The organism is Desulfovibrio sp. TomC (genome assembly GCF_000801335.2).
GTDB lineage: Bacteria > Desulfobacterota > Desulfovibrionia > Desulfovibrionales > Desulfovibrionaceae > Solidesulfovibrio.
In genome coordinates, this window is sequence record NZ_JSEH01000019.1 from 1 (window position 1) to 57,671 (window position 57,671).

Sequence of the window (57,671 nt, forward strand, 5' to 3'; positions counted from 1 at the left end):
CCGCCGCCGGAGGCATCTTCTCTTCTATCTTTTCTTCCCTTCCTACGCCTTACCCACTGCTGCAGCGCCGGCGCGCAGGGCTTCGGCATTTTTGGGGATGAGGTGGCTGTAGTGCTTGGCGATGACGTGGCCGAGGCTGTCTTCGACGGCGGACAGCGGCAGCACGCCGGTGGCCTCGACGTAGGCGCCAAGGGCCACCATGTTGGCCATGCGGGTATTGCCGAGGGAGTCGGCGATTTCATTGCAGGCCACGGGCACGAGACGCACGCGGGCGGCGTCGGCCAGGGCCGGGTCGATCAGGGACGAGTTGACGATGAGCACGCCGCCGTCGATGAGCTGGGGCTGGAACTTGTCCAGCGACGGGCGGTTCATGATAATGAGGCTTTTGGGGCTGCGGATAATGGGCGAACCAATGGCGTCGTCGGAGATGACGACGGTGCAGTTGGCGGTGCCGCCGCGCATTTCCGGCCCGTAGACCGGGATGTAGGTGACGTTTAACCCATGTTCCATGCCGGCGTAGGCCAGCAAGTTGCCGATGAGCATGACGCCCTGGCCGCCGAATCCGGCGATGATCACGTCCTGGTAGAGGCTCACGGCTATTCCTCCTTGGCTGCGTCCTTGAAGACGCCGAGCGGGAATTCGGGGATCATTTCCTTGCCGATGCGTTCGTTGGACGCCACGGGCGAGAGCTTCCAGTTGGTGGGGCAGGTGGCCAGGATCTCGACGAAGCCGAAGCCCTCGTCGTTCAACTGGGTCTCAAAAGCCCGGCGGATGGCCCGTTTGGTCTGGGCCATATTCTTCATGTTGTTGACGGCGGTGCGGGCGCAGTAGGCCACGCCGCCCAAGGTGGCGATGATTTCGGCCATGTGCATGGGGCCGCCTTCGCGTTCCAGGCAGCGCCCGCCGGGGCAGGTGGTGGTCTTCTGGCCGATCATGGTGGTCGGGGCCATCTGGCCGCCGGTCATGCCGTAGACGGTGTTGTTGACGAAGATGACCGAGATGCGTTCGCCCCGGTTGGCGGCGTGCATGATCTCGGCCAGGCCGATGGAGGCCAGGTCGCCGTCGCCCTGGTAGGCGAAGACAAAGGCGTCCTTGCGGGCGCGTTTGACGCCGGTGGCCACGGCCGGGGCGCGGCCGTGCGGGGCCTCGACGGTGTCGACGAGGACGTAGTTGTAGATAAAGACCGAGCAGCCGATGGCGCTGACCGCAATGGTTTTCTCCACCAGTCCGAACTCTTCCAGGCACTCGGCCACGATGCGGTGGATCACGCCGTGCTGGCAGCCGGGACAGTAGTGGGTGGGCACGTCGGCCAGGACGTCCGGGCGGTCGAATACAAGTTGTTCCTGCATGTTAAGCCCCCTTCACAGCGGCGCGGATGGGCGCGTCGAAGTCTTCGGGCGTCGGCATGTTTCCGGGGAGGAAGCCGAAGAAGTCCGAATCGGCGATGCCGCGCACGGCCAGACGCACGTCGTCGACCATCTGGCCGAGGTTGTGCTCGATGGTGAGAAACCGCTTGCCCTGTCCGGCCAGGGCGCGCAGCTCGGCCTCGGGGAAGGGGAACAGCGTGATGGGCCGGAACAGCCCGACCTTAAGCCCCTTGGCCCGAAGGGTGCGCACCGTGGACTTGGCGATGCGGCCGATGGAGCCGAAGGCCACCACGATCAGTTCGGCGTCGGCAGTCTCGAAGGCCTCGTAGCGCACTTCGGCCTGCATGGACTGGTACTTCTGCTGCAAATGCAGGTTCTGGCCGGCCAGGGCTCCGTCGTCGAGGAAAAGCGACTTGAGGATGCGCGGGGCGCGCTGTCCGCGTCCGGTCAGCTTCCAGTCGGCCCCGGCTTCGGGGTCGATGGGGAGCGGGGCGCGCGGGGCCACCGGCTCCTTCATCTGGCCGACGATGGCGTCGCCGAGGATGAGCACGGGATTGCGGTATTTAAAGGCCAGATCAAAGGCCTCGAAGGTCAGGTCGTAGCATTCCTGGCAGCTGGCCGGGGCCAGGACCAGGGTGCGGTAGTCGCCATGGCCGCCGCCCTTGACGGACTGGTAGTAGTCGCCCTGGGAAGAACCGATATCGCCAAGGCCGGGGCCGCCCCGGTTCATGTTGACGATGACGCCGGGCAGTTCGGAACCGGCCATGTAGGAGATGGCCTCCTGCATGAGCGACACGCCCGGGCTTGACGAGGTGGTCATGGCCCGCACGCCGCAGGCGGCCGCGCCAAGCAGCATGTTGGCCGAGGCCACTTCGGATTCGGCCTGGACAAATTCGCCGCCAATGGCCGGCATGGCCGAGGACAGCTTTTCCGGGATGTCGTTTTGGGGGGTGATGGGATAGCCGAAATAGCAACGGCAGCCGGCGTCCAGAGCGCCCTGGGCAATGGCTTCATTGCCCTTTATAAAGATGCGTTTGGCCGACATCACTCGTTCTCCTTGGCTTTGCTTTTGGCCGTGCGCCAAACGGTGATGGCCACGTCCGGGCACATCTGGGCGCAGGAGGCGCAGCCCGTGCATTTGTCCATATCGGCCGCAGGCAGTTCGGCTACCTTGTAGCCCTTGGCATTAAACCGCGACGAGGCCACGACAATGGACTTGGGGCAGGCCTCGACGCAAAGCAGACAGCCCTTGCAGCGCTGCTCGTCGATGACAATCCGCGACATCTGTTTCTCCTTGGGGGCAGGGGATCGGCGCGGCTCCTCCCATGGAGCGCGGCCCAGGCCCGAATAGGCAAGGCGGTGGGGAAACGCCAGGACGGCTACAAAACCAGCATGGCGTCGCCGTAGGAAAAGAAACGGTAACCGGAAGCGATGGCCTGTCCGTAGGCCGACAGGATTCTTTCACGCCCGGCCAGGGCGGCCAGCATAATCACCAGCGATGATCCAGGCAAATGGAAATTCGTGACCATGCCGTCCACCACGGCAAAGCGGTACCCGGGCCGGATGAAGATGTCGGTTTGCCCGGCAAAAGCCGCGAAAGAACCGGTTTCGCGCACCACCCCTTCGAGGGTCCGGGCGGCGGTGGTGCCGACGGCAATGACCGGCCGGCCGTCACGCTTGGCCTGGGACACGGCCGAGGCCGTTTCCGGGGAAATCTCGATCCATTCCTGGTGCATGGCATGGTCGCGCAGGTCCGGGACGCGTACCGGCGAAAAGGTGCCCACGCCCACGTGGCAGGTGACGGCGGCAAAGCCAAAGCCGCGCGCGCCCAACGTTTCCAGGAGTTCCTCGGTAAAATGCAGACCGGCCGTAGGCGCTGCCGCGCTGCCGAGCTTGTCGTCGCGGGCGTAGACGGTCTGGTAGGTGGCGCGGTCGGCCGCATCGTCCGGCCGACGGATGTACGGCGGCAGGGGCACATGCCCGATGCGCGCGAGCACGTCCGGCAGGCTGCCGCGCCAGGCGAGCGTCACCTCGGTATGGCCGAAGGCCCCCCGGGAGACGGCGGTGACGGCCAGATCCGGGCCGAACACGAACCGGTCCCCGGGCCTGGGCGGTCGGGATACGCGCAGCAACCCGGCGGCCGGGGCCGAGGACCAGCCCGTGGCCGGGTCGGTCTCGGGGGTCAGCAGGGCGACGGGGGTTAAGAGCAGAAATTCCACGGCCCCGCCGGTCGGACGCCGGCCAAGCAAGCGCACCGGGGCCACCTTGGTGTTGTTGGCGACCAGCAGCGCGCCCTCGGGGAGCAGGTCGGGCAACTCGGAAAAAACGCGGTGGGAAACCGCCCCGGCGGCCCGGTCAAGGACCATCAGCCGGCAGGCGTCGCGCACGGCGCAGGGGCGCTCGGCAATCATGCCGTCAGGCAGGTCGAACTGGTACGAGGCCAGCAGATCGTCAGGAACGGCGGGGGCGGCGTGGGCGGCGGGCGGCGAAAGCGGATCGGACAAGGGGATTTCCTGGACAAGCCGGGGTTACGGGTCAGGAGAACGAGACGGCGGGCCGGGAATGTCCGGTCCGCCGCCAATAATCAGCCTGGGGTGCGACGGATCAGGCCGCGCCCGTCAGGGGCGGTTGGGACCTTTGGCCACCCAGCACCGCCACCACGTCGCTTATCACCTGCTCGGCCTGTTCCTCGGGCACCTGGCAGGTGCCGACGTTTTTGTGGCCGCCGCCGCCGTAGGCCAGCATCAGCCGCCCGATGTCCGTGGGATTGCTGCGGTCGAAAATCGACTTGCCGACGGTGAGCACCACGTTCTGCCTGGCCTTGCCCCAGATGACCTGGACGCTGACGTCGGCGTCGGGAAACAGCGCATAGGCCGAGAACCGGTTGCCGGTATAAATTTCCTCCTGCTCGCGCAAGTCGATCAAGAGCACCTTGCCCACCATCTTCGAGCGCTGCCGCAGCATGGCCGTAAACTGGGCCTCCTGCTCGAAATAGCGCGTAACCCGCTCGGCCACGTCCGGATCGGCCAGGATGGCGGCAACAGACTCGGTGCGGCACAGATCTACCATCTTCATCATGAGTTGGTAGTTGCTGATGTGGTAATCGCGGTAGCGGCCAAGGCCGGTGCGCGGGTCCATGAGAAAACTGAGGAGAATCCAGCCGGCCGGATCGGCCACTTCCCCGGGCCGCAGATCGCCGCTGTCGCAGCGGTCGACATAGGCCAGCATCTCGTCGAAACGCTTGGGGAAACGGGCATGGCCGCCGTAATACTCCCAGATGACCCGGGCGCAGCTCGGCAGGGGCTTGGACACGCCGGTAAATTCAAAATCGCCCAGGCGGTCGGCCTCGCTGGTGTGGTGGTCGAACCACAGCCCGCAGCCCGGGGCATACGGCACGTTGGCCAGGATATCATCCGGGCCGCAGGCCACCTTGCCGTCCTGGACGTCTTTGGGATGCACAAACACCCACTCGTCCATGATGCCGGCTTCCTTGAGCAGCACCGCACAGATCAGTCCGTCAAAATCCGATCGCGTCAAAAGCCGCATGTCTGCCCCCTTGGCTCGCCGTCCGCGCTGTGCGGACGCCCGACCTGTCTAGCGCAAGCCACCCGTCGAAGCAACCGCGCCGCCCCAAGGCCTTTTCCGGGCCGCCAATCTATATTTCCTTTGCCAACCGGGTCTTTTTCCGGTGAAATAGTCCAAGGAACACCGTCATGCACCAACCCCCGCCCCATATTGCCCCAGTCGATACCCTCGACGGACTGATCGTCCTTATGGCCCAGACCGCTGGCCTGCGCCGCCAGGCCGCCGCCGCCCTCCTGGCCGGACGCCCGCTGCCGGCCGAACTGCCGGCCGGACTCGCCCTGGCCCTGGCCGAACTGCGCCGGGCCGCCGGCCGCGACCACGTCGCCAGCCTGCGCCACGGCGAAGACGTCAGCCTGTCCCTTGACCTGGCCGGGGAAATCAGCCCGCTGGAAAACGACCTCGCCTACCTTGAAGACGGCCGCGAAGCCCTTTTGAAACGCCTGGGCAAACACCGGCCCGGCCTGCGCGACGCCATCCGGCGCGGGCTTAAAAATATTGCCGGCGAAACCGTCAATACCCTCATCTGCGACTGCGACGCCCTCTATCACCCGTCCAGCCAACGCCTGCTGACCACTGTCCAGCCCGCCTGGAACGCCGTGGCCGCCTGCCGCTTCGCCATGGCCCGCAGCAAAAAACCCGTGCTGTGGTCCGACGCCCCGCTGACCGGACCCGGCATTGTCGACCGCACCACCATGCCGCCCCACACCTTCGCCTACGCCGCATCACTGGGCCGGCAGTGGCAAACCCCGGACGGCGACCAGGGAGAAGCGCCACTCTCCCAGGAAAAAGCCGATCTGCTCGAAGCCATAAACAGCCGCCTCGCCGCCCTCATGGCCGACCCGGCCTGGATCGCCTTCACCTGCGTCGGCACCGGACTCCAGTTTCGGCGCGGCGAAACCAGCATCGCCCGCCAAGACGTCACCGCCTCCATCGACGAAGACGCCTCCCTGGCCCTGCTCGAACACGTCCACGACGTCGTCGATGCCGTCGACCCCGAACGCCTGCACTTTCGCGTCGATGACGACGGCCACGACCTCACCATCACCCCCACCGCCGCCAACCGCGACCTGTGGAACGATTTTTCCCCGGCCGAAGGACTGCGCAACCTCAACGCCGCCCTTGGCCTTCATCTCGAAACCGGACCGCACCTCGTCTGCTGCACCGGCCCCCAAGGCATTAGCCTGCTCGCGGCCCTGGCCGGCTACACCACCGATCTGCGGGCCATCTTCGTCACCGACCGCGATGACCTCGCCCACCGCGCCGCCGCCATCTGCCCCCGCACCGCCATCGTCCGCCACCCCGACACCGTCGCCGCGATTTTGTCCGCCGCCGCGCCCTAAGCGCGGAGGCGACATGCAAAAGAAAATCGGGGCGTTGCCCCGAACCCCACCGGAGGGATGATCCCCCCGGACCCCTGCAATGGGGAAACTCGGCTTACGCTATGCCCCATCTGGTCGCTCTCTCTCTCCAACGAAATGCGGGCTTCGGCCTTTGGCGCAAGGCTTTGCTTGCGCCAAAGGCCGAAGCCCGCTGGCGAGTCGGGGCTTGGGATTGGGGTCGATGCGTCTGGCGCGCCAGCGACGGGCGCGTCAACCCCAATCCCAAGCCCCATTCTCTCACGCCGACGCCTGCCGACGGCTTCTCCGCCCGTTGACCTGACCCTGTCGAGGGGTCCGGGGGGATCATCCCCCCGGTGGGTCCAGGGTAAAGCCCTGGTCTTCTCCTCACTTCCCCGCTCCACCCTCTTCCCCTCTCACTTCCCGACGCGCGGCTTCGCGGCCGCTGCCGCTGGCGCAGCGGCTGGCTGGTTCACTTTGGTGCAGGCGGCGACGGCGGCGCGGTATTCTTTGGCGGCTGCAGCGAAGGTCGGGCCTTTGGCCATGGCTTTGCGGTAGTTGTCCAGGGCGCTGGGACAGTTGCCGGCCTGCATGTCCAGGTTGCCGAGGTAGTAATACGTCTGGGGATTGGCGGAATGACGGTCGGCGGCCTGGGAGAGGGCCTCTTTGGCGGCCGGGAACCGGGACTGGGTGTAGCGCAGGATGCCCAGGGCTTCGAGGGGCTGCGGGTTGGCGGGGTCGAGGCTGGCCGCTTTGGCCAGGGCGGCTTCGGCCCGATCGGGGAGCTGCTCTTTGGCGGCGCACAGCCCAAGCAGCAAGAAGGCTTCGGCGGACTGGGGCAGTTGCCGGACGAGTTCGTCGAGTTCAGGCCTGACGGCGGCGCAGTTGCCGGCGGCGACCGACTGTCTGGCTTTTCCCAGGCGTTCGGCCGGGGTGGGCGGGGGCGCGCTGGGCAGGGGCGGCGGCGTCTGTTTCTGGCAGGCTGCCAGGAGGCTTACGGCCAGCAGGAGGCAAAGGAGGGCTGCGGATCGCAGGCGGGGCAGTGGAAGCATGGTGCGTCTCCTGGGTGAACAAGGCCCGCCGTGGCGCGCCTGAAAACGTATCTTCTTGAACTATCAGAACATGTTGAAGGTAGTCTCGAATTCCCGGCCCTGTCAATCCCCTCCCCTGTCCCTGGCAGGAGTGGCTTGACGGACATTCCCGACCGACGTACAGGATAATAGCCCATGAGAAAAGCCCTCACGCAGGTTTCGGAGTACTTGTGCATCGCATGATTGAGTCGTATCCAAGCGTTGTGCGCCTGTATTTTGGTCTGCCCACCACTTTTCCCTCCTGTCCGGCCTTGGGGCCGACCTTGGCGTAACGACCATGTCGGCAGCAACGGACGCATCGAACATAGGCCTGCCAGCCTCCACTCCCCAGAGCAGACTCATAGTTATCGGCTTGATCGCTGTCATTATGGGTGTCCTTGGGTACTACGACACGAATTTGTTTGAATTCCTGTCTGATTTGATCTGCGTCGTGACCGGGATGGCCACATTTCTCGTGATATGGAACGCCCGGAGCCATGTGGAACATGGATTCCTGCTGGTGCTGGGCATGGCCTTCCTGGCGGCGGCGGTTTTTGATGCGACCCGGCTGATGGCCACGGCGTCCACGTTGCATTGGCTCTCTGCCGAGGCCATGGTATCGGGACTGCGCACCGTCGGCGTCCTGGTTTTGGCCGCATCCCTTGGCGTCGGGGCCTGGTTGGCGCAAAACCGCCGGGTTCCTCCTGTCCTTGCCGGCGGCCTGATCGTGGTTGCGGCCATGGTGCTGGCCCTGGTCGTCATCCCGCTCAAACCGCTGGACGAGTCGACACTGTGGGGGCTTGCCCCTTTCGAGTCCCAAGGGCATCTCCTGATCCAACGCATCGGCCTGGGTCTGGCCTCGTTGCTGTATATGGCGGCCTGGGCCGGAATATGGCGTTCACGCCGGCAGCTGGCCCGATCCATCGGCCGATTGCTGCTGGCCTGTCTGGCCTGTCTGGCCGTGTCCAGTGCCTTGTGCGCGGTTGGTTCTCTGCACGGCCCAGGCTGCGTGGTCGGGCACATCCTCAAAGTCCTGGGCTACTGCCTGGGCTGCCAAGCCATTGTGGTGACAGGCATAAGCCGGCCGTACCACCTGCTTTTCCGGGAGATCAACCACCGTGAGCAGGAGCTGACCGGGCGCATGGTGCGGTTAAACGCCCAGGCCAGGGCTATTTTCGACCTTGGCGGCGCGCGGTCCCTGGAGGATGGAAAATTCAAGGAGTTCGCCACGACCCTGGTGCAGCGGGCCATGGCGGTTCTGGGCGTCGGCCGGGCCGGGGTATGGGTGTTTTCGCCGACCCATGACCGGCTGGTGTGCCTGCTTGGCGGCGGCACAGGGAGTGAGGACGAGGGCATGAGCCTGCCCTGCCTGAACTATCCGGACTATTTTGCCGCCATATCCCATGAACGGGTGGTCGCGGCCGACCATGCCGAAACCGCACCGCTGACCCGGCCTTTTAGCGAGGACTATCTGAGGCCCCGGGGCGTCGTTTCCCTGCTCGACGCGCCGTTTCGTTTTGCCGGCCGGGTGGCCGGGGTGTTGTGCCTGGAGCATACGGGCACGCCGCGCCGCTGGTCTGACGACGAGCTGGCCTTTGCCGGTTCCATGGCCGACATGCTGAGTCTGGGCCTGGAGACTTCCGAACGTCGCCGGGCGGCCCGGGAGCTGGCCGAGAGCGAGCACCGTCTGCGTTCGCTCCTGGACGCCATGCCCGACCCGGTCTGTTTCAAGGACGCGAAGGGCCGTTGGATCGTGGCCAATCCGGCGCAGATCGACGACTTCGGTCTGACCGGCGTCCCCTGGCAGGGCCTGACCGATGCGGAGCTGGCCGAAAAAAGCCTGATCGCCCGTGACGCCTTTGAAACCGCCGCAGTCACTGACGCCCGGGCCTGGGCCAATCATGACGTAACGGTCTACGGCATCTCCATGACCACCCCGGCCGGCCAGCAGCGCCACTTTGACGTCACCAAAGCCCCGCTTTTCAACGCCGACGGCTCCCCCAAGGGACTGGTCACCCTGTCCCGGGACATCACCGCCTACCGCAACGCCCTGGCCCGGCTGCGGGAAACAAATGAAGAGCTGGAAGCCATTTACAACGAGACGTCCGACGGTCTGGTCATCGCCGACGCCAAGGCCCGGACGGTTGTCCGGGTCAATGCCGCCGCCTGCCGGATGTTTGGCTACACCCCAAGCCAGCTCACGGCCCTGGCTCCCTGGGAACTGCATCCCGAGGCCGACCGCGAAACGGCCGTGGCCCGATTTGCCGAGATCGCCGCCGGCAACCGCCGCCTGCTGGAGAGCATTGCCTGCCGGCGCAATACCGGCGAGGTGTTTTACGCCGACATTTCGGCCCAGGCCATCACCTATGGCGGCCGGCCGGCCATCCTGGCCTTTTTCCGGGACATCTCCGAACGACGGGCCAATGCGGAACGCCTCACCATGTCCGAAGACCGCTTTCGCAAAGTCTTCAACAGCACCTACGACGCCATCTTCCTGCACGATGAACAGGGCCGCATCCTGGACGTCAACGACAAGATGCTCGAACTCTACGGCGTGCGGCGGGATGAAGCCGCCTCCTTTGCCCTCGACGCCGACTACACCAGCCCCGACATGCCCAAGGAAAAACTCGCCGTCTACTGGCACGACGCCATGGCCGGCGAGGAACGCTTTTTTGAATGGAAAGCCCGCCGCCCCCACGACAACAGTCTGTTTTACGTCGAGGTCTATCTGCGCCGCATCCTGGTCGGGGAGCGCCACGTCATTTTGGCCAATGTGCGCGACGTCACCGAACGCAAGCGCGTCCAGGCCGCCCTGAGTGCCCGCCAGGAGGAGATTTCGGCGCTCAACCACGATCTGGCCCGCCGAGTGCGCGAGGAGACCGAGAAAAACCGCCACAAGGACATCCTGCTGCTCAACCAGACCCGTCTGGCCGCCATGGGCGAAATGATCGGCAACATCGCCCACCAGTGGCGACAGCCCTTAAACGCCCTGAGCATCCTGCTGGCCAACCTGCGTTTTGAATACGAAGGCGTGTGCGAGGATACCCGCGCCCTGGACACGGCCCACAAACAGGCCTTTGATATTTTGCGCAAGATGTCCTCGACCATCGACGACTTTCGCAATTTCTTCAAACCCGACCGCAAACGCGAACCGTTCCTGGTCGTGGACGCCGTTGGCGACGCCCTGCTCCTGATCGAGGCCAGCCTGGTCCAGCACGGCATCACCGTGCGGTTTATCGCCCGCCACAATCCCCTGGTGGAGGGCTTTCGCGGCGAATTCGCCCAGGTGGTGCTGAACCTGCTTGGCAATGCCAAGGATGCCGTCCTGGCCAAGCATCCGCCGGTCGGGCACATCGACATCCGGGTCATGGAGCGTCGGGGCAAGGCCGTGGTGTCCATCCGCGACAACGGCGGCGGCATAGCCCCGGACATCCTGGAACGCATTTTCGATCCCTATTTCACCACCAAGGGCAACCAGGACGGGACCGGCCTTGGCCTGTACATGTCCAAAACCATCATCACCGACCACATGCTCGGTTCCCTCACCGCAGCCAACCTCGCCGACGGCGCCCGGCTCATCATCCGGCTGCCTCTGGCATCGCGTCCGCAACAGTGATTTTCGTGGGGACACCGGGCAACACGCACTCTTTTTTTTACAAATACTCTCGTTTTCAGGGTCACCACCCTTGCCGCCGGGAAGCCGTCTGAGTCAGGAGATACGCCATGATCAAGCCCCCCCACGTGCCCGAACGCCTGCGCCCCCTGCGTTCCATGCATATCCTCGTGGTTGAGGACGACCGGTTCGCCCGGGAACAAATGAGCCTGCTGCTTTCGCGCTTTGCCGCCAAGCTCACCACGGCCGCTGACGGGGCCGAAGGTCTGGAAACCTTCAAATACGAACGCCCCGACATTGTCGTCACCGACATCAACATGCCCCGCCTCGACGGCCTGGACATGGCCCAGGCCATAAAGGCCATGGACCCGGCCACGCCGGTCATCCTGGTCACCGCCCACAGCGACACACAGTTTTTCCTGCGCTCCATCGAAATTTCCATCGACGGCTACGTGGTCAAGCCCATCGATGCCGACAACCTGCTGACCCTGCTGGCCAAACTGGCCAAAGGGCTGCTCGATTCACGGGCGGCCGAGGCCCGGGCCGGGATGTTCCGGTTCATTCTCGACATCAATCCCAACTTCATCCTCACCCTGCACGCCGGCGAGGTGGACTACGTCAACCGCACCTTTCTCGATTTCCTCGGCGCACCCAATCTCCCGGCCCTCAAAAACGGACAGCACGCCGGGCGCACGCTTGAAATCGACGGCCGGTCCCATACTGCCGCCGATCTGACCTGGACGGCCCTGCTCGACAAGCGCGAAAACATGAGCCATCAGGCCGTGTTCACGGCCAGACCCGGCCAGGACGAACGCGAACGCACCTACCTCGTTTCGATGGCCGCCTTTCCGGAGCTGGACCGCACCATCGTCAACTTCACCGACATCACTCCCCTGGCCGAGGAGCGGCGGCTGCTGCACATCCGCGCCACCACCGACGCCCTGACCGGCATCGCCAACCGGGCCGAACTGGCCGAGGCCCTGGAGCGCGAATGCAACCGCACCCAGCGCCACCCCGCCAGCGTCAGCGTCATCATGTTCGACATCGACCACTTCAAGGTCGTCAACGACACCTACGGCCATCCGGCCGGCGACGCGGTGCTGACCACACTGACCGCCCTTGTCTCCCGCCATGTCCGCAACCTCGACACCTTCGGCCGTTTCGGCGGCGAGGAATTCCTGCTGATCGCCCCCCAGACCAGCCTGGAGGAGGCCGGACACCTGGCCGAGCGCCTGCGCCTGGACATCGAGCAGCATCGGTTCCCGGCCGCCGGCAGCCTGACCTGCAGCTTCGGGGTCACCGTCAACCTCCCCGGCGACACGCCGGACAAACTGGTCGCCCGGGCCGATGCGGCCCTCTACCGGGCCAAAGAGACCGGGCGAAACCGCGTGGTCGCACACTAGCGCCCCGATGCGGGCCGGCCGCGGCCGTCGCTCCCGCACGGTCGCGGCCGGCCCTGGCCCGAGCGGCTTCCCAGCCGCTGCGCCCGGGAGTACACCGGTTCCATGGAGACCCAGCGCCTTTTTGTCGGCATTGAGCTGCCCCCGGCCCATCAGGCCCTCGTGGCCGGACTGGTTGACCAACTTCGGGCCAGGGTCGGCGCTGCCGCCGTCTGGACCCGGGAAGGCAACGCCCATATCACGCTCAAATTTCTGGGCGACGTCGCGAGGGAACGCCTGGAGGCGGTGACAACGGCCCTGGCCGCTATCCCTTTTGCCCCGTTTGTCCTGACGCCCGGGGGCGGCGGTTTTTTTCCCGGCCCGGCCCGCCCCCGGGTGGTCTGGGCCGGCCTGGCCGCCGGTGCGGCGCCGTGCCGCCAGTTGGCGTCATCCGTGGACGCCGCCCTGGTCCCGGTCGGCTTTCCCGCCGAAACCCGCCCGTTCACCGCCCACCTGACCCTGGGCCGCATCAAGGCCTGGAGCAACAGCGACGACGCGGACAGGCTGCGCGCCCTGCTGGAGGCCGTGGTCTGGCCGGCCGCCGCCGTGCAGGCAATGACGCTTTTTGCCTCGCGGCCAACGTCGCCCGGGCCGCACTACACGCCCCTGGCCCGATTTGCCGCGACACCGTCGTGATTGGCCCAGACCGGCCGTTGCCGGGCCGGACCTCGGACGAGACGCTCCGGCAACCATGCCCGCCAGGGTGTCCCGTCCGGTTGCACCGGATGTCCGGGCCGGGCTGCCGCCAAAAAGAAAGCCGCCTGCGAACATGCGGCAGGCGGCCTGGAACAGTCCTCGGGACGCGGGGTACGTCCGGACGGGGGCGCTGTTTTACATGTAATCGCCCCGGTTGAACTTGAACTTTTCGGTAACGGTCATGACTTCCAGTTCGTTGACCAGGGAACCGAGACCGGAGCTGGAGCTTTGGGGCAGATCCTCCTTGAGCTGCCTGACGCCGCTTTCGATGTTTTCCAGGACGCCGTAGGCCTGCTTGAGGGAATCCCCCCCGCTGCCGGTGGCCAGCTTGTCGGCGTAGTTTTCCCACTCAGACAACAAGGAGTCCATGTTTTCCATAGCGGCGCGCTCTTGTTCGTTGATTTCCCCGGCGGCGTCGGCTGATCCGACACTCTGGAGACTGGCAAGATCTATCCCGGAGAGGCTCGAAAGCGGCGGCGCGACGAGGCCCGTAGACTGGGCGGCATCGGCCGATCCGGTTTCCTTGGCCAGCAGGGCAGCGAAGGCGTCCGAACTTTCCTGGGTCCCCTTGGACTGTTCCGTGGTCTGCCGCAGGGCGGTCAGTTGGTCGGTCTGGATCTTCATCAGCCTTCCCCCCCGTTGACGTTTGCCAGTTACAAGCAAAAAGCCTGCCACACAGTCTCTATCGGCTAACGTCTCGGATTGTCAGTAAAAATAAAATATGGCAGGCGGAAAAAATTGCCTTGCCGGCCACGTCTGCCGTCTCCTAGATAGAACACCGCAAACGCCTTGTCTATTGCCATCCACTTTGGCATCCTGCCCTAACCGGGCCGTTTTCCTCTTTTCGGCCGGCCCGGCACAAACTTGAGCGCGGGAACGCCCCACGCCCGGAAAAAAGGAGCGCAATCATGGCCAGCGTGCAAAAGATTCTGTGCGCCGTGGATTTCTCCGAGGGCTCTCCCAGGGTGGCCGAATATGCCGCGACCCTGGCCCAAGCGACCGGGGCCGAAATCATCTGCGTCTATATTGCTCCGTCTTTGGCCGAATATGTCGGCTTCAACGTGCCCCAGGCCGCGCTTGACACCTTTGTCGGCGATGTGGTGGCCTCGGCCGGGTCCACCATGGACGACTTCGTGGCCGAACATTTCAAGGGCCTGCCCGCCCGGGGGCTGGTCCTGGCCGGCTACCCGGCCGAGGAAATCCTGGCCGCCGCCGAGGAACACCATACCGACATCATCGTCATGGGCACCCATGGCCGGACCGGCATCGACCGGATCATCTTCGGCTCCGTGGCCGAAAAGGTGGTCAAGTCCGCCCTGTGTCCGGTGTTGACGGTCAAGCCCCGGGAAGCCGTGTAACGCCCTGCCGGGGATGCCCGCTGTCCCCGGCCCTTTGCCACTGGCCCGGCCGCGTCGCCGCCCTTGTGCGCCGACGCGGCCGGCCGAACCCTTCTGGAGTAGCCCGATGCAGCCGAGCGACCGGGTCCGGGACGACGTGCGTGAATTTACGCCCTACGCCCCCGGCCTTTCCATGGAAGAGATCAAGGAACGGTACGGCTTAAGCCGTGTCATCAAGCTGGCCAGCAATGAAAACCCCCTGGGGGCTTCGCCCCTGGTCAAGCGGGTGCTGGCGCGCAAGGCCGACATGGTCTTCCGCTATCCCCGGGCCGGCAACCCGGCCCTGGTCGCCGCCCTGGCCGCCCATCACGGCGTCCCTGCGGCCTGTGTGGTGGCCGGCAACGGGTCTGACGAGATCATCGATCTGCTCGTGCGGGTCACCTGCCGGCCGGGAATCGACAATGTCGTGGCCTTTGCCCCGTGCTTTTCCATCTATGTCCAGCAGACCCGCCTGTGCGGGGTGGAATTACGCCAGCCGCCCCTGGCCGCTGATTTCGCCTTTGACCTGTCGGCCCTGGCCGGGGCCTGCGATGAACGCACCTCGCTGGTCTTTTTGACCAACCCGGACAACCCTTCGGGCCATGCCGTGCCGGCCGAGGACATCCTCGCCCTGGCCCGGACCCTGCCGCCCAAGGCCCTCCTGGTGGTTGACGAGGCCTACGCCGAATTTGCCGAGCCGGCCGAGCGCTATTCCATGCTGGCCCGCTTTGCCCAGTGCGACAACGTCGTGGTGCTGCGCACCTTTTCCAAACTCTACGGCCTGGCCGGGCTGCGCCTGGGTTACGGCGTCATGCCGGATTGGCTGGCGGACTACATGCTGCGGGTGCGCCTGCCCTTTAGCGTCAACCTGCTGGCCGAGGCGGCCGGGCTGGCCGCGCTGGAAGACGTGGACTTCGTGACGGCCAGCCTGGAAACCGTCCGCCAGGGGCGCGCCCTGCTGGTTGCCAAACTGACCGACATGGGCTGCCGGGTGTACCCGTCCCAGGCCAATTTCCTGATGTTCAAGCCGCCGTATCCGGCCGCCGACGTCTTCGAGGGCCTGCTGTCGCGCGGCATCATCGTGCGGGCGCTCAAAAGCTACGGCCTGCCGGATCTGCTGCGGGTCAGCATCGGCAACGACGAGGAAAACGCCGCCTTCCTGGCCGCCTTCAAGGACATCATCGACCATGCCGTCTGACGCCCGACGCATCATCACCATCGACGGCCCGGCCGGGGCAGGCAAGACGTCTGTTTCCCGCCGGGCCGCCGGCGAACTCGGCCTGGCCTACCTCGACACCGGGGCCATGTTCCGGGCCGTGGCCCTGCGCCTGGGCCAGGACGGCCACCGGCTTGCGGAGTCCGACATCGACGCCGCCCTGGCCGCCGTGGTCTTTTCCCTGGACGGCAGCGGGGCTGACACCCGGCTGCTCGTGGATGGCAAACCGCTTCCCGACTCGGCCCGCACCGAGGAGGTCGGGGCCATGGCCTCGAAACTGGCCGTGCTGCCGGTGGTGCGCGCCCGGCTTAAACAGGCCCAGCAGGCCCTGGGCCGCACCACCGACCTCCTGGCCGAGGGCCGGGACATGGGCACGGCCGTCTTTCCGGACGCGCCCTGCAAATTCTTCCTCGACGCTTCGGCCGAAGTCCGGGCCAGACGCCGGGTGGCCCAACTGGCCGCCCTGGGCCGGCCGGCAGACTACGCCGCAATCCTGGCCGCCATCAGCCGCCGCGACGACCAGGACCGCAACCGGGCCGAAGCGCCGCTTGCGGCCGCGCCCGACGCCCGGATCATCGACACCTCGGCCATGACCGAGGACGCCGTGGTGGCCGCCATCGTGGCCGCCGCGCGCGCCTGACGGCCCGGCCCTGTCCCGGGCCGTCCACTCGATCGTGCTGGCGGTTTGGCTCCCTGTGCCGGGTGCAGGCCGCCGCCACAGCCACGCCCAAGGAGCGCACCGCCATGCTTGACCGCTTCAAAAAACGTTCGCGCCAGGCCAAAGGACTCTCGGTCGAGGCCACCTCGCCCTTTCCGGCCCGGCCGGCCTTTGCCCCCTATGTGGTGGTCTATACCCTGACCAGCAACGGCGTGACCATTCGCCGCTACGACGCCCTGGCCGAGAATGAGCCGATCCTGCCCGACGGCTGCGTGGCCTGGGTCCGGGTGGTTGGCGTCCACGACGTCGGGCTGGTGCAGACCGTGGGCAAACGCTTTGGCCTGCACGCCCTGCTCCTGGAAGACATCCTCGATACCGGGCACCGGCCGGTCATCGAGGACTACGACGAGCATATCTTCATCCTGCTGCGCCTGCTGGCCTACTCGGCCGAGGAAAAACGGGTGCTGGCCGAACAGGTGGGACTGGCGGCCGGGGACGGCTTTGTCCTGACCTTTCAGGAACGCGAGCACAACCTCTGGGACGACGTGGCCCTGCGCCTGGAAAAGGGCGGCAATAAAACGGCCCGGCGCAGCCAGCCGCATCTGACCCACGCACTCATTTCGGCCATCCTGGACGATTACATCCTGACGCTCGGCCAGCTGGCCGAGGAGATCGAGGGCATTGAGCAGACGCTGCTCTCTGACGGCGGCGGCGAAGCCCTGACCGAGATCTACCGGCTCAAGCGCGAGGTGCTCTTCCTGCACCGGTCGTTGTGGCCGCTGCGGGAAGTGCTCGGGCGCTTCGTCAAAGACGAGTCCATCGCCTCGGACCCGGCCACGGCCGTCCTTTGGAACGACATCCAGCAGGACGTCTATCAGGTGCTCGATGCGGTGGAGACCTTGCGCGAGATGCTTTCGGAAATGGTCGGCCTGTCCATGACCAAGGCCGAGCTGCGCATGAACGCCGTGGGCCAGTACCTGACCCTGGTGGCCACCATCTTTCTGCCGCTCAATTTTCTGGTCGGCTTTTTCGGCATGAATTTCGACAACCTGCCGCTCAAAAGCGAGGAATGGGGCATTTACAGCCTACTGGGCTTCATGGGCCTGACCGTGGTCGGCATGGCGGCGTATTTCTACCGCAAGCACTGGCTGTCAGGACCGGGGGAGAGCCGGTAGACCGGCGGCTGTTCCTGTCCTGTCCGGTCCTGTCCTGTCCGGTCCTGTCCTGGCTGCCCGGCCCCTGCCGGCGGGGAACCAGGGCGGCCGGACAGGCTGGGCCAGCGCCGGATCCTGCCGCAACACCGGTGCAACGAAGGCTCTTGGATATGGACCGTGCCGCTCGGGCCTACTGCACATGCAGCCAGAGCCGCCCTCATTCCACCCACTCGACAAGACTGAGAAAAACAAACCCGATGCTTATTCTGTTTCAAAAAACTGACATATTAGAAACAACTAGTCCTAACATCTTTGTTCACGTCTGATTAACAGACCATATTGCGGACACATACAAACACAAACCTGATGTAAAATACCTATAACAACGCTGAACAAGCCCAAAGCGGCTCTATATTTAAAACTACGTTCCATAAATTTACCAATACCCATCTTTTGTAAAACAATTTTATCGTCAGCTATTACAGAAATTAATAAAAATGGCCTTGCCTACGCCCAAAGCAACACTTGCACTGCTTTGATGCCTATTGTAACCTCTACACCATCATATCCTCATTGCGCCGCCCCTACGGCCACCCCGGAGGCGTCCGACGGTCTTTCCGCGTGGACGCTGATTCCGGCTCAGGCCGCCCCGGAGGTGTTCTATGAAACGCCTGTGCGCCCTCTGGCCGCTTTTCCTGCTCGCCCTGCCGCTGCCGCCGGCGGCCTGGGGAGCCACCATCACCACACCGTTTCTCAGCGACTGGCAACTGGTGATCACAATGGACGCCGATGGGGACGCCGGCCTCGTCTCCCCCCTTGGCTACAAACTCGAAAATGAGCAGCCCACCGTCTCCTTCCAGGCCCAGGGGCACCAGCGCCTGACGGTCACAGCCGTCTACACCGGCTCCTCCCAAGGCACGCCCTTTTTTGACGTCTGGAACTACACCGTCGCCCCAACCCTCGAATACACGGCCCAGGCAACCGTCAAAGAGGGACAATTCTTGGCCGAACCCTGGTATGACGCAACATACCCGGATGGTTTTGTCCGGACCTGGGGCTATACCGTGGCCCTCGAACTGCGCACGCCCGGCGGCGAAACCGTCCCCGGCACCGCCGTCCAGGGGGTGCTCAGCCTGAACATCAGGCAGTTTCGCCACGCCTGGCTCGAATACGGCCGACTCTGCGTCAGCGACATCCAGGCAACATTGGAGGCCTCGACCAAGCTCCCGGTCGATGCTGAAACGTACAGCCTCGAAGCCGCGTCCCCTTTGGAAATCTCCCCGGCGCAGGTCGTCACCTCGGCCTATGTCTATGCCGGGTACGCCCCCTTCTCCCTGACCTGCCCCCTGTCTGCCTTCGATTCCGGCCCGGTGTCCGGCAAGGTCACGGCCGAGGGCGGCAGCGCGCCGCCACTCTCCCGGACCCTGTCCGTGCCTTTTGCCACGGTGCTCACTTCAGACTGGGGGGTGGAGATCAAAAATCAGATCAGCGGGGAATGGACCGCCCTGTCCAACGGAACAACCCTCGCCAAGGGCGACTGGATCAGGATGCAGCCGGTGGAGGTCTACGGCACGGTCCGGCTGCCGTCGATGGCCGTGCAGTTCGCCGACGGCCAGATCCGGGAAGTGACCCTGGAACCGGGCTACGACCAGTCCCAGGCCGGGGAGGTCATCATTGAGGTGGGCCAGGGCGCGCTGCTCACGCACAATGTCTGCTGGACCATCAAATTCACCAATTTCATCCAGGAACGGACGGAAAATCCCCGCGAATACGCCAAGGAATTTATCTGGGACAAGCTCGGCGACGCCATTTTCGATGCTTTTGCCCCAGGCACGAGCTGGCCCATCCAAAAAGTCGGCAGCAAAATCATCGGATACGGTCTGGAAAGCGTCTACGACGCCACCGGCGCACACGATGCCCCCAGGTCCGCCCGGCTCCGGCCCTCGGCCGCCGAGGTTGCGGCCGAATCCCAGGCCAGGCGCGCCGACGTCCGGGGGGCCACGCCAAGCGTGCGGCCCACGGCCGCTGCCGTGCTGACCATCAAGAGCGATGGCTCCATGACCGCCGAAAACCGCATTGGGACACGCCGGGTCGTGAATGCGGCCCAGCAGACCCGACTGCTGCCGCCGCGCAGCCAGATCAGTCACAAGACGTCGTTTGGCCCCGTGACCGACCTTCCCTACGCCTCGGACGTCCCCATCGGGACCTTCAGCGTGACGCCGACAGGCAGCACCGACACCCGCACCCCGCTGTTCACCTTCACCTACAGCGGCTACGGCACGAAATACATTCCCGAGACCCTTGACGCCCGCATCAACGGCACGCTGGTCCAGGGATTCAACGCCCTTGGCGGGGCCTCGGCCGCCTATCAGGTTCCCCGGGCCGCCTGGCTCAATGCCGGGGCCAACAGCGTGGAGGCCGCCATCGTCGAGGCCAAAAGCGGCCGACAGTTCCTGGCCGCCACCCTCTACGCCTCGGGAGCGCCCCAAGCACCCCAGCGCGTTGTCGGCCTCCCCGGGGCCACCTCCATGCTCCTGTCCTGGGCCGCCAGCCAGGAGCGCGGCCTGGAAGGCTACCATATCTACAAGGGCGACGCCGCGGCCGCCGTCGCCACCCGGCTCACGGCAAGCCCGGTCTCGGGCACGGCCTATGCCCTGTACACCGCCACCGAACCGGGGCTGGCCGCCGGGGCCTACTACGGCGTGACCGCCGTGGTTGCCGGGGTGGAAAGCGCCCTGTCCACACCGGTTCAGGGGTCTCTGGCCGGCCCGTCTGCCGCCCCCCCGGAGCCTGTGACCGATCTGGCCGCCGCCACAGCCTTTGACCGCGTAAGCCTGGCCTTCACGCCGCCGGCCGGGGCCATCGCCTTCCGCCTCGCCCGGCCCGGCCTGGACCCGCAGATCTTTCGCAGTCCGCCCTTCGTCGATACGACCGCCGTCCGGGGAACGCCCTACACCTATACCGTCACCCCCCTGGGCCTCGATCTGGCTGCGGGAACTCCGGTGGAAACAACCGCCGCCATCGCCGCCACGACCCCGCCGCCGGCCCCGACCGGCCTTACGGCCTATGCCGCCGACGCCGCGGGAAAGACCTGGGCGCTTCGCTGGGACCCGGCCCAGACTGCCGGCATCGTCGGCGTCAACATCTATGAATCCAGGGACGGCGAGGCCTGGGTCAAGGCGACGGCCACGCCTGTGGCCGGGCAGACCCTGACGCGCACGCTGGCTAGCCCGGGCGCCTATTCCTGGCTCGTGCGTTCGGTCAGCAGCGCGGGGGTGGAGAGCACGAACGGACCGATCCTTGGCGGCGGCTTTGCGTCCAGGGCCTCCGTGCCCGCCGTGGCGACGGGTTCGGCAGCCCTGCTGCTCTTGAGGGAATAAGACGGGGGGGAATCAGGGTTTGGCAGAAGGCTTGGCCGGATGCCGCGAGGGCGGGAATTCGGTGAAATAGCGCTCCACGAATTCATCGATAACCAGACCGGGCTTGACGGAATCAATGGCTCCCCAGTCAAAGACGCGCATTTCGCGCGGCGTGGACGGGTAAGGCCACAAATACACGGCCCGGCTGAAATTTTCCGAGAGAAAGGGAATCAGTTCGTGGGCAAAGGAATCGCGGAAGACGACCACTGAGGGCTGGCTGGCGTCGCCGGTCTCCGTGACCACGGTGGGCTGAAACAGCGACTTCGGGGCCACGACGTTGTCCACCTCTTTGGCCAGGCGCGGCGTCTGCGGCACAAAGGTCACCTGCTCCTCGGGGAACAGGTCGTTTAAGGCCAACATGCTCGACAGGCCGCCGGTCAGCCCCGGGGTGACGTGAATGTCGTAATCGCCCCGAATGGTCGGCTCGAATTCCGGATACCACCTGGTCAGGTACTTCATGATCTCAATATAACCGGCAAAGGCCCCGAACGTCGTCCAATGGGTGTCGGTGCGATAATAGGCCAAAGCCCCTTTCTTGACCTTGAGCATGGTCTCGCGCAAATCGAGGATGTTCACCCCGGCCGCCTGCAGCGCGGTCACCAGTTGATCGGTGCGGCTGATGGGGCTGACCCGGTTGTACTGCGACGGCAGAAACTCCGAATAGACCGTGTGCTTGTTGGGCGCCACCACGATCAGATAATGGATGCCCCGAGCGCTGAGGTCGGCCTGCCGCTTCCGGTAGACCTCCACCCACCAGGCCAGGTCCTGGGCCGAGAACAGGCGGGTGGACCGGTAGTCCTCCACCACGTTGAGTTCGGCGTTCTCCTGGGCCAGGAACAACCAGTTGTCCTTGCCCTTGATGACGGACTGGTACTGCGAGGTGGATTGTAAGACGAACAGGTCGAGGATATTTTGCCAGCGCACCAGCTGCTTGCGCAGGCCATAGGTCTTTTCCAGAAATCCGCGTTGGAGCACGTTGAACGTGCGAAAGGCCTGGGACCAGGAAAAATCCGGCAAGGGCGCCGGATCATTCTCCATAAGATCGACCGGCGGCGCGAAGTGAAAGATGTTTTCCGTGCTCGGCAGGCATATGCACAGAAGAAACACGACCACAGCCGCCATATGGATGGCTTTGCGGCGAAAGGTTGGGGCCATTATCCTGCCCTGCCTAGAACTGGAAATAAATAAACGGGTTGTGCGTCCCGCTGGCCAGGGACATGGCGCAAAGTACAAACACCGCCGGCATGAACACCAGACTCACCAGCACTTCCACGCCGTCATCCACGGCGACCGGTCCGATCTGGCGCGGCAGCAGGACCCGCTCCCGCCACTGCGACAGCCACGGCGCAATCGGCGTCACGCCAACCAGGGCCAGACAGAGCACGATGACCACCTTGGGGTTGAGGAACAGCCCCATATGCCACACCACGCCGGACCCATGGGCAAAACCGCTCAGGGCCTTGATGAAGGCCAGGGCCTGGGGCAGCGTTTCGGCCCGGAAAAACACCCAGGCCACCATCACCACCAGCATGGTGTAGACATGGGCCACGATGGGCGACCCCTTGGTCAGGCGCTTGCCCAGGGGGAAGCGCTCAAGGACGGAGAAAAACCCGTGGAAAAGGCCCCAGATGACGAAGTTCCAACTGGCCCCGTGCCAGAGGCCGCACAGAAAAAAGATGATCACCAGATTGCGATACATCCGGGCTTCGCCGTCCCGGTTGCCGCCAAGCGGGATATACAGGTAGTCGCGAAACCAGGTGGACAGCGAAATATGCCAGCGCCGCCAGAACTCCTGGATGGAACGCGAAACATACGGGTAATTGAAGTTTTCCATGAACTTGAACCCGAACATGTGGCCAAGGCCGATGGCCATGTCGGAATAGCCCGAAAAATCGAAATAAATCTGCAAGGTATAGCAGACAATACCGAGCCAGGCCACAGGGGTGGTCAAATGCTCGGACGGGATGGCGAAAATCTTGTCTGCCGGCAGGCCCACCACGTTGGCGATCAGCACTTTCTTGCCAAGGCCGATGATGAATCGGTTGATGCCCTTGGAAAACCGCTCCATGTCCACGACTCGATGGGTGAGCTGGGCCGCGATGTCCTTGTACCGGATGATGGGGCCGGCCACGAGCTGGGGGAAAAGCGAAATATAAAGGGCCGTGCAGGGCAGCGACATCTGGGGCGGCGTCTGCCGACGATAGATATCCATCAGGTAGGAGATGCAGTGGAAGGTAAAAAACGAAATGCCTATGGGCAAATGCACCTGGCCGATAGTGATGGTCGGCAACCCGGCCGAACCCAGCAGGAGATTGAGGTTGGCAACTAGGAAATTCGTATATTTGAAGATGACGAGCAACAACAGATTGAATGCAATGGCTATTCCCATCTGAAATTTGGCATTATTTCGTTCGTGGGATTTATACACCCAAATGCCGAACAGATAATTGGCAAGAATGGACAGGAGCATGACGACAATATATTCGCCTTCGCCCCAGGTATAGAAAAAAAGGCTGGCCGCCAGGAGTATCCAGTTGCGCAAATGCACAAACCGGACACAAAGAAAGTAGGCCGCCAACACGACAGGCAAAAAATAAAAAAGAAACGATGCGGAGCTAAATACCATAGGTGCTTGTGGGGGGTAGGGGTTGACTGGCTCGAATGACACCCGCGCGCCAGCAAGGACGGCCACGAACGGCACGCCGTCCCAGACCTGTGTCACGGGTGATCGGTCTTACCCAAGGACTCCGGCTTTGACAACACCCTGGGACACCCTTGGCAGACGATCGCTTTCCCGGTAGGCTCAGCCATGCCAAGCCAATCGCCCCATCCTGAAACGGCTACACTTCGCCGCCTCCTTGACGCCCTCGGTCCCGCGCGCATCTGGCGTCCCGTTCCCGCCCCGGACGGCAGCCTGCTGGCCCCGGGGGACGGTTCGGACACTGCCGACCTCGAACAGTATATAGGCGACCTCGACGTGGCCGGAAAATCCGTGGCCGACCTCGGCTGCAACCTTGGCTACTTCACCTTCATGGCCTGCCGCCTTGGCGCCGCCCGGGTCCTTGGCCTGGACATCGACCCCGAGATCATCCACGCCGCCAACCGACTTGCCGCCCTCCACCAGGCCGCCAACGTCGCCTTCCTGGCCAGCGATTTCCTGCGTCAGCCGCCTGAGACCCCCTGCGACATGGCCCTGCTCATCGACTTCATCGGCCGCCAGATCGTCTGCAAGGGCCGGGTCGGGCTCGTGGCCAATGCCGCCAAATGCTGGGGACGCCGTGAGCTGTTTTTCACCCTGCGTCCCGTCTACCGCCTCGACGATCTTCCGGTTGACCCGCAGACGCTGCGCCAACACTACCCCGGTTTCGTCTACGACAACGCCTTCCACCTGGCCCACGCCCTGGCCCACGCCCTGGGACCCGACTGGTCCATGCGCTTCCTCACCAATGGCCGCTTTGCCAAAGGTCCCGCCGAACGCACCCACAAAGCCGCCCTGCTCTTCACCCGCCAGGAGTAACTTGGGGCGGAGAAGAGGGAGCAGGCCTCCGGCGGCCAAAGGGCTGAGCCCTTTGGAATCCCGCCTGGGGTTTGTTTGCTTTGACCGGGGGCGTTGCCACGTCGACGGGCGGACGTTTTGCCAGAAAAGACTGCCGTGGACCGGGACATGCGCCGCACCCCGGCGGCCCCCCCCCGCTCGCCGTCCCGGATGTCGCCTAAATCAGCGTTTCCAGCCGCACGTCGGTCATGGGCCGGCCTAAGAACCGCTCGCCAACGGCAATAAACCGGTGCGGCAGGTCGGTGACGTGGAAGCTGTGGGCCGGGGGGACTGCGGTGTTGCGCAGGCCCTTGGCATCGAGGATGGCGGCGGCGCGGCGGGCCACGGCCGTGGCCGAGTCCTGGAGCCGGATGCCGGGACCGACGACCTCGGCCAGCAGCGGGGCCAGGAGCGGATAATGGGTGCAGCCGAGGATGAGGGTATCGAGGTTGTGGGCAGCCAGCGGGGCCAGATATTCGGCGGCCACCAGCCGGGTGGCCGGGTGGTCGAGCCAGCCCTCTTCGACCAGGGGGACGAACAGGGGGCAGGCCTTGGCCACGGTATGGACGTCCGGGCCGCCCAGGCGGGCCAGGGCGCTTTCGTAGGCATGGCTGGCAATGGTGGAGGGCGTGGCGATGATGCCGATGCGCCTGGTGCGGGTGGCGGCCAGGGCGCTTTCGGCCCCGGCGTCAATGACTTCGAGCACCGGCACCGGAGACAGGCCGGTTATGGCCGGCAGGGCCACGGCCGCCATGGTGTTGCAGGCAACGATGAGCAGCTTGACGTTTTTGGCCAAAAGAAACCGGGTGATCTGGGCGGCGTAGCGGGCCACGGTGTCGGGCGACTTGACGCCGTAGGGGACGCGGGCGGTATCGCCAAAGTAGACGATGGGTTCGTCCGGGAGCAGATCCATGACGGCGCGGGCGACGGTCAGGCCGCCGAGGCCGGAATCGAAAATGCCAATGGGGCAGGAAGGATCGTGGTGCACGGGTCGGACCTTTGCGGAAAATTTACGCCGCACGCATGCGGCGCAGGACGCTTGGAACGCTGCCGGGCGGCGGCGTCAAGCCTTTTTTTCCAAGGAGGGGACGGCCCCAGGTGGACAGGCCGCGACCTGGGCGCGGTTTTCCACCACCCGCCGCATGGAACTGAGCATTTCCGGGACATCCACGGGCTTGGACAAGTAGTCGTCCATGCCGGCGTCGAGGAATTTTTCCCGGTCGCCGGTCATGGCATAGGCGGTCATGGCAATGATGGGAACGGTCGTGTCGTAGCGGCCGGTCTCGTCGGTGCGGATGCGCCGGGTGGCTTCGATGCCGTCCATGACCGGCATCTGGATGTCCATGAGCACGACGTCCACGGCATGGCAGGCCAGGATCTCCAGGGCCTGCTCGCCGTTGCCGGCCTCAAGCACGCTGTAGCCGACCTTCTGGAGCATCCGACTGGCGGCAACACGGTTCATGGTGTCGTCTTCGACCACCAGGGCGGTGAGTCCGGCCGGAACGGTGGGGCGACCCTGTTTGCCGGTGACCGGCTTCGGGGCGGGGCTGCGCGGGACGAGCGGCAGGGCGACGCGCATGGTGGTGCCGCTGCCCTCCCAGCTCCGAACCTCAATTTGGCCGTGCATGAGATCGACCAGACGCTTGACGATGGCCAGTCCCAGGCCCACGCCGCCGCCCTGGCGGGTGTAGGAGCCGGAGGTCTGGACAAAAGGGACGAACACAGCATCGAGTTTGTCGGCGGGGATGCCGCAGCCGGTATCGGCCACAGTGAAGAGGTAGCTGCGCGGGGTGTCTCCCCCGGCCGGACCTTCGAAAACGGCCGGGGCGATGGTGAGCTGGACGGAGCCGGCTTCCGTGTATTTGACGGCGTTGCCAACGAGGTTGAGCAGAATCTGGCGTAGTCTGGCCTCGTCGCCGTGGACCGTCTCAGGCAGGCCGCAACCAAGCTCGATGGTCAAAGCCAACCCCTTCCTGCGGGCCATGGGGCCGAAGATGTCCAGGACTGCCTGCTTGAGATCGGCGAAGGTGAAGTCGGTTTCGTGAAGGACCAGAGTGCCGGATTCGACTTTGCTGAGGTCGAGGACATCGCTGAGGAGCCGATTGAGGCGGATCGTGGCTCCGGCGGCCATGGCGACATATTCCTGCTGCTCGCTGTCGAGAGCGGTGGTCTCCAGGAGCTCAAGCATGCCCAGGACGCCGTTTACGGGCGTGCGGATTTCGTGGCTCATGTTGGCCAGAAATTCCGACTTGGCCCGGTTGCCGGCGTCGGCCATTTCCTTGGCCCGGCGCAGTTCCTGCTCGTGGCGGTATTGTTCGGTGATGTCGCGGTTTGAGCCGCGCCGGCCCAGATCCTCGCCGCCAAGGCCGACGATGCGGCTACAGACATGGCCGATGTTCAGGATGTCGCCCTGGCGGGTGACGATGCGAAAATGCAACTCCTCATGCACGTCTTTGTCAACGCCGACGTGGTCCAGATGTTCGTCCCAACGCTGGCGGTCCTCCGGGTGGATGACCTCGCGAAGCGCAAGGCCCTCCGGGCCGAGGAAGGCCTCGGGCGGGTAACCGCTGATGCGCTGGCAGGCCGGCGACACCCAATGGCACTGACCGTCCGCTCCCTCCCAGAACTCCCAGTTGTGCGAGTTGTCCGCCACAATACGAAAGATATGCTCGCGTTCGGCCAGCCGGATTTCGGCCTGCCGCTTGGCTGCGTCAGCAGTCTGGCGTTCGGCGGCCCGGGTGGCCAGGAGATCGGCGGCCTGGGCCAGGGCGCTGGCCACGGCCGCAGTCTCGGCCAGATCGACGCGGCTCTGGGGCACAGGCAGCCCCAGGCCCAGCGCTTCGGCCGGGCGGATCAGGGATTCGATGGAAGCGGCGATGCGCCGGGCCAGGGCCAAGGCCAGGAGGATGCCGCCAAGCGACAAAAGCAAGGTCGCCCCCCCGGTCCACCACAGCCATTGGCGCACGTCAGCCAGGAGGATGGCCTGGGGCACACTGACCACAACGCTCCAGTTCGAGGCTTGCGCCCGGGCAAAGGTGGCCAGGACCGGAATACCGTCGAGATTGCGGGTCTCGAAGGAGTCGTCCGGGAATTGGCCCTGCTCAAACCCCGGCACCAGGTCGGTGGCGGATTTGCCCACCCAGTGCCCGTTGTCGCTGGAACGGGCCACCACAGCCCCCCTGGCGTCGAGGATGACGGCGATCCACCCCCGGGACAGGCGTTCGTCAATGAGCATCGCTTCAAAACGGGCGGCAGGGACGGTCATGCCCAGATCGTAACGCACCGCGCCGTCCTGGAGCACGGGCATATCCAGGCTGACCAGATCGCGGCCGGTGACAGCGCCGCGAAAGACGTTGCTGATCACCGGCTTGGCGGTTTCAAAAACCTGCTGCACGGTTTTGCTGGCGGCGCGCCGGGGCAGCGGAGCGCCGTCGGGCAGGTAGGAATTAAAGACCTGCTGCCCGGTGGCGTCGGCCAGGAGGATGTCGGAGTCGGGGTAACCGGCCAGCAGGGTGTTGACCTGCCGGCGAAAGGCCGCGAAGTCGCCTGTCTGCAGGGCCGGCGAGGTGGTCAATCCCTCGGCGGCGGCCTGGACAATGGTCAGTTCGCGGTCGGCGGCCTGGGCCAGGTTTCTGGCGGTTTCAGCCATATGCCCCTGAAGCAGGCTCTTTTTGGTGCCATAGGCATAATGGACGAGGTAGCCGGCGCAGATCCACACCGGCAGCACACAGGCCAAAACGAGACCGGCCAGCCGGAATCGGATGGAACGCGGCGGCCGAAGGGCGGGTGCCGGCCGGGGGAGGGCAGACTCGGTGGCCATGGCTGGGGCCTTTGATCAACGGCCGGGCGCAGCGGCGTCCGGCTGGACAAAAAGGGTACAAGACAACGCTTGATAAAAACACAGTGGCCTGCCGGCTGTCCACGGGAGAGTGGATACAGCCGGAAAAAGAGTTTGGCCGAGGCCGGCTGCAAGCGCCGTGTGCCAATTTGCAACATGCATGCATTTTTGCAACACGGGAAAATCAACCCCAGACGGCTATTTCTGACTTACAAACTCTGGAAACGGCTATTTTGATGCAAATATGCAACGAAATCGGCGCCTGGAGGCCTTCCCGCCCGGCGCGCAATGCCGCCATCCCTCCCGAAATCAACTTTTATTCACTTCATTTCAAATAGTTAGAAAATTACCCTGGAGATTGTTCAAAAAGTAGCATGCATCTTGCTGCGGCGTTTTGCCTCGTTTTTTCGGCCCCCGCCCCAACGTCCGGCTCCCCGGATCGGCAGGCCACGCCGCAAAAAACTTGGCCCCTTCGGCCGCCGCCGCCCTCGCCACCCCCCCCCGGCTGACGGCCGGCGCGGCCGGCCCTGGCGGGATCGCCGCGCCTCTCGGGTTTGGCGCGGTCCCCCCTGGTCGCCTGGGTGTTGTGACCAAAACCCGAACGCGAACTCCGAAGAACGCTTCCTGCCCCAAAAGGAGACCAGCCATGGAGCCCAGCCAGGCCGCCGCGTTGGCGGAAACCGCCAAGTTCGAGAAGCTGTGCGGAATTCTCGACCACTACGACCGCCACCCCGCCCGACTCGTCCCCATCCTGCAGGCACTGCAGGAAGAATACCGCTACCTGCCCCAGGAAGTCCTGTCCTACGTCGCCACCTCGCTGCGCATCCCCGAAGCCAATGTCTTTGGCGTGGCCACGTTTTACGCCCACTTCGCCCTGGAGCCCAAGGGCAAGTACGTCGTGCGCCTGTGCGACGGCACCGCCTGCCACGTCAAACAGTCCATCCCCATCCTCGAAGCCCTGCGCGAGCGCCTTGACGTGACCGAGGCCAAAGCCACCACCCCGGACATGCTCTTTACCGTGGAAACGGTCGCCTGCCTCGGGGCCTGCGGCCTGGCCCCGGTCCTGGTCATCAACGAAGACGTCTACGGCCAGATGACCCCGCAGCGCGCCGTGGCCCTCATCGACGAAATTCGCGCCAAGGAGCTGCAATAATGGAAGGCCCCATACTCGAAACCCAGACGGCGGGCGTGCCCGCAACCGCGGCCAGCGGTGGTCGCCGCGTCATTGTCTGCGCCGGCACCGGCTGCGTGGCCAACGGCTCCAAAAAGGTCCTGGCCGCCCTGGAAGTCCAGATGGCCGCCGCCGGCCTGGATGTGGTGCTTGAATTTCGGCCCGAGGGCCACGGCGACGGCGTGCGCGTCTCCCACTCCGGCTGCCAGGGCTTTTGCCAGATGGGACCGCTGGTCACCATCCTGCCCGAGAACATCCTCTATACCAAAGTCACGGCCGACGACGTCCCGGACATCGTCGAAAAGACCCTGGTCCAAGGCCAGCCGGTCGAGCGCCTGCTCTACATTGAGCCGCGCACCCGGGAAAAATGCCTGGGCCCCGACCAGATCCCGTTTTACCAGCGCCAGACCCGTTCGGTCCTCAAAGAATGCGGCTTCATCGACCCCGACGACATCCGGGAATACGTGGCCCATGGCGGCTATGCGGCTGCCGGCAAAGCTTTTTCCGAGATGGACGGCCAGGGCGTGTGCGACGTCATCAGCCAGTCGGGCCTTCGCGGCCGGGGCGGCGGCGGCTTTCCCACCGGCCGCAAATGGGAAGCCGCCCGGGTCCAGACCAGCCCGAAAAAATACGTCATCTGCAACGGCGACGAGGGCGATCCCGGCGCGTTCATGGACAGAAGCCTCATGGAAGGCAATCCCCACTGCGTCATCGAAGGCATGATGATCGCCGCCCGGGGCATCGGGGCCGACGAAGGCTACATCTACGTGCGGGCCGAATATCCCCTGGCGGTCAAGCGCATGCGCAAGGCCGTGGCCGACGCCGAAGCCGCCGGCTACCTCGGCGACAATCTGTTCGGTTCGGGCCAGTCCTTTCGCCTGGAAGTCATGGAAGGGGCCGGCGCGTTTGTCTGCGGCGAGGAAACCGCCCTTATCGCCTCCATCGAAGGCCTGCGCGGCATGCCCGCCCCCAAGCCCCCCTTCCCGGCCCAGCAGGGCCTGTGGCGCAAACCCACCATAATAAACAACGTCGAGACCCTGGCCCAGATTCCCCGCATCATAAGCGAGGGCGCCGCCAGCTACCGGTCGCTCGGCACCGAGACCTCGCCCGGCACCAAGACCTTTGCCTTAACCGGCCATGTGTCCAACACCGGCCTTATTGAAGTGCCCTTTGGCGCGACGCTTCGCGAAGTGGTCCTCAACATCGGCGGCGGCGTCACCGACGACCGGGGCTTTATTGACGAAAAGGGCTTCAAGGCCGTGCAGATCGGCGGCCCGTCCGGCGGCTGCCTGACCCCGGACCTGCTCGACCTGCCGCTCGATTTCGACTCCCTGCGCTCGGTCGGGGCCATGGTCGGTTCGGGCGGTCTGGTGGTCATGAACCAGAAGACCTGCATGGTGAGCGTGGCCCGGTTCTTCATGGAATTCACCCAGCGCGAGAGCTGCGGCAAATGCGTGCTGTGCCGCGAGGGCACCAAGCAGCTTTTGGCCCTCCTTGACGACGTCATCGAAGGGCGCGGCACGGCCGAGACGCTCTCCTTGCTCGAAACCCTGGGCCATGCCGTCCAGGTCGGCTCCTTGTGCGGCCTGGGCAAGACCGCGCCCAACCCGGTGCTCTCGACGCTCAAGCATTTCCGCAAAGACTACGAAGAACACGTCTTTGACAAACGCTGTAGCGCCGGTCGCTGCAAGGCCCTGGCCATGCCGACCATCAATGCTGCGCGCTGCAAGGGCTGCCGCCTGTGCGTCAAGGCCTGCCCGGCCGGAGCCATCAGCGGCGAGAAAAAACAGCCCCATGTCATCGACGAAGCCGTGTGCATCAAATGCGGCGCATGCGCCACGGCCTGCAAGTTCGGCGCGGTGGAGGGAATCTAGCCATGACCACGACCCAGCAATTCGTCACCATCGAAGGCCGCCAAGTCGCCATCGAGGGCGAGCGCAACCTGCTTGAAATCATCCGCAAGGCCGGCATCGACCTGCCGACCTTCTGCTACCACTCCGAACTGTCGGTCTACGGGGCCTGCCGCCTGTGTCTGGTCGAAGTGGCCGGACGCGGCGTCCAGGGAGCCTGCTCCACCCCGCCCGAACCGGGACTGGTCATCAAGGTCAATACCCCGCAACTGCGCGAGATCCGAAAAATCGCCGTGGAACTGCTCTTGGCCAACCATGACCAGAGCTGCCCCAGCTGCTTTAAAAACAGCGACTGCAAGCTCATGGACATTGCCCGGCGCGTGGGCGTGACCTCGGTGCGCTTCAAGCCCGTCCAGACCCCGGCGCCGCTCGACACCTCCTCGCCGTCCTTGGTGCGCGACCCCAACAAATGCGTCCTTTGCGGCGACTGCGTGCGCATGTGCTCGGAAATCCAGGGTATCGGCGCGATCGGCTTTGCCTTCCGCGGCCACCAGACCGCCGTGTTGCCGGCCTTTGGCAAGAATCTGGCCGACGGCGAGTGCGTGGGCTGCGGCCAGTGCGCCAACGTCTGCCCGACCGGAGCCCTGGTGCCGCGTTCGGAGATCGAAGAGGTCATGGCCGCCCTGGCCGACCCGGCCAAGACGGTGGTGGCCCAGGTGGCCCCGGCCGTGCGCGTCGGGCTTGGCGAGTGCTTTGCCACCCCGGCCGGCGACCCGGTCATGGGCCGCATGGTGGCGGCGCTCAAGCGCCTGGGCTTTGAGTCCGTCTACGACACCACCTTTGCCGCCGACCTGACGGTCATCGAAGAGGGCCAGGAATTCCTGACCCGGGCCGCAGCCGGCGAAAAGCTGCCCCAGTTCACCTCCTGCTGCCCCGGCTGGGTCCAGTTTGCCGAGCAGTCCTTCCCCAACCTGCTGCCCAACCTGTCCTCCTGCCGCTCGCCCCAGCAGATGTTCGGTTCCCTGGTCAAGGAGATGCTGCCGGCCAAGCTGGGCATCGCCCGCAAGGATCTGGTCATCGTCTCCATCATGCCGTGCACGGCCAAAAAGTTCGAAGCCCGCCGGCCGGAATTTGCCAAAGACGGCTCTCCGGACGTGGACTTTGTCCTGACCACCCAGGAGCTGGCCCGCATGATCGACGGCTCCGGGCTGCGCTTTAACGATCTGCCGCCCGAGTCCCTGGACATGCCCTTTGGCTTTGGCACCGGGGCCGGCGTCATCTTCGGCGCGTCCGGCGGCGTGACCGAGGCCGTTTTGCGCTTTGCCGCCGAAAAGATCACCGGCAAGACCCTGGCCTCGGTTGATTTCCACGAAGTGCGCGGCGAATCCGGCCTGCGCGAGGCCGTGCTCGAAGTCGGCGGCAAGACCCTGCGTCTGGCCGTGGTGCATGGGCTGGCCAATGCCCGGGCCGTGGCCGAGCAGGTCGTGGCCGGCACGTGTGACTATGACCTGATCGAGGTCATGGCCTGCCCCGGCGGCTGCATCGGCGGCGCGGGCCAGCCCGTGCCCAAGGATCTGGCCGACCGCAAGCGCCGCACCAGGGAACTCTACCAGTGCGACAAGACCTTCCCGCTGCACAAGGCCCAGGACAACATGTTCGTGACCGAGTGTTACGACAAGTTCCTGGGGGATGTCGGCGGCCACAAGGCCCACGATCTGCTCCATACCCACTACCAGAGCCGTCGGCGCGTGAGCGACGAAACGTTGGTGCTCCTGAGCGGCGACCCGGCCCAGACCAAGGTGCGCGTGCGGGTGTGCCTGGGCACGAGCTGCCACCTGCGCGGGGCCCAGGACATCCTGACCGGGATGCTTACGCACATCGTGGAGCAGGGGCTGGCCCATGCCGTGGACGTGCGCGCCTCGTTTTGTTTTGAGCAGTGTGCCAATGGTCCCACCGTCGAAATGGACGGCGAGATCATGAACCACTGCACCCTGGAAGGGGTGCTGGCGGCTCTTGACCGCAACCTCAAAAACCCGCTGTCCCAGCCGGTGAAAGCGGCCCCGTCCTGCGGCTGCAGCTGCGGCAAATAGGCCGGACAGCTCCGCAAAATGGCAAAGGGCCGACCCGCGAGGGTCGGCCCTTTTTGCGTGGGTCACTGGGCTAACTCAACCTGTAGTAACCATCGGGATTCGAGCAGTTTGCCTACGACGATATCGTATAATTGTTAACAATATTTGCCTATTGCAAAATCATACGTTTTATATATATACTTATCATCCCATCTCGACAGGAGTTCTGCCATGCCAAACGGCGTTTTTGAAGGCATTCCCAACCGCGCACAAGAAATCATAGCAAACATTGCCAATGAACTACGGAAGTCTTTTAATTTCGAAGGTTATTTCGCAGCCAATACGCAGAGAGAGGTTATAGTACCTTCACATGACCCTGATAAACTGTCTTCACTTCAGCCCTCTGGAAACGCCGAGGAGTCAAAACAACAAGATGTTATAGCTGAAAAGAAAGACGGCCCGCGTGGCAGCACAGGGGAAAACACTAAAGAATCTCCGTGCAAACCACTATTCATCTGCCTATTAATTTATTCAGCAATTATCGCACTGCGAAGAATATTTACTGGAGACGCTTGGAGTGATTCCCTCGGGTTTGAATTTTCTCTCTTTTTTCTTATCTCTATTTGCGGGTATATCACCATAAAATATGGAAAAAATATATACTTCTTTGTATCTGGAGACTCCGAGACATTTAACAAGACTGACAAATTTCACGACGAAATTACCGAAAAAGTATACAGACGACTTCTGCTTAGAAATGCTGTTCTCAACGAAGCAGAATCCCTTGCCTTAACATACAACGCCCATAATCAGTCAAACTCTGATTATAATGCCTATCTTCAACAACAAGGCTGCACACAACAGCATATGGCAGCGAAAACGCCAAAAGATCCGCTTCAAACCAGCGACACAAATCCGCCCCACCCTCCCCACGAAGACAAACCAACCGATCAAAGCGGCAATTCACCCATCGAGCATCCAGGCGATGCTCCGTTCAAAACAACATGTTCTAAGGAGATTAAGGCAGCAGAGCAGCAGCTCAACCCATCAACAAGAGCCTACAACCTTGCGACAACTGATTTATTTGTAGAAAAAGCACTTGCATACCTTAATAGGAAAGCAAAAACACACAACAGGCAGGGATTTTTACTCTATACACTGGGTCTTATCGCCGTCACTACTGCAACATATATTGCATATACGAATGCATACGGGCCATTGTCAAAATTACCGATTCCGTCAAATCAAACATTTACAGGTGAATACATTGTCATATCTTTTGTCAAAAATTTTACTTTTTATGGTTTAATTATAACTATCGCTGTGTACGCTTGCAGACTTGGAAAATCACTACTAGATCAAGCGGAACGAATGAAGGACAGAAGACATGCCTTGCGTCAAGGCCGCCTATTTGTCCATCTCAACGGCGGAAAACTTTCAATTGACGAATTAGACAAAGCATTTAACTGGAATACATCTCAGGAAAATGCTTTCTTTCATTTAAATCCTGAGGCACAGGCCCCATGGGGTAACATGTTCAAGGAAATGATGATCACTATACGCGAGACAGCAAAATCCAGCATGGAACTCACGAAAGCACTAAAGAAAACCGACTAACCCTCCCCTCAACAACAAAACGGGCCGATCCATCCAGACCGGCCCGTTTCCTTTGATCCAATCCCCGCCCGTCAGGCCGGAAACAGCTTCTTGGCCGCTTCCCAGTCCTCGGCAAAATCCACCTCGATGCAGCGATGGGCCGAAATATCCAGCGGCAGGACCGTTACGCCGTCGCGGATCAACAGCTCAAGGCCCATCTCGAAATAATCCTGGTCGTCGCAGCGCGTAAGCATCTCCACAAACCGGGGCAGGCTCCCCCGGCGGATCACGTTGATGCCGATGGCCTCGCCCTGCGGATCAGCCACGATCTTGGACAGATCACGGATGCGCCCGGCATCGTCCAGGGTGTATTTGACTTCCTCCACCCCGCACCGCTTCTTGTCCACGCAGACCAGATTTCCCGCCGGACCGGCCAGAGTGTCGGCCAGCACGGCCGCATCGAACACCACGTCGCCGTTGAGCCAGATCACGTCGTCATCGAGAAGCCGCAGGGCGCAAAGCAGGCTCTTGGACGTATTGGTCAGATAATAGGCCGAGTTATAGCAATAAAACACGTCCGGGAAGGACTCCATGAGCAGGGTCATCTTAAACCCCACCACCACATGGATGGTGCGGATGCCGGCTTCTTTGAGAAGCCGGATCTGGCGGCCCAGGATGCGCTCGCCATTGGGCAGTTCGGACAAGCTTTTGGGAAACGGGCAGCCCAGGCGGCTGCCGATGCCGGCGGCGAGGATTACGGCTTGCATGGCGGTGTCCCTCCGGTGTCGGTAAAACGGCGTTGGATGTACTCGCCAAGACGCACGGCGGCATGGCCGTCCACATGGCGAAAAGACAGTTTGGCCAGGGCCTGCCGGGCCGGGGCGTGCTCGTCCTCGCCGCGGGCCAGCACGGCCTCCAGGGCGGCAAAGAGCGCCTCCGGGTCGGTTGGGCGCGGGCCGGGCGTCATGGTTGCGTAGTCGAACAGGAGCTCCCGGTCGCGGCTGACATAGCGGTCGAAATCGTAGGGATAAAAAATGATGGGCCGGTCGGTCAGCAGATAATCGAAATAGACCGAGGAATAATCGGTCAACAGCGCATCGGACAGGCGCAGGAGCGGATAGGCGTCGCTGACGGCATCGGCCACGGCCAGGGTCGGCGGCAGCGCGCCGGTAAAACGCAGGCCCACGTAGGGATGGAGCTTGAGCACGGTCATGACGTTGTGGCGCTCGCCAAAGGCGGCCAACCGGGCCAAGTCCAGCATCCCCTCTTCAATGGGGCCGCCGCCGCCGTCCCGGAAGGTCGGCATGACCACCAGCACCTTGCCGCCGGCCTTTTTGTGCTTCACCAACCGGCCGTACAGGACCGCGTCCACGCCAAGCATGTCGTCGCGGCGCGGGGCGCGGGTCAGCACATCGTTTCGGGGATAGCCCATCTCTTCAAAACAAGTCGCCAGAAAGGCCGGGGCAAAGGCGTGTTCGGTAAAATACGGCGAGGTCGAGGCCACCGTGTCGTAGCCGGAATACATCGTCGTCAAAAAGGCGGCCTTTTCCGGCGTCATGTTGACGCGAGAGGCCAGTTCCGGGAAGCCAATGGCCTTGAGCGGTATGCCGTGCCACAATTGCACCACCTTGGCCGGATGCAGCAACGTCGCCAGGACTTCGTCCATGCGCCAGTGGAAATCGTCGCACACCACCACCCCGGCCCCCAGCATGAAGGCATCGGCCCGGGGATCGCCCAGGACATAGGCGGCAAGACCCGCCCCGGTCAGCAGGGCGGCCACATCCCGGCTCTCGGTCACAAAGGCGCACGACAGCGCCGGGCAGGACCGGGCGCAGTGGAGAAAGGCGTATTTGCCGTTGTCGTTGAACTGGGTCATCTGGCGGCCGAAAAAAACCACCTGCCCCGGCGAACGCCGGGCTGCGGCGGCCTGCTGCGCCAATGTGGCCAGACGGGAATCGTCCATGCCTCTCCCCTTTCCGATTGCCCACGCACCCCGGCAACTCCCGGCCGCGCCCGGCGCAACACTGTTTCCACCCTATCCCCAGGGTCATCTTCTTGACAAGCAATGGAGTGGCAGCAAAAACTGCACCAGATTTATTGACAATGATTTTCAATATCGCTAGAAGCGGAACAGCACAGGATGCCGGCCGCCAGCAGAACAGCCGCCGCCTGGAGCGCACAACAAGCCAGGAGGCACACATGCTGTCGCAAACTTCAATTTCATCCAAAGGGCGTACGGCCGGCTGGGCCAGGAATTTTCTGGGGACCGGGCGTCGGGAGCAGCCGGGCGGCACAGCGGGCGACACAGCCCCGGGGGCGGGAGAAAAAAGGCAGAAGATGCCGCCGGCGGCCGGGGGGATCATCCCCCCGGACCCCTGTTAAGGGAGAAGCTTTCAAGGGGTTCCTGGCGTTGGCCGGCAATACGGTCGGCTGCGGACCGAACAGCCGGCCCTTGCGTCTGCCGGAAACACCGTTGCTTGGGCGGCCAAAGGGGCGACCCCTTTGGAATCCCACCTGGGGCAGCGAAAACACTGTATTACCGCAGCGGCAACTCCACGGTAAATGTCGTGCCCGCCTCGGAGGTGGTAAAGCGGATGTCGCCGTGGTGGTCCTCGACGATGCGCTGGCACACGGTCAGGCCGAGGCCCGTGCCGGATTCCTTGGTGGTGCAAAACGGATCAAACACCCGGGCGCGCACGGCCTCCGGGATGCCGCCGCCGGTGTCGGTCACCGAGATGCGCACCATGTCCCCCACCGGGGCTGCGGTCATGGTCAGGGTGCCGCCGCCTTCCATGGCCTCGCCCGCGTTTTTAAGCAGATTGAGCATCACCTGTTTGATGCGCGCCGCATCAAAGGGCACGGCCGAAAGCTCCGGGGAAATGTCCGTGACCACCGTGATCCCCCGGGACTCCATGGACCCGGCCATCAGCGCCAGAGACTCGGCCAGCATTGCCCCCAGATCATGCGGTTCGATCTGCGGCGGGGCCGGCCGGGTGAAATCGCGCACTTCATTTAAAAGCCCTTCCAGGCGCTTGGCCTCGGATTCGATGATGCCGAGCTTTTCCGCTTCCGCGCTGTCCTCGGGCAGATGCCGCCGGACCTGACTGGCAAAGCCGCCCATGAGCATGAGCGGATTTTTGATCTCATGGGACAACCGGGCCGCCGCCTCGCCAATGGCCGCGAACCGGGCCGAGCGGATGAGCTTTTCCTGGGCGCCGAGCAGCTCCCGGCCGGTCTTGTCGCGTTCTTCCTTCAGCCGGCGCGACCAGCGCAGGGCAAAGTGGATGGTGGCCACGAACATGGCAAAAACCACCAGCTCAAAAAGCCCCACAATGGCCCATTCGCGTACGAGCAGCCGGCCGATCAGCCCCTGCACCTCGTCTTGCGGCGCAGCCAGAGCCACAGCCCAGCGATTGCCCGGGTCCTCGCTGCCGGCCAGGGAAACCGGACAAAAGGCCACGAACTTTTTGACCGTCCCGATGCTGCCCCGGTGCCAGCCGGAAACATACCAGTCCATGCCCCGCTGCCCGGTCATGATCCGGTTGTTGATCAACCAGGTCAGGCGCGACCAGTCGATGCTGGCGTCGCGCTGACGGCGGACTTCCAGGGATTCCTTGCCGATGAAGTCGGTTTCGTGGTGGTCGAGAAACACGCCGGCGTCGTCGAGCACCCAGGCATAGCCTGTCTGGCCCGAGCGCACATTGTGGGCGTAGCGCCCGGCCACGGCCAGGGCGTCGACCAGCAGCACCAGCCCCCCGACCCGGCCGGAATCGTCGGCCAGCGGCATGGTCATGGCCGAAAGCCGCCGGCCGGCCAGCGGTCCGCTTACCGGGGAAAAGATCCGGCTGACGGCGATATGGCCCATGCGCACCGGTGTGGCAAAGGCTTGCCGGCAAATTTCGGGACACAGGCCGTCAGCAGCCACGGGCCGCCCGGATGCGTCGTAGAACACCGCCGCATCCCCACCTGGGGGAATGACCCCCAAAGCAACCACGTTCCATTCGGCAAAGATACTGTAAAAGGCCGGCACGGCCAGCCACGGCCGGCCCTCGGCCACGGTTTCGTCCCGCCACAGAAGGGACATGCTCTCCAGGCAGGTGCGCAAAAAAGCGTAGTGCTCGCCGATGTCCTCGGCGATCTTCTGGGCCAGAAGCAATTGCTGGTGGTTGAACTGGTCCGTGACCACGGCCTCAAGGTCGGTCTTGGCCCGATACCCCATGCCGGCAATGGCCAGGGTCAGGACCACGAACAACAGGCACGCGGCCAGGATATGCTTTCGGGTCATGGGCCTCCTCCAGCTTTCTTTCGGGTATCTGATTTTTCCCGTGCGCGCAATTGGTTACGGAGCACTCCCGAACTGCCCGCCCATTTTTGGGAAACCAGCCCCTTGCGCCGACGGCCGGCCACGCGCATAAGTCCGCCATGGACATACGCGAATCAATGGAAGTGGAACTGGCCGTGACCCGGCTGGCTCTTGGCGGCAAAGGTGTGGCCCGTCTGGACGGGCTGGTTTATTTTGTGGACGGCGGACTCCCCGGGGCAACGGTTTTGGCCCGGGTGGAAAAAGTGAAAAAGGGCTTTGCCGAGGCCAGGGTCGTCACAACGCTGACCCCCTCGCCCCAGGCCGTGGCCCCGGTCTGCCCCCATTTCGGGGTCTGCGGCGGCTGTGTCTGGCAGGACCTCGACTACGACGCCCAACTCTACTGGAAGCGTGAACAGGTGGTCGAATCACTGACCCGCCTGGGCGGTTTCCAGGACCCGCCCGTGGCCGCGACCATCCCCTCGCCGGCCCTCTACGGCTACCGCAACAAAATGGAATTCGCCTTTGCCGGCAAGCTCTATCTGGGCCTGCACGAGCGCACCCGGCCCAACCGGGTGCTCGACATCGAGACCTGTCCGCTCATGGACCCCTGGGCGGCCGAAATGGTGGGGTATCTGCGCAAAGTCTGCCTGGACACCGGTCTTGGGGCCTTTGACGCCCGCACCAGCAAAGGCGTGTGGCGGCATCTGGTCCTGCGCCAGTCCGCAGCCACCGGAGCGCGCCTGGTCCACATGATCACCGGACCGGCCCGCGGGGCCGGCGACGCGGTCCACGCCCTCGGCGAGACGCTCATGAAAAAGTTCCCCGAGGTGACGGGCTTTGTCCATTCGGTGCGCCGGGCCTCCACGGCCGTGGCCGTGGGCGAACGGCAGGTCTTTTCCATGGGGCGGCCGCTCCTGGAAGAGCAGGTGGGCAAGGTGCGCCTGCGGGTGTTGCCCGATGCCTTTGTCCAGACCAACACCGGCGCGGCCGCGGCCCTGTACGACGTGGTGGCGACGGCGGCCGGCAGCGACCCCGAAGGCGCGGCCTGGGACCTCTACTGCGGCTGCGGCGGCATCGCCCTGACCCTGGCCCCGCATTTCAAGACCGTCTACGGTCTGGATATCGACATCCGGGCCGTGGAGAGCGCCAAGGCCTCGGCCGAGCTGTCCGAGGTGGAAAACTGCGTCTTCCGGGCCGGCGACGCCTCGGCGGCCCTGGAGGAACTGGTCCACACCCAGCCGGCCGTGGCCGTCCTCGACCCGCCCCGGGCCGGAGCCAGCGCCGAGGTGTTGGCCGCACTTCTGCGCGTCGCCCCCAGGCGCATCGTCTACGTCTCCTGCAATCCGTCCACCCTGGCCCGGGACCTCAAGGTCCTGGCCGAGCTCTACGACGTGGCCCAGGTGACGCCGGTGGATCTGTTCCCCCACACCGCCCATATCGAGGCCGTGGCCGCCCTGACCCTGCGCTAGGGCCGGGCCGGCTCGGCAAACGGCCCGGCAGCCGCCAGACAGGCCGCCATATCGGCCGGCCCGGCCGGAAGCGGCGCGGCATCCAGGCAGGGGTCGGCCCCGACCGGGGCGTCCCCTGGCAGGCCAAGCCAGGTCCGGCCCACGAAACGGGCCAGGGCCTGGCCGGCCAGCCGGTTGCCGGCCGCATTCCAATGGATTTCCCGGGGCGGATACAAGACGTCCCCCCGGGCGGCGGCGCAGGCGAAAACCGGCGTCAGGTCGAGCACGGCCACATCCGGGGCCACCTTGGCCAGGACCGCTGCGGCCATGCGCCCGGGCAGGGTCGGGTCAAAGGACTTCGGATCGATGCCGGCCTCAAGGGCGGCCTTGCGCCACAGCCGGTCATTGACCGCCACTTCCGCCGGCGACAGCACCACCGCCACCCGCATTCCCCGCTCCCGGCCAAACCGGGCCAAATCCCGTCCGGTATCGGCCAGGGCCTGCCAGCCCCGGGCCAACTCCGCGCTGTGCGCCGGCTCTCCGGCCACGGCAAAAAGCCGGGTCAGCTCCATGAACCGCTCTTCCGGCAACGGGCTGTAGAGGCCGGAATGTGGTTCGGGGATGTTCATCGTGACGTATTCCCCGGTGGCTTTGATATTGATGGCATCGGCGGCATAATCGAGCAGCCGCAAACCGTGCCCATGGCGCGCAGCGGCCAACCGCTTGCGCCCGGTGGTGATCTCCACAAAATTTTCCCGCAGCCAGCCGTTGACCGGCAGATCGTCAGGCACAATATGCCGGGCCACCTCGACACAGTCGTTGCCGAGAAACATGCCGACCACCAGGGCGTCGGCCTCAATCAGCCCGGCCCAATGGCGCATGGCCTTGCGGTACTGGAAAAAAGACGTCCCAGGCTCGCTCAGGTTGACCAGCCGGGTCGGCGCACCAGCCTGTCCGAGCAGGTTGGCGGCCACGCTTGAGGGGGTGTAATCGGTCTTGACCGTGCCGTAGACATAGGAATCGCCAAATTCCAGAATGCGAAACTCCCCAGGCGTCTTGCGCCGGGGCACGGTCGTGTCGTTGTAGTTGAGCGCCGTCAGGTTGACGATGTCCCCGGTGGGATTGATAACAGCCCGATAATAAGCCTGTTCAAAAAGCCGGCAGGCGAGTTCGCCCAGGCCCACAAGCAGCACGGCGCCCGCCAGGAAAAGCAGGCATTTGTTACGCATGGCGGTTCCCATCATCCGGCCAAGGCCGGTCCTGTTCATGGACTGGGGCCGCACTGAGTCCGCGGATGCCCGTTTGTTGCACAATGTGCTGTCAATTGTCATGCCCGCCATGTCGCACCGGAGCCGGCCGAGGTTTCACTTTCCCTGCCCTGGCCGGCCCGGTATGCTCAGCCGGCATTCGCCTTCACGCCCAACCGCCCAGCCATCCAGGAAGAAACCATGCCCGACGCCCCCTGCCGCCTCCACATCCGTCACGCCGCCGACGCTGCCGCCGTGCGCCGCGTCCTTGACGAGACCCTGCCGGCCTACGCCGACGTCTTCCCGGCCGACCGGGACGCCGCCATCCTGGTCAAGCCCAACCTCAACGCCAACATGAACGCCCTGACCGGCAACACCACCGACCTGCGCCTGCTTGTGGCCTTGCTTGGCCATCTGCACGACGCCGGCTATCGCCGGGTGCTCGTTGGCGAGGGCACCAATTCCGGGTTCTATCGCAACAAGATCGGGGTGATCGAGCGGCTGCGGGTGGACCGGACCGCGGCCCGCTTCGGCTACACGGCCGTGGACCTCAACTACGCCCCGGGCGTCGCCATTGCCTTTGAAAACGGAGTCACGGCGGCCATTGCCCAACCGGTCATGGATGCGGCCCTGGTCATCAACCTGCCCAAGCTCAAGACCCATTTCGAAGCCGGCATGTCGGTGTGCCTAAAAAACCTCATGGGCTGTCTGGTCGGCCAGGAAAACAAGAAAAAAACCCACCAAAGCCTGGCCGCCAACATCGTCAACATCAATTTGGCCGTACGCCCGGCCCTGGCCATCGTCGACGCGCTTATCGCCATGGAGGGCCTCGGCCCCACCCGGGGCACGCCCATACGCCTGGACACCCTGGTTTTCGGCGACAATCCTTTCGCCATTGATCTGGCCTGCGCCCGGCTGGCCGGCTTCCCCGAGGCCAAGGTGCGGCCCCTGGCCGAGGCAAGGCGGCGGGGGCTCATTCCCCCGGCCCTGGACGCCTTCCTGGACACTCTTTCCCTGCCGCTTCTGGCCGGCCGCCCCCTGGTCCCGCCGCTGGCCGGCCGGCTGGCCACCTTCATCCACAGTCCCAAGCGCCAGAAGTATTTCCTGGCCGTGCGCAATACCGCCTTTTTCACCTGGCTGGCCGGCACGGACTGGTTCGGCAAGCTGCTGTTTGCCGCCGGCCTGCGCCAGGACGTTTTTTGCCGCGACGAAATGCGCCTTACCGGCCTGACCCTCGACCGGGCGGCCTGCGACGACTGCGGGGCCTGCCGCCGGTTCTGCCCGGCCGGGCTCGATCCCGCAGCCGTGGCCAAAAGCGGCGACCGCACCGGCTGCCTGGAGTGCCTCTACTGCTTCCTCGTCTGCCCGCGCTCGGCCCTGGTCTTTCACGGCGAACAGGGCTTTTTGGCCGAACAACTGCGCCAGTACGACGGTCTGGTGCGTCAGTTGGATGGTGGCGACGGAGAGGGGGGAGAAAAGAAGGAAGAGTGCCTCCGGCGGCCGGGGGGATGATCCCCCCGGACCCCTGCAAAGGGGCCATTTTTACCTGGGCTGTATGCTCGAGTGGAAGAGCCGGACGGGGGCGCAACAGGAGCGGAGCAAGACAAGACGGGGCCGCCTGCCGGACCAGAATCTGCGTTCTGGCCCGGCAGGCGGCCCCGGAAAACGTCGGGCGACCGGGCTGGTTAGCCGTTTCGCAGCTTGACGATAATCTGGTCCATGTCGCCGGACAGGTCGGCCAGGGCGTGGACGGCCTGGGCCGACTCATGCATCCCGTTACTGGTGGTTTCCACCACCTCGCTGACCTCGTTCATGGCCCGGTTGATCTCCTCGGCTGCGGCAGACTGCTGCTCGGAGGCGGCGGCAATGCCGGCCACCTCGCGGGCGCTGGCCTCGGCCAGGGCCAAAATCTCGCGCAACACCTCGCCGGAACGGCCGGCCAGCTCGGTGGCCTCGGCCACGGCCTGCCCGGCCTTGTCCACACTGACGATGTTGCCCGACACCGATTGCTGGATGCTCACCACCGCCTGCCCCACTTCCTTGGTGGCGGTCATGGTCTTCTCGGCCAGCTTCCTGACCTCGTCGGCCACCACGGCAAACCCGCGTCCGGCCTCGCCGGCCCGGGCCGCCTCAATGGCGGCGTTTAAGGCCAGCAAGTTGGTCTGGTCGGCAATGTCGGAAATGACGGACATGACCCGGCCGATGGCTTGCGTCTGCTCGCCAAGCGCGCTCATGGCTCCCTTGAGATCGGACGACACGGTGTTGACCCGGTCAATCGAGCGCATGGATTCCTCGACCACGGCCGAGCCGGCCGAGGCCTTGGCCTTGGTGTCCTCGGCGGACTGGGCGGCCCGGGAGGCGTTTCTGGCCACATCCAGGACGGTGGCGGTCATCTGGGCAATGGCTTCCACCACTTCGCGCAGCCGGTCGCGCTGGTGGTCGGCCCCGTTTCGCACCTGCTCCACCTGGGATTCGAGCTGCCCTGAAGCGGCAATGATGCTCTCGATGACGACGCCGAGATTCTCGGCCGCCTCGGCCATGCCCTCGCGCTTGGCCACTTCAGCCATGCTGCGGGCAGCTTCGGCCTCGGATCTGGCCGCTTCGGCGCACTTGGCCTCTTCGTTGGCCTCCTGGCTCATGGCCTCGGCCTCGGCGATCTTGGCCTTGAGGCTCACCACCATCCGCTCGATGGTATTTTTAAGCTCTGCCATCTCGCCGGAAAAACGCCCCTCGGCCACGGCGTCGAAATCGCCCCGCGACACCTTGCGGGCCAGATCCATGACCCGGCGCAGCGGCGCGGTCATGCCCCGGGCGGTGAAAAAGCCCACGACCATGACGATCAGGGCCACGGCGCAGGAGGCGGTCAGGGTCGAATACATGATGGTGCGCTCGGTAGCGGCAATGGAAGCCCGGTCGCGCCCGATAAACATCATGCCGGCAATCTTGCCGTCGGCTCCTTTAAGAGGCCAGTAGGCGGTGTTGTAGTCCTGGCCGATGATCTTGTTGACATCGAGGAAACGGGTGCCTTTTTGGAGCACCGTCTCGAGGACCAACTGATTGTCCATCTTCGTGCCCACCACCCGTTTGCCGTCCCGCTCGATGGTGGTGGCCACCCGGGTGTCGCCGTAAAAAATGGTACACTCGGTGCCAAGCACCTTTTTCATTTCGTCGACAAAGGCGTTGCTGGAGGACAGGTTGATGCCGGTAGTGACGGAACCGATGACTTTGCCGTTGTCATAGACCGGATAGCCGGCCCGCAGAGAGAATTTGACGGCCGTGCCTTCTTCCAGGCCGACCGACCCCTGGCCGGCCAGGGCCTTTTGCACGTTGATCTGATTTTTGACGGAATCGCCGATCTTGTCGGAATGCCCCCGGGCCACCACCACGCCCTGGGCGTCGGCGATGGTGACGAATTCAATGCGCAGTTCACGCTGGGCTTCCTTGGCAATGGCGACGAGTTTGGCCGTGTCCTTGGCGGCGATGGCCGTGGCGATATCCGGGCGGGTGGCCAGCAGATAGGTCACGCCCCGCACTTCCTGGCTGGCTTCCTTGAGCATCGAATCCACGGCATCGGCCTTGGTGTCGATCTCATGTTGGCTCATGCGGTTGAGCCCGTCGGAAAGATAGACATGCACGGTGACGGAAGTGGCCAGGGTCAGCAGCGCGACAGTGAAAAGAAGCAGGGCAATGATCTTTCCGGTGAGGGTCAAACGCATAAACACCTCCTGAGCCGACCGGGAGAGGTCCCCCGGGAACGTGGACCGTGAATTTTCGCACAAGGATGACTTCGGTTACAAGGCAATTGTATCATAGGGAAAATACTTGCGACTGAAAAGCTGTTTCCCCTTTTTTTCGCGAATTTTCCCCTTTCAAAGCCTGGATAATCCGAATTTTCACAATACACCGCCCCCCAAGGGTCACGGCTTGGTCACAAACCGGGCCAGCAAATACCCGTCCCGGCCCGAGCCCAGGGCGTGCACCTCCAGCCAGCCCCCGGGAATCACCGCCGTGACCGCCACCTGTGCGCCGTCGCCCAGGTCCTCCAGCACCTCACAGGTCAGACTCGGACAGGCCAACAAGTTGACGAGCGGGGCCGACACCCGGTAAACGTTCGCCCCGCCGGCCACAGCCCCGGCCGCCTTGTCCGCCTGTCCCCGGCCGGCACAACCCGCCAGACACGCCACTGCCGCCAAACCCGCACAGGTTGCCAACAGCCCTCTGAATTGTTTGCGCATTGTTGTTCCCCTCCTGGTTTATCGCTGGTCATAAATGAAAACAGGAATCATTCCTATTGCCAAGCCCGCCGGCATCAGGCATACCCCAATCCAGGCCGCCGCCAACGCACCCCTGTGCCCCGGAAGGGAGCGCAGGCCCGACAGGCGTCTGTCCCGAAGAGATCGCCGGGGCACAACCAGCCTGGGCCATAAAAAACCGGCCGACGCCGCTGATCCGCCGGCCCGGAGTCCGGGACGGCAGCGCCATGGATGGTCGGGCCGGCGGAAACGAACGGACAAGGCGGAAAACGACAGGCCTGTCCAGACGCCCGGCCCGGAGCAACAGGCCCAGGGCAGAAGGCCTGGCTGACCGCAACGCGAGGCCGCGCCAAGCCAGGCCGGCGGCGGAGCGTGCGGCGAAGTGGAAGGGAAGGCTTGCGCCGCCGACCGGATCGGACGGCGGCGAGGCGTCGAAGCAGCCGGGCCGGGCGCAGTTTCCAGGCCATCTCTTCAAACACGACGGCGGGCTGGACAGACCCGGCCTAGTTGCCGTCGTAGGTGCGCATCTTTTTTTCAAAGGCCCGGCGGGCGTCCTGGGACGGGCACTGGCACACGGCGGCCGCGGCGTCGTAGCGGCTTCCGGCCACCACCCCGCCCGGGCCGGTAAAGACCAGTTTTTCCGGGTCCGGCTGGGCAATGGGATAGACGCCGGGATTGGCCGCGCAGGTTCCGCAGGTGACGTTCCAGGTGGAAACGCCGGTCATGTTCACCTGGGCCACGCAGCAATCGCCGTACGGGTCGACCGTCTGGGGCGTCTGGGTCGTCTGGGCCGTTGCCGGGCCGGCGGCGGCCAAAACGGCCAGGGCCAACACAGGGAAAAGACGGACGTATCGGCGATAAAACGGCTGCGGCATGGTTCCCCCCTGGCACATGGTCCCGATTGTATCGAGTTTCCTGAAACTAGCGGGTCGGGACGAGCTTGTCCATATGCCCGCCCTTGCCCCCGGTCTGCCGGGCCTTATTTGTGTCGGATGGCCCGCCTGCCGCACTGCGGCGGGTATCTTGCCTTTTGCCGGCGCTCGGTCCATAACCTGAAACGATGCTTGCTCCGGGCTTTGCCCGACAACCTACAAAAACAAATGAGGACGCACCCATGCACGAACATGAACACGAGCACGAATACGAAGACGATTGCTGCGGCGGCGACGAAATCCCGGCCGCTTCCGTTGGCCAGCCCGTGGCCGACTTTTCGCTCAAAGTCTACGACCCGGTCGAAGGCTTTTTCGGCGAGATGGACATGGAGCAGATCCAGGAAGCCGGCAAATGGACCATCCTGTTCTTCTACCCGGCCGACTTCACCTTTGTCTGCCCGACCGAGCTGGCCGATCTGGCCACCAAGCACGAAGAGCTGGTGAAACTGGGCTTTGAGGTCTTCTCCGTGTCCACCGACACCGAGTTCGCCCACTTGGCCTGGCGCACCACCGAGAAGCTGCTGGAAAACGTCAAGTTCAAGATGGCCGCCGACCCCACCGGCAAGGTGTCGCGCTACTTCGGCGTCTACGACGAAGAGTCGGGACTGGCCCTTCGCGGCACGTTCATCATCAATCCCGACGGGATGCTGGTGTCCAAGGAAGTGAATTTCTATAATGTCGGCCGCAACGCCGACGAGCTGCTGCGCAAGTGCCAGGCCAACGTCTACCTGCGCGCCAACCCGGCCGAGGCCTGCCCGGCCAAATGGGTTCCCGGCGGACAGACCCTGACGCCTTCGGAAAAGCTCGTGGGCCACGTCTACGAGTCCATGAAGAAATAGCCCCATCCAGCCCCGGCCCCATTGCGGCCCGATGCGTCCTGCCGGCACTCAAGGCCCGGGACGTATCGGGCCGCCTGCTTTTTCCCGCCGCATTGACGCGCCGACGGGTTGCGGGCACAGATTCCGGTAAACAACGGAGCTGCCCATGGCCCCTGCCTCCATCGTGCGAACGTCCTGTCGCGGCTGCCACGGCGTGTGCCAGGTGCTGGTTCACTGCGACGCCGATGGCCGGCCGGTCAAGGTGACCGGCGATCCGGACAGCCCGACCAGTCGGGGCTACCTCTGCCCCAAGGGCGCGGCAGCCATCGAGCAGGCCACCCACCCGGATCGGCTGCGCCGTCCCTTACAGCGTGTCGGCCCGCGCGGCAGCGGCCGCTACGAACCTACTTCCTGGGACGAGGCCCTGGAACGCATGGCCGCCGTCTTTGACACGGTGCGCCGGGAGTCCGGCTCGGAATACATCGCGCTTTGCCAGGGGACCGGGCGGCCCTACACGGAATTTACCGGCCGCTTCATCCACGCCCTGGGCTCGCCCAATTTCGTCTCGCCGGGCCACAACTGCTTCCTGCCCCGAAACATTGCCTCGGCCCTGACCGTGGGCTGGCTGCCGGTGGCCGACGTCTACGGGCGCGGCGGGGCCTCCCCGGCCTGCGTCTTTGTCTTTGGCTGCAACTCCATGGAGACCGGCGCGGCCGACGGCCTGTGCGGTTCCATGGTCAGGAAGGCCATGCGCCAGGCGGATCAGGTCATCGTGGCCGATCCCCGGCGCACCAAAACCGCCGCCGCAGCCGATCTCCATTTGCAACTGCGCCCCGGCACCGAATGCGCCCTGGCCCTGGCCCTGCTCCACGTCATCATCGGCGAGGCGCTCTACGACCACGACTTCGTGGCCAGGCATTGCCAGGGCTTTGCCGAGCTGGCCGCCCATGTGGCCGCTTTTCCCCCGGACTGGGCCGCGCCCATCACCCGGGTGGCGGCCGAGGACATCCGCCGGGCGGCCAAGGCCTTGGCCACGGCCAAGCCCGCCTGCCTGCTCTGGGGCAACGGCATCGACACCAGCGTCAACGCCTTCCAGACCGGCCGGGCGCTGCTGCTCCTTATGGCCGTCACCGGCAACCTCGACGTGCCGGGCGGCATGGTGCGCTGGGCGCCGCCGGCCGGGGTGCGCTGCAAATCGCCCCAGGAAGACAAGAACGTCCTGGGGATGCAGTTTCTCTCACCCGAGCAAAAGGGCCGGATGATCGGAGCCGGCCGCTTCCCCTTTGCGCCGGGCTGCCACCAGCCCAGCTTCTGGGACGCCTGCCTGACAGGCCGGCCGTATCGGCCCCGGGCGGTCTGGCTGGTCGGGACCAATCCCATGCTGACGGCCACGCGCGGCGACGTGGTGGAAGCGGCCTTGCGCGACCATCTGGAATTCACGGTGGTTTCGGACCTGTTCATGACCCCGGCCGCCGAGCTGGCCGATCTGGTGCTGCCGGCCGCCCACTGGCTGGAGCAGGACGACGTGGTCTATTTCCACAAGATCTGGTGCGTGCTGGCCCGACGAAGCGTCCTTGACCCGGGGGAGGTCCGCGACGACCGCGACGTCATTCTCGATCTGGCCCACCGCCTGGGCCTTGACGAAGCCTTCCCCTGGCCCGACCGGCCGGCCTATCTGGACTGGCTCCTGGAACCGTCGGGCCTGGATTTTGCGGCCTTTGCCGAGAAGGGCATCCTTCTTGGCGAGATGCGCTACCGCAAGCACGAGACGGACGGTTTCCCCACGCCAAGCGGCCGGGTGGAACTGGTCAGTTCGATCATGGCCAGGATGGGCCGGCCAAGCCTGCCGGTCTATGTGGAGCCGCCGCTCTCGCCTGTTTCCTCGCCGGAGGTCGCCGCCCGCTATCCGCTCATTCTCATGACCGGCTGCAAGGTCCTGCCCTTTTTCCATTCCGAGGGCCGGCAAATCGATTCCCTGCGCCGGCTGCGGCCGACCCCGCAGGTGGCGGTCCATCCCGACACCGCCGCCGCCCTGGGTCTTGGCCCGGGCGACCCGGTCTGGGTGGTCACCCCGGCCGGCCGGGCGAAACTCAACCTGCGGCCCGATGCCGGGCTGCCCCCGGACGTGGTCCAGGCCGACCACGGCTGGTGGTATCCGGAGCAGCCCGGCCCGGAGCACGGCTGGCGGGAGAGCTGCGTCAACCTGCTCTTTGGCCACGAGCATTTCGACCCGGACTGCGGGGCCGAACCCCTCAAGTGCAGCCTGTGCCGCCTGGAGCCAGCCACCGCCTGACCACCGCCCCGCTTTCTCCCTTTGCAGGGGTCCGGGGGAATCATTTCCCCGAGGGGATCAGGGCAGCACCCCGATTGGCTTTGCCCACCTTCCCGTACCCCTCCACCCACCCGCAGCCTCCCCTTGACCCCTTGTTCCCCTTGCAGGGGTCCGGGGGGATCATCCCCCCGGCGGGGCTCGGGGCAGCGCCCCGATTCTCTTCTCTTCTTTTCTATTTCTATTTCCCTTCCTCTCTCCCCCCACCACCCTGCGGCAGCTTCTCGCGGGCCAGGGCCAGCCAGGCCCGGGCGGCCGGGGACAGGCGCGCCCCTTTGCGCCACAGGAGCGCTGCCCGCCAACGCAGATCGGTCTCGTCCAAAAGCACCACGCCCAGCGGCGCGAGATCGCGGCCTTCGGTCAGGATGCGCGGCAACAGCGCCACGCCAAGCCCGGCGGCCACCAGGGCGATGATGAAATCGACCTGGCCGCTGCGGGCGGCGGCGCGCGGGGTGAACCCGCGCAGGGAGCAGGCGTGTTCGATGCGGGGATTAAGGGCAAAGCCCTGCTCGAAAAGAATGAACGGATCGGTCGCCAGTTCGGACAGACGCAAAGAATGGCGGTCGCGCAGCGGATGGTCGGCCGCCAGCACCGCAACCATGGGGTCGTCGCGCACCGGCTGCCAGGAAAAGGCCTCGGCAATGGGCAGAAGCGACACGGCCAACTCCACTTCGCCGGCCACCAGGGCCTCTTCCAGCCGGGCGCTGCCCTGCTCCATGAGCTCGATTTCAACGCCCGGATAGCGGCTGCGGTATTCGGCAAAAAGCGGGGCAAAAAGCCGGGCGCTGCCAAAGATGGGCAGCCCCAGGCGCAGCCGTCCGGAAATGAGGCCGCGCAGATCGGACAGTTCGGCCAACAGATGCTCGCCCTCGGCCAGCATGGCCACGGCCCGGGCATAGACCAGCTCGCCGGCCACGGTCGCCCGCGCCCCGGTGCTCAGTCGCTCAAGCAGCGCCTCGCCAAACTCCTCTTCCAGTTGCCCCACGGCCTTGCTCACCGTGGACTGGGTGGAGAAAAGCGCCCGGGCCGCCTTGGAAAAACCGCCCAGGCGCACGACTTCCACAAAGGCTTTCAGGTTGCGTAGTTCCATGGCTATTCCAATATGGAATAGTTTTCATTCTGACAATTCATTTCACAAATGGGCAACCCGCCCCTATCTCAGAGGCAGGCAAGGAGCCTGTCGTATGTATGCAACAAATCTCAACCATATTGGCCCGGTGCGCACGTTCGTGGAAACGGCGGGGCAGGTGGCCTTTTTGATCGGCGTGTGGTGGGTCTCGGACGCGGCAGCCAAGGCGTCGGGGCTGCCCATTCCCGGCGGCGTCATCGGCATGTTGGCCCTGCTGGCCGCCCTGGCCACCGGCCGGCTGCCGGCGGCGCGCCTGACCCTTGGGGCCAAGGGGCTACTCAACCACATGCTGCTCTTTTTCGTTCCGGCCGTGATCACGTTGCGCGATCACGCCGAACTGGTAAGCCCCCTTGGGCTCAAACTGCTGGCCGTCATCCTGGTCGGCATCGTGTCGGTGATGGTCGGCACGGCCCTTATCGTCGAACTCTCCATCCGCCTGAGGTCACGCCATGTTCGCTAGCTATACCGCCCTGTTCTGGCTGGTGGCCACGCTTGCCGCCTATGTCCTGTCGCGCATCGCCTACCATTATCTGCGCGCCTGGTGGACGTCGCCGCTGCTTGTAACCTGCGTCCTGTGCCTGGGGCTGACGGTCGCCCTGCACACGGGCTACCGGGAATACATGCGCGGCGGGCAATGGCTGCTGCTGTTGCTCGGGCCGGCCACGGTGGCCTTTGCCGTGCCCATCTACGAGCACCGGGCGCTCATTCGCCGGCACTGGCCGACCCTGGCCGTGGGGGTGGGCTTTGGCTGCCTGCTGGCCCTTGGCGGCTCCTGGCTGCTGTCGGGGATGCTGGGGTTGCCTGAAGGGATGCGGCTTTCGGTGCTGCCCCGGTCGTTTACCACGCCCTTTGCCATGGACTTTGCAAAACAGGTGGGCGGCGCGCCGGATCTGGCCGCAGTGTGCGTCATTGCCACGGGCGTTCTCGGGGCGTCGCTGGGCGGCATGCTGCTCAAAGTCCTGCCCCTGCGCTCGGCCCTGGCCCGGGGGGCCATGCTCGGCATGGGCGCGCACGGCGCGGGCGTGGCCCGGGCCCTTGAGGAAGGCGAAGAGGAAGGGGCCATTGCCGGACTGGTCATGATCCTGGCCGGCGTCACCTGCGCCCTGGTCGGCCCGGCCATCTCGCTTCTTGAGGCCGTGCCGCACGGGCTGTGAGAGAGAAGAAGGCAGAAGATGCCTCCGGCGGCCGGGGGCCTGAGGCCCCCGGACCCCCCAACGGGAAAAATTTTTAAAGGGGTTACGGCAGAGGGCACGCCATGCCTCCGCTGCATAAACCCCTGCCTTCCAGGAGGGATTCCAAAGGGGTCACCCCTTTGGCCGCCGGAGGCAAAAAAAGAAAATCAGGCCAGGCCGAACCAGGCCAGCCAGGCGTCCCAGGTCGCCACCCGGGCGGCAAAGGCGGCATAGCCCTCGGCCCCGGGATGGTAGCCGTCGCCGGAGGCCACCAGACTGTCCAGATAGGCCCGCTCCCGGCACAGCGGCCGGCACATCTCCAGATAGGCCACGCCCATTTCGGCGCAGGCGCCGGCAAAGACGTCGGAAATCTCCTCCACCCGACAGCGGTAGGCGTCGTCCAGGACCGGCGGCGGCCCGACCACCAGCACCGGACACATCGCAGCCACCCGGGAGACGATGTCGAACAGATTGTCCACGGAATCGGCCAGCTCGACCTTGCGGCGGCCGTTTTCGATCTTGGCGTCGTTGACGCCAAACGACAGCACCACCCGGGCCTCGTCGCGGGGCACCAGCCGGGGCGGCAGTTCACGGCCGATACGGGTCTTGATGTGGCGGCTGGTCTCGGAGCGAACGCCCAGGTTGTAGAGCGTCAGCCCCAGCCCGGCGGCCGGCGAAGCAGCGCACAGCCGGCCGGGCCAGCCCAGATACTGGGGGTCGCCAACGCCGACCGTCAGTGAATCGCCGACGAAAACGATACGCATGGCCTCCTCCTCGTCTTGCGTCCTCGAAATGCCCCGGCGCATCCCGACGACAATCCTGCTGGCAAGCCCCTTCACCCCAAAAGCGGTGGTTCCGGCCAAGGGTCTGCTTCGGTCGTCCCGGTCCGCAGCCCACCGGTTTGCCGACCACCGCCCAAAATCCCTTGAAACCTTTTCCCCTCAAGGGAGTCAGGGGGGATTATCCCATCCGGCCGCCGGAGGCATTCCTCCTCCTAAAAGCCCTAGCCCCACTCGTCATGGGGCGGATTGGACTTGCCGGTCATGGAGGCGATGTCGATGCGCACCACGGCCATGGCCGGAAAGTGCTCGGCCTTGAACCCCTCCACCGGCCCGCCGTGGCGGCGCATGAGGATGCGCATGCCGGCCAGCTTTTCCGCCTCGTCCTCGACCAGGACCGCCGTGCCAAAGCCGATGACCGACTTGTAGTTGGTGGTCCAGTCGCAGGGCAGCTCGCCGGTGACAATCTCCACGTCGCTGTCCACCTCGAAGCAGACCTTGGGGTGTTGCCGCAGGATGTCTATCTTCTTGCCTTTTTTAAACGAGTGAAAATAGATGCGCCCGGCGTCGTAGCCCATATTGACTGGTACCACGTAGGGCCATGTGCCGTCGTACATACCCAGGCGACAGATCTGCGACTGCATGAGCAACTGCTCCAGGACCGCCTTGTCCTTGATTTCCCGCTCTTTTCTCCGCATACCCCCACTCCTTTGCCCCGTCGGGCTCGTGCCGCTTTGGCCTATATGTCGGCCAGGGCGTCGAGAAACTGGTAGGCCAGGGTCTTGATGTCCTTAAAGACCTCGCGCCCGGCATGCATCTGCTTGGGATGATGCACGGTCGGGCCGGGGACAGCCACGTCTTCGGCGCAGTATTTGATCAGGCGCTGCATCCCGACAGGCGTTGTTTCCAAATGGTATTGCAAACCAACAACCTTGTGGTTGTAGACAAAGGCCTGATTGGCACAGGCGGCCGAGCTGGCCGCATGAACGGCTCCGGGCGGGATGGCAAACGTGTCGCCGTGCCAGTGGAAAGCGTAATAGGACTCCGGGAAATTGGCAAAGACCGGCTCGGCCAGTCCTTCGGGCGTCATGTGGACCTTGAACCAGCCTATCTCGGGCACGGGATTGCGCGACACCGATCCGCCAAGAACGACCGACAGGAACTGCGCCCCCAGACAGACGCCAAGGACGGCCTTGTTCGCGGCCACAGCCGCCTCAATGGCTTTTTTCTCGCCGGCTATCCACGGGTACTCTTTCTCGTCATAGACGCTCATGGGACCGCCCATGACCACGAGCATGTCGTAGTCGGCAGCAGCCGGCGGCGTTTCATCGGCAAAAAAGCTGGTGGCCGTGACTTCGTGGCCGCGCTCGGCAGCCCACAGGCCGATAGCGCCGACGTCTTCAAAGGGGACATGATAGAATGCATGCAACCGCATGGGGCAACCTCCGGTCTTGCAAAGGACACATCCGGCCCGGACGGGCGAACGTCGCATGGTGGGTTTCGCACCCCGCCTTGTCAAGAACCAAGGCGCATAACTTTGCGCTTTCCTACCGCGACGGTCCGGTATATAGCGGCATCATGACCGGTCCCGCCGGACCGCCATCACCAAACAACAGAGGTACCGCCCATGCCAAATACCCCCTGGCACGCCCAGACCCTGGCCCTGCACGCCGGCCACACGCCGGATTCCGACACGCTCTCCCGGGCCGTGCCCATCCATCAGACCACAAGCTATCTCTTCCGCGATCCCGAACACGCCGCCAACCTCTTTGCCCTCAAGGAAGCCGGCTATATCTACACCCGCCTGGGCAACCCCACCACCGACGCGCTGGAGCGCCGGCTGGCCGCCCTGCACGGGGCCTCGGCCTGCGTGTGCACGGCGTCAGGCATGTCGGCCATTTTCTACGCCGTGGCCGCCATCACCAGGGCCGGCCAGAACATTGTCTCGGGGCTTAATCTCTACGGCGGCACCCACACGCTCTTTGAGCATACCCTCAAGCGCTTCGGCATCGAGGTGCGTTTTGTCGATTCGTCCGATCCGGCCAACTTTGCCGCCGCCATCGACGAGAACACCCGTCTTGTCTACACCGAATCCATCGGCAACCCGCGCTGCAATGTGGACGACCTGCCGGCCATCGCCAAGGTGGCCCACGAGGCCGGCCTGCCCTTTATCATCGACAACACCGTGGCCGCGCCGCCGATCTTGAATCCCTTCGACCTCGGGGCCGACATCGCGGTCTATTCCCTGACCAAGATCATCGGCGGCCACGGCACGGCCATTGGCGGAGCCATTGTCGAGGCTGGCGGCTTCGACTGGTCGGCCGGGGGCAAATTCCCGGAGATCACCGCCCCGGACCCCACCTACCACGGGGCCAATTTCTGGGAAATGCTGTGCCAGCTTGAAGGCACGCCCTGCTCGGCCTTTTGCACCAAGGTGCGCACCGGGCTTATGCGCGACATCGGGGCCACGCCCTCGCCCTTTAACAGCTTTCTCGTCATCCAGGGCGTGGAGACGCTGCCGCTGCGGGCCAAGGCCCATTGCGCCAACGCCCAGAAAGTGGCCGAATTTCTGGAAGCCCACCCGGCCGTCGACTGGGTCAACTACGCCGGCCTGCCCAGCCACAAGGACCATGCCCGGGCCAAGGCGTTTTTCCCCATCGGCCCCGGCGCGGTCTTCGGTTTCGGCGTCAAGGGCGGCATTCCCGCCGGCAAGAAGTTCATCAGCGCCGTCAAACTCTGCTCGCATCTGGCCAATATCTTAGACGCCAAGACGCTGGTCATCCATCCGGCCAGCACCACCCACTCCCAACTCACCCCGGCCGAGCAGCTCGAAGCCGGCGTGACCCCGGACATGGTGCGCATTTCAGTCGGCATCGAAGACGTGGAAGATATTATTGCCGACCTGGATCAGGCGTTGCGAAAGGCCGGGGAGTAGGCAGGACACAACGGAGCGGCGAAGCGGTCTTTTTCCCTGCTGCGGTTGCAGCAACCTTGCGGCGACCGGGGGAGGAACGGCCATTTTCCGGGTACAGGCGAGAGGGGTCCCCTGTTTTGGCTCCCGCCGCCCCGGAGCACAGGCAGCCGGCTGCCTGTGCTCCGGGGCGGCTCCGAGCGCCAAGGCGGCCTGGGTCCGCGAAGGGCTTGGCCGGCCCCGGCAGGCCCGAGGCCCACGACCGGACAAGCCCCCCGTGGACGTCAGGCCCGCTTTCTTTTATCGACCCCAAAGGCGAATGCGGGGTGCGGCCAAATCCGTCCCGCTCTCCATCAACCCCCACTGTTTTGCCATACCCACGAGCATGCTATGCAAGCCATGACGTCTCCCGGCGCCAAGCCGGCCCTGCTCGCCACCCCGTCGCGCCTGTTCGTCGAGACAACATCCCGGTGCAATCTGCGCTGCCCCATGTGCGTCAAGCATTCGGGCCCGGGTCACGCTCCTGAAGGCGACATGTCCCCGGCGATTTTCGAGGCGCTTGAGCCGGCCTTTCCCCAGCTCCAGGCGCTGATCCTCAACGGCATCGGGGAACCGCTCCTGCACCCCCGGCTGGAAGCGTGCATCCAGGCCGGCAAGCGGTCCATGCCGGCCGGCAGCTGGATCGGATTTCAAACCAACGGCCATCTCCTCACCCAGACCCGCGCCAGCGCCCTTCTTGAAGCGGGGCTGGACCGGATCTTCCTGTCCGTCGACGCGACGTCGCCGGAGTTGTTCGAGACCGTCCGCAAAGGCGGCAATCTGGGCCATGTCGAGCGGGCTCTCGGGGCCTTGGCCCAGGCCCAAAAAGACCATCCCGGGGCCAGGCTGGAAGTCGGGGCGGAATTCGTGGTTATGCGCGAGAATATGCAGGAACTGCCGACCCTCGTGGCCTGGCTGGCCAGACGCGGCGTAACCCGGCTTGTCGTCTCGCACCTTCTGCCCTTTGCCCCGGCCATGGCGGATCAGCCCGTTTTCGGCATCAATGCCGAGTCCTCGGAACTTTTTTTCAAGGAATGGTCCGCCAGAGCCCTGCAAGAACACATTGACCTGACGCAGTATTTCAACATCCTTTGGAAATACAAAAAGAGCCCGGAGGATTTGCGAACCATCGATTTCGTTCAAAAAATATCCGCCCAGGCCTGCCTGCACGATATCCCGTTTCATATCGGCAACCTTATTGCCGGCGAAGATCTCAGCCAGCCCGAATCGATCTTTCGCAAGGCAGCCTCCGTGGCCGCGCAAGTCGGTCTCCATCTGGCCCTGCCCGCGCTGCGGCCGCTCAGCAATCACGCCTGTTTCGC

General features: G+C 64.5%; 46 protein-coding genes (1 of these 46 running past the window's edge). 23 read left to right on the forward strand and 23 right to left on the reverse strand.

Features of this window, described 5'->3' with window-relative positions; genetic code table 11:
* Window positions 1-42: 42 nt before the first annotated feature.
* From NY78_RS16530 to NY78_RS16555, 6 genes are all read right to left on the reverse strand, one after another.
* Window positions 43-594 (reverse strand): 2-oxoacid:acceptor oxidoreductase family protein, encoded by a 552-nt coding sequence (locus tag NY78_RS16530; protein ID WP_043638310.1) that lies wholly within the window; start codon window positions 592-594, stop codon window positions 43-45.
* Window positions 595-596: 2 nt separating this feature from the next.
* Window positions 597-1,349: a thiamine pyrophosphate-dependent enzyme gene (locus tag NY78_RS16535; protein ID WP_043638314.1), complete on the reverse strand. Its 753-nt coding sequence runs from the start codon at window positions 1,347-1,349 to the stop codon at window positions 597-599.
* A gap of 1 nt (window position 1,350) precedes the next feature.
* Window positions 1,351-2,412: a 3-methyl-2-oxobutanoate dehydrogenase subunit VorB gene (locus tag NY78_RS16540; RefSeq protein WP_043638315.1), complete on the reverse strand. Its 1,062-nt coding sequence runs from the start codon at window positions 2,410-2,412 to the stop codon at window positions 1,351-1,353.
* A complete protein-coding gene (locus tag NY78_RS16545; protein ID WP_043638320.1) occupies window positions 2,412-2,651 on the reverse strand; it encodes a 4Fe-4S binding protein in 240 nt (79 codons plus the stop codon). Before NY78_RS16545 ends, NY78_RS16540 begins: the two co-directional genes overlap by 1 nt.
* A 95-nt stretch (window positions 2,652-2,746) precedes the next feature.
* Entirely contained in the window at window positions 2,747-3,778 is a 1,032-nt protein-coding gene (gene queA / locus NY78_RS16550; protein WP_231584028.1) for a tRNA preQ1(34) S-adenosylmethionine ribosyltransferase-isomerase QueA, read from the reverse strand.
* Window positions 3,779-3,971: 193 nt separating this feature from the next.
* A complete protein-coding gene (locus NY78_RS16555) occupies window positions 3,972-4,913 on the reverse strand; it encodes a hypothetical protein (RefSeq protein ID WP_043638327.1) in 942 nt (313 codons plus the stop codon).
* A gap of 167 nt (window positions 4,914-5,080) precedes the next feature.
* On the opposite strand from NY78_RS16555, the gene NY78_RS16560 reads away from it, so the two are divergent.
* Window positions 5,081-6,292 carry a hypothetical protein gene (locus NY78_RS16560; RefSeq protein WP_043638330.1) on the forward strand — a complete coding sequence of 404 codons (1,212 nt, stop codon included), beginning with the start codon at window positions 5,081-5,083 and terminating at the stop codon, window positions 6,290-6,292.
* A gap of 413 nt (window positions 6,293-6,705) precedes the next feature.
* Here NY78_RS16560 and NY78_RS16565 read toward each other — a convergent pair whose 3' ends face one another.
* Window positions 6,706-7,341, reverse strand: coding sequence for a tetratricopeptide repeat protein (locus tag NY78_RS16565; protein WP_053062251.1), 636 nt, complete (start codon window positions 7,339-7,341; stop codon window positions 6,706-6,708).
* Between the two features lie 391 nt (window positions 7,342-7,732).
* Between NY78_RS16565 and NY78_RS16570 the strand changes: the two genes are divergently transcribed.
* The 3 genes from NY78_RS16570 to thpR all read left to right on the forward strand — a co-directional run bounded on the left by NY78_RS16570 (window position 7,733) and on the right by thpR (window position 13,047).
* On the forward strand, window positions 7,733-10,975 hold the full coding sequence (locus NY78_RS16570) for a PAS domain S-box protein (protein WP_231584026.1): 3,243 nt from the start codon (window positions 7,733-7,735) through the stop codon (window positions 10,973-10,975).
* Window positions 10,976-11,082: 107 nt separating this feature from the next.
* A complete protein-coding gene (locus tag NY78_RS16575) occupies window positions 11,083-12,375 on the forward strand; it encodes a GGDEF domain-containing response regulator (protein ID WP_043638333.1) in 1,293 nt (430 codons plus the stop codon).
* A 102-nt stretch (window positions 12,376-12,477) separates the two neighbouring features.
* A complete protein-coding gene (thpR, locus tag NY78_RS16580; protein ID WP_043638334.1) occupies window positions 12,478-13,047 on the forward strand; it encodes an RNA 2',3'-cyclic phosphodiesterase in 570 nt (189 codons plus the stop codon).
* Window positions 13,048-13,242: 195 nt separating this feature from the next.
* Here thpR and NY78_RS16585 read toward each other — a convergent pair whose 3' ends face one another.
* Window positions 13,243-13,731: a hypothetical protein gene (locus NY78_RS16585; RefSeq protein WP_043638335.1), complete on the reverse strand. Its 489-nt coding sequence runs from the start codon at window positions 13,729-13,731 to the stop codon at window positions 13,243-13,245.
* A gap of 284 nt (window positions 13,732-14,015) precedes the next feature.
* Here NY78_RS16585 and NY78_RS16590 point away from each other — a divergent pair, with 284 nt between their 5' ends.
* The 5 genes from NY78_RS16590 to NY78_RS16610 all read left to right on the forward strand — a co-directional run bounded on the left by NY78_RS16590 (window position 14,016) and on the right by NY78_RS16610 (window position 20,891).
* Window positions 14,016-14,465, forward strand: a complete 450-nt coding sequence (locus NY78_RS16590; RefSeq protein ID WP_043638336.1) for a universal stress protein — start codon at window positions 14,016-14,018, stop codon at window positions 14,463-14,465.
* Between the two features lie 106 nt (window positions 14,466-14,571).
* Window positions 14,572-15,681 (forward strand): histidinol-phosphate transaminase, encoded by a 1,110-nt coding sequence (gene hisC / locus NY78_RS16595; RefSeq protein WP_043638337.1) that lies wholly within the window; start codon window positions 14,572-14,574, stop codon window positions 15,679-15,681.
* Window positions 15,671-16,339 carry a (d)CMP kinase gene (cmk, locus tag NY78_RS16600; RefSeq protein ID WP_043638340.1) on the forward strand — a complete coding sequence of 223 codons (669 nt, stop codon included), beginning with the start codon at window positions 15,671-15,673 and terminating at the stop codon, window positions 16,337-16,339. Before hisC ends, cmk begins: the two co-directional genes overlap by 11 nt.
* A gap of 104 nt (window positions 16,340-16,443) precedes the next feature.
* On the forward strand, window positions 16,444-17,532 hold the full coding sequence (gene corA / locus NY78_RS16605; RefSeq protein WP_043638341.1) for a magnesium/cobalt transporter CorA: 1,089 nt from the start codon (window positions 16,444-16,446) through the stop codon (window positions 17,530-17,532).
* Between the two features lie 641 nt (window positions 17,533-18,173).
* Window positions 18,174-20,891 carry a hypothetical protein gene (locus NY78_RS16610; RefSeq protein ID WP_043638342.1) on the forward strand — a complete coding sequence of 906 codons (2,718 nt, stop codon included), beginning with the start codon at window positions 18,174-18,176 and terminating at the stop codon, window positions 20,889-20,891.
* Window positions 20,892-20,903: 12 nt separating this feature from the next.
* Here NY78_RS16610 and NY78_RS16615 read toward each other — a convergent pair whose 3' ends face one another.
* Both NY78_RS16615 and NY78_RS16620 read right to left on the reverse strand, forming a co-directional pair.
* Window positions 20,904-22,085, reverse strand: a complete 1,182-nt coding sequence (locus tag NY78_RS16615) for an alginate O-acetyltransferase AlgX-related protein (RefSeq protein WP_043638343.1) — start codon at window positions 22,083-22,085, stop codon at window positions 20,904-20,906.
* Between the two features lie 13 nt (window positions 22,086-22,098).
* Window positions 22,099-23,556, reverse strand: coding sequence for an MBOAT family O-acyltransferase (locus NY78_RS16620; protein WP_043638344.1), 1,458 nt, complete (start codon window positions 23,554-23,556; stop codon window positions 22,099-22,101).
* Window positions 23,557-23,739: 183 nt separating this feature from the next.
* Between NY78_RS16620 and NY78_RS16625 the strand changes: the two genes are divergently transcribed.
* Complete coding sequence (locus NY78_RS16625) at window positions 23,740-24,447, forward strand: methyltransferase domain-containing protein (RefSeq protein ID WP_043638345.1); 708 nt, start codon at window positions 23,740-23,742, stop codon at window positions 24,445-24,447.
* 196 nt (window positions 24,448-24,643) lie between these two features.
* Here the strand turns inward: NY78_RS16625 and murI are convergent, their stop codons facing one another.
* Together murI and NY78_RS16635 are read right to left on the reverse strand one after the other, a co-directional pair.
* On the reverse strand, window positions 24,644-25,453 hold the full coding sequence (gene murI / locus NY78_RS16630) for a glutamate racemase (RefSeq protein WP_043638346.1): 810 nt from the start codon (window positions 25,451-25,453) through the stop codon (window positions 24,644-24,646).
* 75 nt (window positions 25,454-25,528) lie between these two features.
* Window positions 25,529-28,285 carry an ATP-binding protein gene (locus NY78_RS16635; RefSeq protein WP_047960248.1) on the reverse strand — a complete coding sequence of 919 codons (2,757 nt, stop codon included), beginning with the start codon at window positions 28,283-28,285 and terminating at the stop codon, window positions 25,529-25,531.
* Between the two features lie 11 nt (window positions 28,286-28,296).
* On the opposite strand from NY78_RS16635, the gene NY78_RS24820 reads away from it, so the two are divergent.
* From NY78_RS24820 to NY78_RS24825, 5 genes are all read left to right on the forward strand, one after another.
* Window positions 28,297-28,641 carry a hypothetical protein gene (locus tag NY78_RS24820; RefSeq protein ID WP_156180971.1) on the forward strand — a complete coding sequence of 115 codons (345 nt, stop codon included), beginning with the start codon at window positions 28,297-28,299 and terminating at the stop codon, window positions 28,639-28,641.
* A gap of 308 nt (window positions 28,642-28,949) precedes the next feature.
* Complete coding sequence (locus NY78_RS16640) at window positions 28,950-29,456, forward strand: NADH-quinone oxidoreductase subunit NuoE family protein (RefSeq protein WP_043638349.1); 507 nt, start codon at window positions 28,950-28,952, stop codon at window positions 29,454-29,456.
* A complete protein-coding gene (locus NY78_RS16645; protein WP_043638352.1) occupies window positions 29,456-31,348 on the forward strand; it encodes an NADH-ubiquinone oxidoreductase-F iron-sulfur binding region domain-containing protein in 1,893 nt (630 codons plus the stop codon). The genes NY78_RS16640 and NY78_RS16645 overlap by 1 nt, the downstream gene beginning before the upstream one ends.
* 2 nt (window positions 31,349-31,350) lie before the next feature.
* Window positions 31,351-33,414 carry a [FeFe] hydrogenase, group A gene (locus tag NY78_RS16650; RefSeq protein ID WP_043638354.1) on the forward strand — a complete coding sequence of 688 codons (2,064 nt, stop codon included), beginning with the start codon at window positions 31,351-31,353 and terminating at the stop codon, window positions 33,412-33,414.
* 210 nt (window positions 33,415-33,624) lie between these two features.
* Window positions 33,625-35,010 carry a hypothetical protein gene (locus NY78_RS24825; protein ID WP_156180972.1) on the forward strand — a complete coding sequence of 462 codons (1,386 nt, stop codon included), beginning with the start codon at window positions 33,625-33,627 and terminating at the stop codon, window positions 35,008-35,010.
* Window positions 35,011-35,081: 71 nt separating this feature from the next.
* Here NY78_RS24825 and NY78_RS16655 read toward each other — a convergent pair whose 3' ends face one another.
* The 3 genes from NY78_RS16655 to NY78_RS16670 all read right to left on the reverse strand — a co-directional run bounded on the left by NY78_RS16655 (window position 35,082) and on the right by NY78_RS16670 (window position 39,274).
* On the reverse strand, window positions 35,082-35,756 hold the full coding sequence (locus NY78_RS16655) for a phosphocholine cytidylyltransferase family protein (protein WP_043638356.1): 675 nt from the start codon (window positions 35,754-35,756) through the stop codon (window positions 35,082-35,084).
* The gene (locus NY78_RS16660; RefSeq protein WP_047960249.1) at window positions 35,744-36,952 is read right to left on the reverse strand and encodes a CDP-glycerol glycerophosphotransferase family protein; all 1,209 of its coding nucleotides are present in this window, start codon (window positions 36,950-36,952) and stop codon (window positions 35,744-35,746) included. The genes NY78_RS16655 and NY78_RS16660 overlap by 13 nt, the downstream gene beginning before the upstream one ends.
* Before the next feature lie 573 nt (window positions 36,953-37,525).
* Window positions 37,526-39,274, reverse strand: a complete 1,749-nt coding sequence (locus NY78_RS16670) for a sensor histidine kinase (protein WP_043638361.1) — start codon at window positions 39,272-39,274, stop codon at window positions 37,526-37,528.
* A 137-nt stretch (window positions 39,275-39,411) separates the two neighbouring features.
* Between NY78_RS16670 and rlmD the strand changes: the two genes are divergently transcribed.
* Window positions 39,412-40,761 carry a 23S rRNA (uracil(1939)-C(5))-methyltransferase RlmD gene (gene rlmD, locus NY78_RS16675; RefSeq protein ID WP_043638484.1) on the forward strand — a complete coding sequence of 450 codons (1,350 nt, stop codon included), beginning with the start codon at window positions 39,412-39,414 and terminating at the stop codon, window positions 40,759-40,761.
* On the opposite strand, the gene NY78_RS16680 is transcribed toward rlmD, so the two are convergent.
* Entirely contained in the window at window positions 40,758-41,969 is a 1,212-nt protein-coding gene (locus NY78_RS16680; RefSeq protein WP_043638487.1) for an alginate O-acetyltransferase AlgX-related protein, read from the reverse strand. The two genes, rlmD and NY78_RS16680, sit on opposite strands and share 4 nt — an antisense overlap.
* A 219-nt stretch (window positions 41,970-42,188) precedes the next feature.
* Here NY78_RS16680 and NY78_RS16685 point away from each other — a divergent pair, with 219 nt between their 5' ends.
* Entirely contained in the window at window positions 42,189-43,499 is a 1,311-nt protein-coding gene (locus NY78_RS16685) for a DUF362 domain-containing protein (protein ID WP_047960250.1), read from the forward strand.
* 173 nt (window positions 43,500-43,672) lie between these two features.
* Here NY78_RS16685 and NY78_RS16690 read toward each other — a convergent pair whose 3' ends face one another.
* From NY78_RS16690 to NY78_RS16700, 3 genes are all read right to left on the reverse strand, one after another.
* Complete coding sequence (locus NY78_RS16690; RefSeq protein WP_043638364.1) at window positions 43,673-45,703, reverse strand: methyl-accepting chemotaxis protein; 2,031 nt, start codon at window positions 45,701-45,703, stop codon at window positions 43,673-43,675.
* Between the two features lie 201 nt (window positions 45,704-45,904).
* Window positions 45,905-46,222, reverse strand: coding sequence for a hypothetical protein (locus NY78_RS16695; protein ID WP_043638367.1), 318 nt, complete (start codon window positions 46,220-46,222; stop codon window positions 45,905-45,907).
* Between the two features lie 521 nt (window positions 46,223-46,743).
* On the reverse strand, window positions 46,744-47,115 hold the full coding sequence (locus tag NY78_RS16700) for a hypothetical protein (protein WP_043638369.1): 372 nt from the start codon (window positions 47,113-47,115) through the stop codon (window positions 46,744-46,746).
* Window positions 47,116-47,354: 239 nt separating this feature from the next.
* Between NY78_RS16700 and NY78_RS16705 the strand changes: the two genes are divergently transcribed.
* Together NY78_RS16705 and NY78_RS16710 are read left to right on the forward strand one after the other, a co-directional pair.
* Window positions 47,355-48,011 (forward strand): peroxiredoxin, encoded by a 657-nt coding sequence (locus NY78_RS16705; RefSeq protein WP_043638371.1) that lies wholly within the window; start codon window positions 47,355-47,357, stop codon window positions 48,009-48,011.
* A gap of 145 nt (window positions 48,012-48,156) precedes the next feature.
* Window positions 48,157-50,283 carry a molybdopterin-containing oxidoreductase family protein gene (locus NY78_RS16710; RefSeq protein ID WP_043638373.1) on the forward strand — a complete coding sequence of 709 codons (2,127 nt, stop codon included), beginning with the start codon at window positions 48,157-48,159 and terminating at the stop codon, window positions 50,281-50,283.
* A 217-nt stretch (window positions 50,284-50,500) separates the two neighbouring features.
* Here NY78_RS16710 and NY78_RS16715 read toward each other — a convergent pair whose 3' ends face one another.
* The gene (locus NY78_RS16715; protein ID WP_043638374.1) at window positions 50,501-51,409 is read right to left on the reverse strand and encodes a LysR family transcriptional regulator; all 909 of its coding nucleotides are present in this window, start codon (window positions 51,407-51,409) and stop codon (window positions 50,501-50,503) included.
* A gap of 94 nt (window positions 51,410-51,503) precedes the next feature.
* On the opposite strand from NY78_RS16715, the gene NY78_RS16720 reads away from it, so the two are divergent.
* The gene (locus NY78_RS16720; RefSeq protein ID WP_047960251.1) at window positions 51,504-51,908 is read left to right on the forward strand and encodes a CidA/LrgA family protein; all 405 of its coding nucleotides are present in this window, start codon (window positions 51,504-51,506) and stop codon (window positions 51,906-51,908) included.
* Window positions 51,898-52,602 (forward strand): LrgB family protein, encoded by a 705-nt coding sequence (locus NY78_RS16725; RefSeq protein WP_043638377.1) that lies wholly within the window; start codon window positions 51,898-51,900, stop codon window positions 52,600-52,602. Before NY78_RS16720 ends, NY78_RS16725 begins: the two co-directional genes overlap by 11 nt.
* Before the next feature lie 185 nt (window positions 52,603-52,787).
* Here the strand turns inward: NY78_RS16725 and NY78_RS16730 are convergent, their stop codons facing one another.
* The 3 genes from NY78_RS16730 to NY78_RS16740 form a co-directional block, all read right to left on the reverse strand.
* Window positions 52,788-53,384, reverse strand: coding sequence for a GDSL-type esterase/lipase family protein (locus tag NY78_RS16730; protein ID WP_043638495.1), 597 nt, complete (start codon window positions 53,382-53,384; stop codon window positions 52,788-52,790).
* A 239-nt stretch (window positions 53,385-53,623) separates the two neighbouring features.
* A complete protein-coding gene (locus NY78_RS16735) occupies window positions 53,624-54,097 on the reverse strand; it encodes a pyridoxamine 5'-phosphate oxidase family protein (protein WP_043638380.1) in 474 nt (157 codons plus the stop codon).
* Between the two features lie 41 nt (window positions 54,098-54,138).
* Window positions 54,139-54,834 carry a type 1 glutamine amidotransferase gene (locus tag NY78_RS16740; protein ID WP_043638384.1) on the reverse strand — a complete coding sequence of 232 codons (696 nt, stop codon included), beginning with the start codon at window positions 54,832-54,834 and terminating at the stop codon, window positions 54,139-54,141.
* Between the two features lie 192 nt (window positions 54,835-55,026).
* On the opposite strand from NY78_RS16740, the gene NY78_RS16745 reads away from it, so the two are divergent.
* Window positions 55,027-56,334 carry an O-acetylhomoserine aminocarboxypropyltransferase/cysteine synthase family protein gene (locus NY78_RS16745; protein ID WP_043638388.1) on the forward strand — a complete coding sequence of 436 codons (1,308 nt, stop codon included), beginning with the start codon at window positions 55,027-55,029 and terminating at the stop codon, window positions 56,332-56,334.
* Between the two features lie 366 nt (window positions 56,335-56,700).
* A protein-coding gene (locus tag NY78_RS16750; RefSeq protein ID WP_047960252.1) for a radical SAM/SPASM family putative metalloenzyme maturase crosses the window boundary here: on the forward strand, window positions 56,701-57,671 show its 5' portion. 463 nt of this gene lie beyond the right edge of the window; the window shows 971 of its 1,434 coding nt (coding positions 1-971); its start codon is at window positions 56,701-56,703; the stop codon falls past the right edge of the window.

Excerpts from the sequence above, each read along its gene's own strand:
- NY78_RS16695 (WP_043638367.1), bottom strand. The coding sequence starts at position 46,222 with ATGCGCAAACAATTCAGAGGGCTGTTGGCAACCTGTGCGGGTTTGGCG.
- NY78_RS16685 (WP_047960250.1), top strand. The coding sequence starts at position 42,189 with ATGCCCGACGCCCCCTGCCGCCTCCACATCCGTCACGCCGCCGACGCT.
- NY78_RS16565 (WP_053062251.1), bottom strand. The coding sequence starts at position 7,341 with ATGCTTCCACTGCCCCGCCTGCGATCCGCAGCCCTCCTTTGCCTCCTG.
- NY78_RS16615 (WP_043638343.1), bottom strand. The coding sequence starts at position 22,085 with ATGGCCCCAACCTTTCGCCGCAAAGCCATCCATATGGCGGCTGTGGTC.
- queA (WP_231584028.1), bottom strand. The coding sequence starts at position 3,778 with ATGATTGCCGAGCGCCCCTGCGCCGTGCGCGACGCCTGCCGGCTGATG.
- NY78_RS16640 (WP_043638349.1), top strand. The coding sequence starts at position 28,950 with ATGGAGCCCAGCCAGGCCGCCGCGTTGGCGGAAACCGCCAAGTTCGAG.
- NY78_RS16710 (WP_043638373.1), top strand. The coding sequence starts at position 48,157 with ATGGCCCCTGCCTCCATCGTGCGAACGTCCTGTCGCGGCTGCCACGGC.
- NY78_RS16635 (WP_047960248.1), bottom strand. The coding sequence starts at position 28,285 with ATGGCCACCGAGTCTGCCCTCCCCCGGCCGGCACCCGCCCTTCGGCCG.
- NY78_RS16690 (WP_043638364.1), bottom strand. The coding sequence starts at position 45,703 with ATGCGTTTGACCCTCACCGGAAAGATCATTGCCCTGCTTCTTTTCACT.
- NY78_RS16735 (WP_043638380.1), bottom strand. The coding sequence starts at position 54,097 with ATGCGGAGAAAAGAGCGGGAAATCAAGGACAAGGCGGTCCTGGAGCAG.
- NY78_RS16585 (WP_043638335.1), bottom strand. The coding sequence starts at position 13,731 with ATGAAGATCCAGACCGACCAACTGACCGCCCTGCGGCAGACCACGGAA.
- thpR (WP_043638334.1), top strand. The coding sequence starts at position 12,478 with ATGGAGACCCAGCGCCTTTTTGTCGGCATTGAGCTGCCCCCGGCCCAT.
- NY78_RS16610 (WP_043638342.1), top strand. The coding sequence starts at position 18,174 with ATGAAACGCCTGTGCGCCCTCTGGCCGCTTTTCCTGCTCGCCCTGCCG.
- rlmD (WP_043638484.1), top strand. The coding sequence starts at position 39,412 with ATGGACATACGCGAATCAATGGAAGTGGAACTGGCCGTGACCCGGCTG.
- NY78_RS16645 (WP_043638352.1), top strand. The coding sequence starts at position 29,456 with ATGGAAGGCCCCATACTCGAAACCCAGACGGCGGGCGTGCCCGCAACC.
- NY78_RS16535 (WP_043638314.1), bottom strand. The coding sequence starts at position 1,349 with ATGCAGGAACAACTTGTATTCGACCGCCCGGACGTCCTGGCCGACGTG.
- NY78_RS16545 (WP_043638320.1), bottom strand. The coding sequence starts at position 2,651 with ATGTCGCGGATTGTCATCGACGAGCAGCGCTGCAAGGGCTGTCTGCTT.
- NY78_RS16620 (WP_043638344.1), bottom strand. The coding sequence starts at position 23,556 with ATGGTATTTAGCTCCGCATCGTTTCTTTTTTATTTTTTGCCTGTCGTG.
- NY78_RS16655 (WP_043638356.1), bottom strand. The coding sequence starts at position 35,756 with ATGCAAGCCGTAATCCTCGCCGCCGGCATCGGCAGCCGCCTGGGCTGC.
- NY78_RS16720 (WP_047960251.1), top strand. The coding sequence starts at position 51,504 with ATGTATGCAACAAATCTCAACCATATTGGCCCGGTGCGCACGTTCGTG.
- NY78_RS16700 (WP_043638369.1), bottom strand. The coding sequence starts at position 47,115 with ATGCCGCAGCCGTTTTATCGCCGATACGTCCGTCTTTTCCCTGTGTTG.
- hisC (WP_043638337.1), top strand. The coding sequence starts at position 14,572 with ATGCAGCCGAGCGACCGGGTCCGGGACGACGTGCGTGAATTTACGCCC.
- NY78_RS16670 (WP_043638361.1), bottom strand. The coding sequence starts at position 39,274 with ATGACCCGAAAGCATATCCTGGCCGCGTGCCTGTTGTTCGTGGTCCTG.
- NY78_RS16625 (WP_043638345.1), top strand. The coding sequence starts at position 23,740 with ATGCCAAGCCAATCGCCCCATCCTGAAACGGCTACACTTCGCCGCCTC.
- NY78_RS16660 (WP_047960249.1), bottom strand. The coding sequence starts at position 36,952 with ATGGACGATTCCCGTCTGGCCACATTGGCGCAGCAGGCCGCCGCAGCC.
- NY78_RS16705 (WP_043638371.1), top strand. The coding sequence starts at position 47,355 with ATGCACGAACATGAACACGAGCACGAATACGAAGACGATTGCTGCGGC.
- NY78_RS16745 (WP_043638388.1), top strand. The coding sequence starts at position 55,027 with ATGCCAAATACCCCCTGGCACGCCCAGACCCTGGCCCTGCACGCCGGC.
- NY78_RS16560 (WP_043638330.1), top strand. The coding sequence starts at position 5,081 with ATGCACCAACCCCCGCCCCATATTGCCCCAGTCGATACCCTCGACGGA.
- NY78_RS16540 (WP_043638315.1), bottom strand. The coding sequence starts at position 2,412 with ATGTCGGCCAAACGCATCTTTATAAAGGGCAATGAAGCCATTGCCCAG.
- NY78_RS16575 (WP_043638333.1), top strand. The coding sequence starts at position 11,083 with ATGATCAAGCCCCCCCACGTGCCCGAACGCCTGCGCCCCCTGCGTTCC.
- NY78_RS16650 (WP_043638354.1), top strand. The coding sequence starts at position 31,351 with ATGACCACGACCCAGCAATTCGTCACCATCGAAGGCCGCCAAGTCGCC.
- NY78_RS16555 (WP_043638327.1), bottom strand. The coding sequence starts at position 4,913 with ATGCGGCTTTTGACGCGATCGGATTTTGACGGACTGATCTGTGCGGTG.
- NY78_RS16725 (WP_043638377.1), top strand. The coding sequence starts at position 51,898 with ATGTTCGCTAGCTATACCGCCCTGTTCTGGCTGGTGGCCACGCTTGCC.
- NY78_RS16590 (WP_043638336.1), top strand. The coding sequence starts at position 14,016 with ATGGCCAGCGTGCAAAAGATTCTGTGCGCCGTGGATTTCTCCGAGGGC.
- corA (WP_043638341.1), top strand. The coding sequence starts at position 16,444 with ATGCTTGACCGCTTCAAAAAACGTTCGCGCCAGGCCAAAGGACTCTCG.
- NY78_RS16715 (WP_043638374.1), bottom strand. The coding sequence starts at position 51,409 with ATGGAACTACGCAACCTGAAAGCCTTTGTGGAAGTCGTGCGCCTGGGC.
- NY78_RS16740 (WP_043638384.1), bottom strand. The coding sequence starts at position 54,834 with ATGCGGTTGCATGCATTCTATCATGTCCCCTTTGAAGACGTCGGCGCT.
- cmk (WP_043638340.1), top strand. The coding sequence starts at position 15,671 with ATGCCGTCTGACGCCCGACGCATCATCACCATCGACGGCCCGGCCGGG.
- NY78_RS16730 (WP_043638495.1), bottom strand. The coding sequence starts at position 53,384 with ATGCGTATCGTTTTCGTCGGCGATTCACTGACGGTCGGCGTTGGCGAC.
- NY78_RS24825 (WP_156180972.1), top strand. The coding sequence starts at position 33,625 with ATGCCAAACGGCGTTTTTGAAGGCATTCCCAACCGCGCACAAGAAATC.
- NY78_RS16680 (WP_043638487.1), bottom strand. The coding sequence starts at position 41,969 with ATGCGTAACAAATGCCTGCTTTTCCTGGCGGGCGCCGTGCTGCTTGTG.